The sequence below is a fragment of the Pseudomonas sp. GM50 genome (assembly GCF_000282375.1).
Taxonomy (GTDB): Bacteria; Pseudomonadota; Gammaproteobacteria; order Pseudomonadales; family Pseudomonadaceae; genus Aquipseudomonas.
This window is the reverse complement of the sequence record NZ_AKJK01000064.1, coordinates 1-43,749: the sequence shown is the minus strand read 5'-3', so window position 1 is coordinate 43,749 and position 43,749 is coordinate 1. Positions and strand designations below refer to the sequence as shown.

General features: G+C 59.8%; 30 protein-coding genes. 18 read left to right on the top strand and 12 right to left on the bottom strand.

What is annotated here, in order from left to right:
- A partial coding sequence (locus tag PMI30_RS13475) for a DUF5801 repeats-in-toxin domain-containing protein (protein ID WP_008010390.1) occupies nt 1-2,240 on the top strand: 2,240 nt, incomplete at its 5' end.
- A gap of 126 nt (nt 2,241-2,366) precedes the next feature.
- Here PMI30_RS13475 and PMI30_RS13480 read toward each other — a convergent pair.
- The 6 genes from PMI30_RS13480 to PMI30_RS13500 all read right to left on the bottom strand — a co-directional run bounded on the left by PMI30_RS13480 (nt 2,367) and on the right by PMI30_RS13500 (nt 9,546).
- The gene (locus PMI30_RS13480) at nt 2,367-3,110 is read right to left on the bottom strand and encodes a response regulator transcription factor (protein WP_008010389.1); all 744 of its coding nucleotides are present in this window, start codon (nt 3,108-3,110) and stop codon (nt 2,367-2,369) included.
- A 652-nt stretch (nt 3,111-3,762) separates the two neighbouring features.
- Nucleotides 3,763-5,142, bottom strand: coding sequence for a TolC family outer membrane protein (locus PMI30_RS13485; RefSeq protein ID WP_008010387.1), 1,380 nt, complete (start codon nt 5,140-5,142; stop codon nt 3,763-3,765).
- 2 nt (nt 5,143-5,144) lie between these two features.
- Nucleotides 5,145-6,458, bottom strand: coding sequence for an HlyD family type I secretion periplasmic adaptor subunit (locus tag PMI30_RS13490; RefSeq protein WP_032835532.1), 1,314 nt, complete (start codon nt 6,456-6,458; stop codon nt 5,145-5,147).
- Nucleotides 6,439-8,220 (bottom strand): type I secretion system permease/ATPase, encoded by a 1,782-nt coding sequence (locus PMI30_RS13495; protein ID WP_008010383.1) that lies wholly within the window; start codon nt 8,218-8,220, stop codon nt 6,439-6,441. Before PMI30_RS13495 ends, PMI30_RS13490 begins: the two co-directional genes overlap by 20 nt.
- Nucleotides 8,221-8,255: 35 nt before the next feature.
- On the bottom strand, nt 8,256-8,543 hold the full coding sequence (locus PMI30_RS0129735) for a hypothetical protein (RefSeq protein WP_032835529.1): 288 nt from the start codon (nt 8,541-8,543) through the stop codon (nt 8,256-8,258).
- The gene (locus PMI30_RS13500) at nt 8,530-9,546 is read right to left on the bottom strand and encodes an AraC family transcriptional regulator (protein ID WP_008010382.1); all 1,017 of its coding nucleotides are present in this window, start codon (nt 9,544-9,546) and stop codon (nt 8,530-8,532) included. The genes PMI30_RS0129735 and PMI30_RS13500 overlap by 14 nt, the downstream gene beginning before the upstream one ends.
- A gap of 131 nt (nt 9,547-9,677) precedes the next feature.
- Between PMI30_RS13500 and PMI30_RS13505 the strand changes: the two genes are divergently transcribed.
- From PMI30_RS13505 to PMI30_RS13530, 6 genes are all read left to right on the top strand, one after another.
- Complete coding sequence (locus tag PMI30_RS13505) at nt 9,678-10,862, top strand: acetyl-CoA C-acyltransferase family protein (RefSeq protein WP_008010380.1); 1,185 nt, start codon at nt 9,678-9,680, stop codon at nt 10,860-10,862.
- A gap of 13 nt (nt 10,863-10,875) precedes the next feature.
- Nucleotides 10,876-11,727, top strand: coding sequence for a 3-hydroxybutyryl-CoA dehydrogenase (locus tag PMI30_RS13510; protein ID WP_008010378.1), 852 nt, complete (start codon nt 10,876-10,878; stop codon nt 11,725-11,727).
- The gene (locus tag PMI30_RS13515) at nt 11,714-12,331 is read left to right on the top strand and encodes a TetR/AcrR family transcriptional regulator (RefSeq protein WP_008010377.1); all 618 of its coding nucleotides are present in this window, start codon (nt 11,714-11,716) and stop codon (nt 12,329-12,331) included. Before PMI30_RS13510 ends, PMI30_RS13515 begins: the two co-directional genes overlap by 14 nt.
- Nucleotides 12,332-12,400: 69 nt before the next feature.
- On the top strand, nt 12,401-14,095 hold the full coding sequence (locus PMI30_RS13520) for a DUF2599 domain-containing protein (protein ID WP_008010374.1): 1,695 nt from the start codon (nt 12,401-12,403) through the stop codon (nt 14,093-14,095).
- Nucleotides 14,096-14,266: 171 nt separating this feature from the next.
- The gene (locus tag PMI30_RS13525) at nt 14,267-15,505 is read left to right on the top strand and encodes a DUF2599 domain-containing protein (protein WP_008010372.1); all 1,239 of its coding nucleotides are present in this window, start codon (nt 14,267-14,269) and stop codon (nt 15,503-15,505) included.
- A 113-nt stretch (nt 15,506-15,618) separates the two neighbouring features.
- Nucleotides 15,619-16,299: a class I SAM-dependent methyltransferase gene (locus PMI30_RS13530; protein WP_008010369.1), complete on the top strand. Its 681-nt coding sequence runs from the start codon at nt 15,619-15,621 to the stop codon at nt 16,297-16,299.
- Nucleotides 16,300-16,442: 143 nt separating this feature from the next.
- Here PMI30_RS13530 and PMI30_RS13535 read toward each other — a convergent pair whose 3' ends face one another.
- From PMI30_RS13535 to gabP, 4 genes are all read right to left on the bottom strand, one after another.
- The gene (locus tag PMI30_RS13535; RefSeq protein WP_032835526.1) at nt 16,443-17,678 is read right to left on the bottom strand and encodes a saccharopine dehydrogenase family protein; all 1,236 of its coding nucleotides are present in this window, start codon (nt 17,676-17,678) and stop codon (nt 16,443-16,445) included.
- Between the two features lie 27 nt (nt 17,679-17,705).
- Nucleotides 17,706-18,803, bottom strand: a complete 1,098-nt coding sequence (nspC, locus tag PMI30_RS13540) for a carboxynorspermidine decarboxylase (RefSeq protein WP_008010364.1) — start codon at nt 18,801-18,803, stop codon at nt 17,706-17,708.
- A 237-nt stretch (nt 18,804-19,040) separates the two neighbouring features.
- Nucleotides 19,041-20,132, bottom strand: a complete 1,092-nt coding sequence (locus PMI30_RS13545; RefSeq protein WP_008010362.1) for a GlxA family transcriptional regulator — start codon at nt 20,130-20,132, stop codon at nt 19,041-19,043.
- A gap of 113 nt (nt 20,133-20,245) precedes the next feature.
- Entirely contained in the window at nt 20,246-21,652 is a 1,407-nt protein-coding gene (gabP, locus tag PMI30_RS13550) for a GABA permease (protein ID WP_008010360.1), read from the bottom strand.
- A 305-nt stretch (nt 21,653-21,957) separates the two neighbouring features.
- On the opposite strand from gabP, the gene PMI30_RS13555 reads away from it, so the two are divergent.
- The 10 genes from PMI30_RS13555 to PMI30_RS13600 all read left to right on the top strand — a co-directional run bounded on the left by PMI30_RS13555 (nt 21,958) and on the right by PMI30_RS13600 (nt 38,636).
- Nucleotides 21,958-23,334, top strand: coding sequence for an NfeD family protein (locus tag PMI30_RS13555; RefSeq protein WP_008010358.1), 1,377 nt, complete (start codon nt 21,958-21,960; stop codon nt 23,332-23,334).
- 577 nt (nt 23,335-23,911) lie between these two features.
- Nucleotides 23,912-25,084, top strand: coding sequence for a cellulose biosynthesis protein BcsQ (bcsQ, locus tag PMI30_RS13560; RefSeq protein ID WP_008010356.1), 1,173 nt, complete (start codon nt 23,912-23,914; stop codon nt 25,082-25,084).
- The gene (gene bcsA / locus PMI30_RS13565) at nt 25,081-27,312 is read left to right on the top strand and encodes a UDP-forming cellulose synthase catalytic subunit (protein WP_008010354.1); all 2,232 of its coding nucleotides are present in this window, start codon (nt 25,081-25,083) and stop codon (nt 27,310-27,312) included. Before bcsQ ends, bcsA begins: the two co-directional genes overlap by 4 nt.
- The gene (bcsB, locus tag PMI30_RS13570) at nt 27,309-29,612 is read left to right on the top strand and encodes a cellulose biosynthesis cyclic di-GMP-binding regulatory protein BcsB (protein WP_274517728.1); all 2,304 of its coding nucleotides are present in this window, start codon (nt 27,309-27,311) and stop codon (nt 29,610-29,612) included. The genes bcsA and bcsB overlap by 4 nt, the downstream gene beginning before the upstream one ends.
- Nucleotides 29,613-29,619: 7 nt before the next feature.
- Nucleotides 29,620-30,861, top strand: a complete 1,242-nt coding sequence (gene bcsZ / locus PMI30_RS13575; protein WP_008010351.1) for a cellulose synthase complex periplasmic endoglucanase BcsZ — start codon at nt 29,620-29,622, stop codon at nt 30,859-30,861.
- Nucleotides 30,837-34,697 carry a cellulose biosynthesis protein BcsC gene (locus PMI30_RS13580; protein WP_008010350.1) on the top strand — a complete coding sequence of 1,287 codons (3,861 nt, stop codon included), beginning with the start codon at nt 30,837-30,839 and terminating at the stop codon, nt 34,695-34,697. Before bcsZ ends, PMI30_RS13580 begins: the two co-directional genes overlap by 25 nt.
- Nucleotides 34,698-34,714: 17 nt before the next feature.
- Nucleotides 34,715-35,383 carry an SGNH/GDSL hydrolase family protein gene (locus PMI30_RS13585; RefSeq protein ID WP_008010348.1) on the top strand — a complete coding sequence of 223 codons (669 nt, stop codon included), beginning with the start codon at nt 34,715-34,717 and terminating at the stop codon, nt 35,381-35,383.
- Entirely contained in the window at nt 35,380-36,054 is a 675-nt protein-coding gene (locus PMI30_RS13590; protein ID WP_008010347.1) for an alginate O-acetyltransferase AlgF, read from the top strand. The genes PMI30_RS13585 and PMI30_RS13590 overlap by 4 nt, the downstream gene beginning before the upstream one ends.
- A gap of 18 nt (nt 36,055-36,072) precedes the next feature.
- Nucleotides 36,073-37,482, top strand: a complete 1,410-nt coding sequence (locus PMI30_RS13595) for an MBOAT family O-acyltransferase (protein WP_008010345.1) — start codon at nt 36,073-36,075, stop codon at nt 37,480-37,482.
- Nucleotides 37,482-38,636, top strand: a complete 1,155-nt coding sequence (locus PMI30_RS13600; protein ID WP_008010343.1) for an alginate O-acetyltransferase AlgX-related protein — start codon at nt 37,482-37,484, stop codon at nt 38,634-38,636. Before PMI30_RS13595 ends, PMI30_RS13600 begins: the two co-directional genes overlap by 1 nt.
- A 117-nt stretch (nt 38,637-38,753) precedes the next feature.
- Here PMI30_RS13600 and PMI30_RS13605 read toward each other — a convergent pair whose 3' ends face one another.
- Nucleotides 38,754-41,903: an efflux RND transporter permease subunit gene (locus PMI30_RS13605; protein ID WP_008010342.1), complete on the bottom strand. Its 3,150-nt coding sequence runs from the start codon at nt 41,901-41,903 to the stop codon at nt 38,754-38,756.
- Nucleotides 41,900-43,009, bottom strand: coding sequence for an efflux RND transporter periplasmic adaptor subunit (locus PMI30_RS13610; protein ID WP_008010340.1), 1,110 nt, complete (start codon nt 43,007-43,009; stop codon nt 41,900-41,902). Before PMI30_RS13610 ends, PMI30_RS13605 begins: the two co-directional genes overlap by 4 nt.
- Nucleotides 43,010-43,227: 218 nt before the next feature.
- Between PMI30_RS13610 and PMI30_RS13615 the strand changes: the two genes are divergently transcribed.
- Nucleotides 43,228-43,749 (top strand): TolC family protein (locus PMI30_RS13615; RefSeq protein ID WP_008010338.1); only part of this gene is annotated, 522 nt, incomplete at its 3' end.

Genomic DNA, 43,749 nt, shown 5'->3' with positions numbered 1-43,749 from the left:
TAGACGAAACGGTACTGGCGACTGACGCCACCCAGAGCTTTACCGCCAACTTCAGCTCGGCGTTTGGCGCTGATGGCGCCGGCACACAGACCTATGCGCTGGGCATGACGGCCGGTGCCTCCGGGTTGACCGACACGGCCACCGGCGAGGCGGTCAACCTGTCGCTCAACGGCGCCGTGGTCGAAGGCCGCACGGCCACCACCAACCTGCTGGTGTTCACGCTCAGCGTGGCCGCCAATGGTGACGTCACCCTCGATCAGCTGCGCGCCGTGGTGCATCCCGACGCGACCAATCCCGATGACGCGACGAGCCTGAGTTCGGACAACCTGGTCACCCTGACCGCAACCATCACCGACAAGGACGGTGACAGTGCCCAGGCAACCCTCAACATCGGCCAGAACCTGGTGTTCGAGGACGACGGGCCGAGCATCCACACCACCGGCACGGAGCCCATCCTGACGGTAGACGAAACGGTACTGGCGACCGACGCCACCCAGAGCTTTACCGCCAACTTCAGCTCGGCGTTTGGCGCTGATGGCGCGGGCACATTGACCTATGCACTGGGCGTCACGGCCGGTGCTTCCGGACTGACCGATACGGCCACCGGCGAGGCGGTGAACCTGTCGCTTAACGGCACCGTGGTGCAAGGTCGCACAGCCACCACCAACCTGCTGGTGTTCACGGTCAGCGTCGCCGCCAACGGTGACGTCACGCTCGACCAGTTGCGCGCCGTGGTGCATCCCGATGCGACCAATCCCGATGATGCGACGACGCTGTCGGCGGACAATCTGGTAAGGCTGACGGCGACCAAAACCGACAAGGACGGCGACAGTGCCCAGGCGACCCTCAACATCGGGAAGAACCTGGTGTTCGAGGACGACGGCCCATCACTTGCATTCGGCAACCTGATCGGTACCGGTAGCGTCCTGCCGCAATTCGGGTTCTGGGACCATTCGGCGGGCGCCGACGGGCTGGGTGCAGCCGGTCTGGATATTTCGGTGAATAGCCAGTTCACCCTCGTCAGGCCAGACAACACGACCACGACCGGGACCGCCACGCTCACCGAGCAGTCGCCCTCACCGGACGGCAGTGGCGCGTACCACTTCGCAGGGACGTTGACCGGTGATTTCGACAACAACGCCGCAACGGCGGATACCAGCGTCGACTACACGCTGACCGCCTTTGCCAATGGCCGCTATGCACTGGATCTGGTGCAAGGCTTCAGTTCAGAGATCGTGCTCAGCACTGCCGACGGCGCACTCGGTGCCGGCGGTCCGGATCCAGTGCGCACATTGTTAATTCCAGAGCAGAATCCGCCGATTATTCCTTCGCCATCTGAGGAGGTTGTGTTCTTTTCCGCGAAGGCACTGGCGTCAACTTCGGACATCCTGACCGGTATCGGACCCGGAGCACCCGACCCCACCGAAACCACGCTACAAACCGACCCCCTGCCCTCGTACATCGACCCGTCGGCCATGAACGTCAGCACGGCCGGCATCGGCGTCGCCAATAACCTGTTCCAGGGAGACAATCTGGCGGCCATCGGCGTTAATGACGAAAGTTTCGTCGTCAATCCGGAGAGCCTGCTGACAAGCATGCGGGTCTTCATCGACAACTCCGTGGGAGGTTACAACACGGCAACCGAGGACCTGTACTACAGGGCCTACTACGAGGATGGCACGTTCTCGAACCTCATCGAAGTGAACACCCTGACTCCGGAGGCAGGCGGACAGGTATCCTTCCTCATTGAGAGCAATGGCACGAATCTGATCGACGCTGTTCAGCTCACGATGGCCCGAGGCGAGATCAAGATCCCGACGATCCAGTTCACTCATGAGAGCGAGAGCCTGGCCAGCGACGTCCAGCTGACGTTCAACGCGACGCTGACGGACAAGGATGGGGACTCGGCGACGAGTACGTTCGACGCCAACCTGTTCGCCAACGACCTGGACAACGCCACCTTTGACTTCTCTCTGGTGGGCACGGGCGGTGAACGTGATGCCTTCAACATCGATTTGTCAGTCGATGAGAACCTGTATCAGGTCACCGGCTTCGATGCGAACGCAAACCTGCGAGACGCCTTGGTGCTCAACGGCGACCAGAGCGCGGTTGTCCAGTCGATCGACAACACCGGCGCAGACAGCATCGTGACGGTTGCCGAAACGGGCGGACAAGTCACGACCATCACCTTGGTCGGGGTCGATCTTCTGACTAGCGATATTGTTTTTGGCAGCGTCTGAGAAACGCGCGTAAAAGAAATGCGAGGGTGGCGCAAGCTACCCTCGCATTATCTTTTTTCAGTTCCAATATTGGATCCGCACGCTTGTATCAACCCCGACACCCTGTGGCAGACGCGCCCGAGGGTGTCAAAACGTCTTTTTTTGACGTGAAACCAAATCCAGTTCCACCCACGTGGACTCGGGTGGCTTTTCGTTGTTGGTGAGCCCGTGCTTCAGCGCATACATCAGCAAATCGATACGGTTGATCAGATTAAGCTTTTGATAAATGTTGCTGAGGTGGTTGTGCACGGTGTGTTCACTGATGCCCAAGCGCCCTGCGATGCACATGTATTTGGCGGACGGATCCCCCACGATGGCACGAATCAGTTCCCTCTCGCGCAGTGTCAGCCGCGCCTGTTTCGCCTGCTCCAGATTGCATTTCAAGTGAATATTCCCGGTCGCGGCATAGCCGGACAGCCCACCGGCCCAGGCTCTATCCAGTCCGATGTCGCGGTGGTGAACCGTGATGATGGCCTGGATGATCGATTCCGTCGGGTCTTCCGCCAGCACGATGCCGCGAGCGCCCGCCTCTATTGCCTGGGCAACGGGAACGGTTTCGTACAGGCCCTTGAGCACCAGCACTTTCATTTCGGCGCTGCGGGAGAGCTCGGCGACGACCTCCAGCGGGTTCAACGCATCTGGAAAGAAGCTGAAGAAAATCACATTGGGACGCAACTGATCGGCAAGATCCAGCGCATTGGTATAGGTGGTGGCCTGGCCGCTCACTTCCATCTGAGGCTTCCTGGCATTGATCAAGTCGTGTAGCCCCATGAGAACGAGGGGACGACAATCGATCAGCATCACGCGTATTGGTTTTCTGTGGGTCGTCATTACTTTCCTGACTCCCTTGAAGAATTAACTATGACCTCCCTCCCTTGGCCTTCCTGAATCAGCAGCTTGCTCACCTGGCCATCGTGATCGAAGGACAGATGCGAGCGCCGACAGGCCTTGACGGTGCCCACCCGGGCATTCATCCCCTGGGGCACTTCCACTGGCTTCACCTATAAGGATTACGGACGTTTCCAAAAGCCTGGCAAAGCCATCGAGGCAACTAAATAGGAATAATCATCAATAGCTTGCGCATGATTGATGTGCTCCCTCGATCTGTTCAACTGAGTCTAGGCCAGACCAGCACACTGCCAGCACGCCCATCCGCCAGTCGTCGACTCAAGCCTCATACGGTTAGTCCGACCGACGTTACCAATAGCTATCTTTCCCTATAAATTCATCGACTTAGGCTCACGCTGGCGACCTGTGACCACAGTCTGACCCCGATCAAAATCGTCAATTAACCGACGAGTGGCGTGCGCACAAGTGCAACCGCAACACTGACGTCAATTTATCGGCGAAATTACCTCACCCGAGCCATGGGAATGGACTGAGGTGCTCGAGTTTTTGCGACTACAGCGCAGCAACCAGCTGAACTGCTGGAGGTTATGGCTCAAGTGAGGACGGGGGATCCGCAGTCGATACCGCGGAAGAATCAGGGGGTTGTAAGGTTTTGGCTGGAGCGGCTGGGGCTCAACCAGGCATTAACGCTTTCGACACCCTCGGCAGGCGGCTTTCCCGCCCAGCGATTGAGCGTGAGTACATTGGTGACGAACTCGTATTGCGTCTTGAGCAGGTCACGACGCGCCCGGAATTCGTTGCGCACGCTGGTCAGTACATCGACGGCATTGACCATTCCGTAATCGAGCGCTTTCTCTGCGGCCACTCTGGACAGTTGTGCCGAGGCCAGGGCATTGCGGCTCGCACTGATCTTTTCTCCGCTCGAATTGGCGGTCAGGTAAGCGCTGGTGATCTCCTTGACCACCCGGCGCCGTATCGCTTCCAGTTCCTGCTCGGCGGTAATCTGATCCTGGTAGAGCCCACGGACCCGCGCCGAGGTCGAACCGCCACTGTACAGCGGCACCTGCACGCCAATACCGGCGACATAACTGTCGGTGCGCGGCGCCAGGGCATTGTTATAGCCCTCGTTGGTCTGCTGCGCGCTCAGCGTAAGACTCAAGGTCGGATAATGCCCGCCCTTGCCGCTGCGCAACGCAGCGCCCGCGGCTTCCACACCGCTTTCGTTGGCCTTGAGCGCCGGGTTTAGCGCGATACCCTCGCGCACCCAGGATTCCAGACTCTGCGCCGAAACACGTAATTGCACGTCATCGCGAATCCGGTTGAGCTTCTCCTTGACCGGACGGCCGACGATCTCCGCCAGCGCCTCACGACTGATACTGGCCTGGTTCTGGGCATCCAGTTCCTGCGCCGCCAGCAAATCTACCCGGGCCTTGAGGTCGAGCTGATCAGTAATCATTGCCAGCTGCTTTTCGTACAACGCATTGACTCGGTCCAGACTCTTTTGCGTGGTTCGACGCTCCGCCTTCACCAACTCCAGTTCATCTTCGGCCGCCAACGCGCTGAAGTAACGCTGCGCCAAGTCCACTGTGGCCTCGGCCTGGGCATCCAGCGCTTGCGATTCGGACTGCTTGGCCAGGCTTTTGAATTTTTGGTAGTTCTCCCACGCGGTCTTGTTGTAGAGGTACTGACGCAGCACCAGGCTGTAGTTTTCGCTATCGTAACTTTGCTGCACCAGGTCGTTCTCCTGATGAATCCGATTCGTCCCGGCGTTGAGCGATACCTGCGGGAACAGCGCGCCCATGGCCTCGCGCTGATGTTCCTTGCCCGCCTGCGCTTGCGCATAGGAGGCCAATACCCGTGGGTCTTCCAGCCGTGACTCACGGTACAACTGCATGAGGTCGGTGGAAAACGTCGAGGCGCTGACCCCGGTCGGCGGGGCTGCAGTGGTTTGCGCCAGGGCGCCCCCCGCTGCAAGCATGAACGCACCGCCCAGCAAAACTGCCGATGCGTTCATGGTCATTCCTCGATCATCGATTGAGACATGGCATCGCGGGCCGGCTGCATCAAGTACTGCAACAGCGTGCGTTGCCCGGTGATGATCAATACGTCCGCCGGCATCCCCGGCAACAACTTGCGCTCACCCAAGGTGCGCGCGCCGTCCTCGGTGACCCGCACCCGCGCCAGGTAATAGGCCGTCCCGGTCTTTTCGTTGGTCAGGCGGTCAGCCGATACGCTGCTGACCTCGCCTTCGATCACCGGCGTGGTCGAGCTTTTGAACGCGCCGAAACGGATATCGGCACGCTTGCCGATGCCGATACGATCAATATCCACAGGCGCCACCTGGGCCTCTATGACCAGCTCGGAAACCGATGGAACGATATCCAGCAGCGGCGTCGCCGGGCTCACGACACCACCAATGGTGTGCACGGTCATGCCAATCACCATGCCCGCCTCGGGTGCGCGGATGACGATACGGCTGAGCCGGTCTTCCAGGGACGAGGTTTTCTCTTGCAGGTCGTACATCCGGGTCTGAACCTCGGCCAGCTCCTTGACCACCTCGGTATTGAAATCCTTGTCGATTTGCAGAATCTGCAGCTGTGTTTCGTTGATCTGCAGACGAGTCTTGTTAATAGTGGAACGGTGATCAGCCACCTCCGACCTGAGCATCCCCAGCTTGCGTTCCTGCTCGAGCAGACGTTGTTTGTCAACGAACCCTTGCTTGAGCAGGTCGGTCAATTCAACGATTTCACCGCTGTAGGATTTCTCCAGTTGAACCTTGGCAGCAATCATCGACTCCAGTCCCTTGATCTGTTGACTCAACTGGCCAATGCGCTCGCGCAACACCGAGATCTGACCCAGCCGCGAGCCCTGCCGGGCGTTGAATACCTGAGTCTCGCCCTGACGTGCCTCCACTCCGCGCAGACTGTCCGGGTCGGCTATCTCCCCAAAGCTGATCGCCGACAGTGTGTCGCGCTCAGCCCTGAGTCTTGCCTCCATGGCTCTGGTCGCGGCCAATTGGCCTCGGGTCATCTCGTATTCGAAGCGCAACTGGGCATCATCAAGAATGATCAGCGGATCACCACGCTTGACGATGTCACCGTCATGAACCAGTACCGTTTTGACGATGCCCCCTTCAGGATGCTGAACCGTTTTGCGGTAAGTCTGCACGGTGACCACCCCCGGCGCGTAAGCGGCACCGTCCAGGGGCGCGAGCGCCGCCCAAGTGCCGAACAGGCCGAAGGTCACCCCTACAATACCAATGCCCAGGCGGCGTGCTTTACGATCAGATATCGGCAGGCCGGCGAAGCTTTCAATTTGACGACTGGGCATCGTAGGGTTCATCGGCGTCGCCCTTGCTGGTTTTGACCGAAGCCATGGTGGCGCCTGCCGACATGGCGTGCTTTTGTGCCTGCTGTTTCTGCGTGAGTTCGGCGAGCACTTGCTCGCGTGGCCCATAGAGACTGATAACCCCTGCGTTCATCACCATGAGTCGGTCAAGTTGCGACACAATGTTGGTTCGGTGGGTAATGACAAACAGGGTCGCGCCGCTCTGCTTGATCTGCTGGATGGCTGCCACCAGGGCGCGATCACCGACTTCGTCAAGATTGGAGTTGGGCTCGTCGAGAATAATCAGCCGCGGGTTGCCATACAGGGCACGGGCCAGTCCGATGCGCTGGCGCTGCCCTCCCGACAACATGAGACCCTCGCTGCCAATGACGGTGTCGTAGCCATCGGGCAACTGCAAAATCATTTCGTGAACGCCAGCGGTCCTGGCAGCCTGAATGACTTTCTCGGAGTCGACCTCGGCGAAGCGGGCAATGTTCTCGCTGATGCTGCCTTCGAACAGTTCAATGTCCTGGGGCAAGTAACCTATATGCGGCCCAAGTTCATGTTTGTCCCACGCGCTGATGTCCGCGCCATCGAGCCGGACCACGCCATGCTGCGGCACCCATACCCCCATCAGTGCCCTGGCCAGGGTCGACTTGCCCGCGGCACTGGGACCGATGATGCCGACAACGCAGCCGGCAGGTACGCTGAAACTTATGTTGTTGATGATCGGCGTTTTCGAGCCAGGTGCCGCGACGACCAGATTCTCCACCTGTACATGCCCCTGAGGCGCAGGCAATGACATACGCTCGGGTTGGGCTTGTTGTTTGTCGAGGATGTCGTTGAGACGGCGGTATTGCGAGCGAGCCGCAATAAAGCCCCTCCAACTGCCGATGATCAGATCGATGGGAGCCAATGCGCGCCCTAGCAGCACGGCCCCGGCAAACACCAGGCCAGCCCCCACTTGATGGTCCACGGCCAGGTATGCCCCCATGCCAAGGATCAGTGATTGCACCAGGATCCGGAAGGTCCTGGAAAGCGTGCTGACTATGGCACCTCTATCGCTCGCCTGGCCCTGCAGCAGCAGGACGTTTCTTTGACGATGCCCCCAACGGTCCATAAGGGTTTCAAGCATGCCCATGGACTCGATGACTTCAGCGTTGCGCAGATTTTTCGTGGTGTAGAGCGTCGCGCCGATATGTTCCTTGTTCGCCTGCGCAAGTGTCGGCCCCGTCAGCCTCTCATTGATAAACGCGAGCAATAACAACAGCAGCGCACTGCCCGTCGCTACCCAGCCAAACCAGGGATGAAACACGAACATCACGGCGATATAGATAGGCAACCAGGGCGCATCGAAAAAAGCGAACAGACCGTTACCGGAGAGGAACTGTCTCAAACCCGTCAAGTCGTTGAGCGACTGGGCCGAGGCATCCATCCCACCACTGTCCAGAGCCCGTTTGAAACTGGCCTTATAGACCTGGCGACTCAGCAACACATCCAGCCGGGTACTGACCCGAACCATGATGCGCGAACGAATCCATTCCAGGGAGCCGAGCGTGATTATCAGCCCGGTCATGATCAGCGTCAGCATTGCCAGGGTTGTCAAGCTTCCGCTGGCCATCACTCGCCCATACACCTGAAGCATATAGAAGGTGGGCACGAGCATGAGCGCGTTGATGAAGAAGCTGAAAAAACCAACAGAAATAAAGCTGTCTCTACAGGCTTTCAACGCATTCTTCAGGCTGTTTTCAGGTGTGCTTCGCATTGAAACCCCTGCTCGCAAAAACCATCCTTTGCAGCTTAGATCATGCCGAACGACTGTGTGTAGCAATCGGCCGGAGTGCCTCGAACACGTCTGTTCCATCGCAATGCCCGAGTAAACCGCTTTTCGTAGGAGCCAGGCTTGCCGGCGAAGGCGCTCTCAAGGACGCCTTCGCCGGCAAGCCTGGCCCCTACAGGACCTGCATGACCCCGTTGGCGCGTTTTTTTCAGTGCGGATTTTTCATCCTTGGCAAGTGAGGTAATGATGATGCCCGGGCTGATGGTGTTGACCCGTGCGATCCCTGTCAGGAGCTCATTCAGAACCATCCTGAAACCGCACCCGATACCGCCCCGGGCTCTCCCCCGTCCACTTCTTGAACGCCCGATGAAACGCACTCGGCTCCTGGAATCCCAACTGTTCGGCAATATCACTGATGCTCGCCTTGCTCTGGCGCAACCGTTCAAACGCCACCGCGCGCCGCACTTCATCCTTGATTTCCTGATACGAACAGCCTTCGCGCCCCAGTTTGCGGCGAAAGGTACTGGGGCTCAGGTGCTGCTCCAGGGCGAAGGCCTGCAAGGTCGGCCACTCGCTGTAATGGCTGTGGCGCAGGCGCTGATGAACCTGCGACGCCAGCCCATGCTGGTTGCGGAAGCGGATTACCAGCCATTGCGGCGCGGTGCGCAAAAACACTTTCAGCGAGGCAAGGTCTTGAACCACCGGCAGCCGCAGGTAGTGACTGGCGAACTCGATTTCGGTGCGTTCGGTGCCAAAGGTCAGGTTGGGGCCCCAGAGCAAGGCATCATCACGCAGCGACAAACGCTGATGGCGAAAGTCCGCACGATCGATAGGAATGCGCCGCCCGGCCAGCCAGCACAGCAGACTGATCATCAACACCAGAAACGTTTCTTCGCCCAACCGGCTGACCTCGCTGTTCTGCGAACGGGTTTGCAAGCTGATGACCGCACGCTTGCCACGCACACTCAACGTGCCACGAAAATCGCGCAGGAACAGGGCGAAATTGGCCAGGCACTGACGCATGGCTTTTTCCAGCGTCGGCTCCTGAATCAATGCCCGACAGATCAAGGCAAAACTGCCCGGTGGCATGCCGTGGGAGTCCAACTGGAAAAATTCGTCGTTCAACTCACGAATCTGCACCAGCCACAACGCGGCGAAAGCCGTGGCCGGCACCCGTGCCGTCGGCTGATCCATCAATGCCGGATCAATTCCCACCTGTTCAAGCACTGACCGCAGACGCTGCGGTTCCTCACGTAGCGCATGGATCATGGGGTACATGAAGTAAACCGCCACCGAATCCGTTTCCCGCATTTGAATGCCTCTCTCGTTACATCTGAATATGGCAAAAAACGCCATCACCCTTGAACAGTTTTGGCATAGGCCAGCGGCGCTGCTGATTCTAGACTCGTACCCAACAAAAAAGACCTATTCAGAGAGCCGACATGAACCATTCCGATATTTTTGTAGTGAGCGCCGTCCGTTCTGCCATCGGCGGCTTTGGCGGTTCACTCAAGGATGTGCCGCCTATTCAGTTGGCAACCGACGTTTGCCGCGCCGCTATCGAACGATCAGGCCTGGCGCCCGAGCACATCGGCCATGCGGTGATGGGACATGTGATCCCGACCGAGGCACGCGATGCCTACATCTCCCGGGTGGTCGCGATGAATGCCGGCCTGACGAAAGAGACGCCCGCCTTCAACGTCAACCGCCTTTGCGGTTCGGGTTTGCAGGCGATTGTCAGTGCCGCGCAAAGTTTGATGCTGGGGGATGCGGGCGCTGCGCTGGCAGGCGGCGTCGAGTCCATGAGCCGAGGCGCGTACTTGTTGCCGCAGGCGCGCTGGGGCGCACGCATGGGCGACATGCAGGCCGTCGACTACATGCTTGGGGCACTGCAAGACCCGTTTGCCGGTTTCCACATGGGGATCACCGCTGAAAATATCGCCGAACACTATGGCATCACGCGTCAGGCCCAGGATGAATTGGCGCTGCTCAGCCAGCAGCGTGCTGCCCGGGCGATTGCCGAAGGGCGTTTTGCCGGGCAGATCGTGCCGATCGAAATTGAAACCCGCAAAGGGACGGTGTCGTTTGCGACGGATGAGCATGTTCGGGCTGAGGTCAACGCCGAGCAATTGAGCCGCATGAAACCGGCGTTCAAAAAGGACGGTAGCGTCACCGCCGGCAACGCCTCCGGCCTCAATGATGGTGCCGGCGCACTGATCATGGCCACCGGGCAAGTCGTCCAGGAACAAGGCCTCAAGCCCATGGCCCGACTGGTGGGTTATGCCCACGCAGGCGTTGAACCTTCGATGATGGGGCTGGGACCGATTCCCGCCACGCGCCTGGTACTCAAGCGCGCCGGTCTGACCGTTGCCGACCTTGATGTGATCGAGTCCAACGAAGCCTTTGCCGCCCAGGCTTGTGCCGTAGCGCAAGAGCTGGGCTTCGATCCACAGAAGGTCAACCCCAACGGTTCGGGCATCTCGCTGGGCCATCCGGTGGGCGCCACTGGCGCGATCATCGCCACCAAAGCCATTCACGAATTGCATCGCTGCCAAGGCCGTTATGCCCTGGCGACCATGTGCATCGGCGGCGGCCAAGGCATCGCTGTGTTGTTCGAGCGGGTTTGATAAGGACATGCGCATGAATCTTCAGAACATTGGCGTCATCGGCGCCGGCACCATGGGCAATGGCATCGCGCAAGTCTGCGCCCTGGCCGGCCTCCACGTGACCTTGATCGACATCTGCGAGAGTGCCTTGCAAAAGGCAATCGCGACCGTCGATAAAAACCTCGATCGGCAAGTCGTCAAAAACACGCTGACGCACGAGCAAAAGCTCGCTGCCCTCGACAAGATTCGCACCAGTACCGATTACAACAGCCTGCAAAACGTGCAAATGGTGATCGAAGCCGCCACCGAAAACCTCGATCTGAAGCTGCGCGTGCTGCAACAAATCGCCGCGCAGGTCAGCGCCGACTGTGTGATCGCCTCCAACACGTCATCGCTGTCCATTACCCAACTGGCTGCCAGCGTCAGTCAGCCTGAGCGTTTCATCGGTCTGCACTTTTTCAATCCGGTGCCGGTCATGGGCCTGATTGAAGTGATTCGTGGCCTGCAAACCAGCGATGCCACCCACGCCTTGGCGCTGGACATGGCGACCACCCTCGGCAAAACCGCAATCACCGCCGGCAATCGTCCGGGATTCGTGGTCAACCGGATTCTGGTGCCGATGATCAATGAAGCGATCCTGGTGTTTCAGGAAGGCCTGGCCAGCGTCGACGACATCGACGCCGGCATGCGCCTGGGCTGCAACCAACCGATCGGCCCGCTGGCGTTGGCGGACCTGATCGGCCTGGACACCGTGCTGGCAATCCTTGAAGCCTTCTACGACGGCTTCAACGACAGCAAATACCGCCCCGCTCCACTGCTCAAGGAAATGGTCGCCGCCGGTTACCTGGGACGCAAAACGGGGCGTGGCTTCCATGCCTATGCCTGAGCGTTGCTCACGCTTCGCCGAACACCGGGACAAGGTGCTGGAGCTCTTTGCCAGCAAGGGTTTCGGTCAGGTCGGCATGCGTGAGCTCGCGAGCTCCCTGGGGCTCGCCACGGGCTCGCTGTATCACCATTACCCCAGCAAGCAGCACTTGCTGCTCGACCTGATCGAGGAGTTCTATGAAGAGCTGCTGGCCACCCTGGGGCGCATCGAACAAACGGCCCCGGCAAAACGCGACAGACTCAACCAATTGATCAGCGCGCACCTGAATCTGCATCAGGAAATGCCCTGGCATTTTCGTCTGGTGGAGCGTGACAGCGGCTGCCTGAATGAAGAGCAACAGGAGCGGGTCCGGCAACTGCGCGAGCAGTACGAACGCAAGTTGCTGCTGATGCTCGGCATCCGCCCCCGATTCAGTGAACCGGGCCGGATGGCCGCCGGTCATGCCATCGGCGCCTTGCTCAACAGCGCGCCCAGTTGGCTGACGCACTATTCGCTGGATGAACGAGAGCGCGATAATCTGCTGGAAAACATGGTGAGTGGCGCCATCGAGCGGTTGCTGGCGCCAAGACGCACGTGTGAGACGATAAGCATTGCACTGGTTTGACCGGAAGGACTGAGTTGACTACTTTGGTGCGTTAAAGGAAATCATCTCGTGCGACAAGGAGTGTCGACAATGTACCCGTCCGTTCGTTCGTCTTTTACCCTGGCCTGGACGCTGCCCCTGGCATTCTGTGCGGTGGCCGCCCAGCCGCCGCTCGATCCGCTGGAGACCCTGAACCGCATCAACCACAACTACAACACCCTCAAGGACGCTTGCCAGGAACCCGATACCGGTGCCGCACGCGGTCACTACTACTGCAGCGGCGTGACCTTGCGCATGGTCAACGACGGGCCCTTCAACCCCTGGGACTACAGCCCCTACGCAATCAAGATCGGCGCGACCTCCTACTCCTGGATCCGCAAGGACCTGAGCACCCGGATTCTCATTCACCCGGCCGGTTTCATCCTGCGCACCCCAACCGATGCGGCGGCCTTGAGCCTGCCGGTCAAGGAGCAGGGCTGGACCTGCATCTACGCCTTCGATGGCGGTACCGGGCCGGAGCGCAAGTGGTACGGCTGCGGCTTCTTCGACAACCGCGAACCTCCGCGTGCAGCCCAGGGCGCGATGAACAACCGCAACTCCGCCCTCGCCTACGGCACCTGCGCGGAAGCGGCGGTAAGCACCGCCGAGCAATGGACCCGGAAATACACCGGGCTGATGAAAGGACCGATCCAATACAGCCAGTGCTCCTGGAACGCGGAAAAACCCAGCGACTGGAACGCCATGATCCGCGTCCACGAGTCCCGGCCGAACACTACCAACAAGGACCCCTTCGCCTTCAGTGCCCAGGTCAACGAGTTCATGTTGAAGAATGCTTCGGCGACCAACGACGGCAGCGAGAACATGAAGTACATCGATGCCTTCATCTACAACGTCAACAGCACGCAGAACTTCGCCACCCGCGGTGATCAGGCGCCACCGAAACCGGAGGACGGCCTGAACAGCGCGCGCAACTTCCAGAAGAAACTCCAGGCCCAGGGCTACAGCGTGCCGATCCTGCGGCTGGACTTCACCAAACCTGCGGAGCAACGTTTCAGCTATGTCGCCGCCGACCAGGCGATAGACCTTACGGTTGCTGGTGGTACACAGCCAACGCCGACTGCACCTGCGCCCAGCTACATTGCTGCGGCCACCTGGGTCGAGCGTTACGACCCGGGCAGCAAGAAAAACGAATGGAGCCTCAATGTCACGCCCACCGCTCAGGGCAAGGCGATCCAGGCCAGCGACCAGGACGCCTTGTACAAGGAACTGTTCGAGCTGCGTGGGGCCGATAGCCAGTGGCGCGACAACGAGAAATCACCGGGCAGCATGCGCCAGCAACTGAGCTGTCTGGTGCAGAACTATCCGGCCAAGACCGAATGGAACCTGGAACCGTTTCGCCCCAATGTCACACCCCAGGAAGCGGCCAAGGCCGGTTGCAATCCGCTGCCGCTCCAGGCACCGCAATACATCGCGTCTGCCGATTGGGTCAAGCGTTACGACCCCGGCACCCGCAAGGATGAATGGACCTTGAGCGTGGTGCCCACGGCAGCTGGTCGCGCCTTGCCCAACGAGCAGGCCGGAGCTTTGTACAACCAGCTGTTCGCCCTCAAGGGCGCGGATAGCAACTGGCGCGACAATGAAAATTCCGCCGGCAGCATGCGCCAGCAATTGAACTGCGTACTGATCAACTACCGCAGCAAGACGCCCTGGAATCTCGAGCCTTTCAGGCCAGCATTATCGGACAGCGAGACCCGGGCCGCAGGTTGCAACCCAGTCCCGCGTTGAATGGCTGGCGCGCTGTGGCGCCCTCGCCCGAGGGCGCTGCCGTTGTCCGCCGCAGGTCGCGCAAGTCGCCGGCGAAAGAGAGCGGCACGTGCAACGAACCATTGTGTTTTCTGTATCACCGGCATGGACGCCCGCGCCGGCTATCGGCTCCAACCACAAGGAAGTAGCGCCATGAAAAAACGTCTGAACAGGATTACTCCATTACTTGTATTTCCGTTGCTCTTGCAAACGACATTGGCCAACGCCGAATCATGCGAGGAGACGCTGAAACGGGTTGAAACGTTGTACAACAACACAGTCGATAGTTGCAGGCAGGATCCGGCGTCGGACTGTTCGGGATTGTTGATCAGGGGCACTCACCGAGCCAACCCGGCGAAGGGGGAGAAATGGGATGTATGGAATCCAAGCCCGAAAGCGAAAGAGCTGGGTACTTTTGCCGCTTCCTGGATGCGTGCCGATGGCATCAGTTATGAAGATCCTGGCATGAGCACTCAGAACGGCTACATCATTACTCCGATAGATCTGGTACGCGAGCCTGAGACTGCGGTGCATGTCTACTGTGCATTTCCTAACGACGCCTGGACCGATTATCGAGATGACCGAGGCTGCGGCAACAATAAGAACACCGGCCAGACAGAGGCTGTTTGCCAGGCCATGGCGCCACCTATTATCAACGCTAATGCCTGGGTCGCGCATTTCACCAAGTTCAACAACGACAGGAATCAGGACCAGTTGCAATGTGGCTTCAATATGCGCAATCCCATGAGCAGCAAGGATCGGGTAGACGCTTTTCGAAACTTTATGGGGGCTCGGCAAGTCATCAACACCCGTGAGTTTCAAACCCAGACAGAATTCCGCTTGGGTAACCCGAAAGATGACGAACTACCGATTCTGGCCTTTTTCTACAGCGATCAACGTGGTTTGAACGATGCCTTGGCCAATCAGCGGGACTATAAAGACAAAACAGGAAAAGATCGCAACGTGATCAAGATTGATTTTCCAAGAACGCCGGTTAGCAAGGCCACCTTCTCGTGCGCCAGAACCACGCCTCCACCCGCGCAACAATTTTGTGACAAGTACATCGAATCAAGCACCTGGATACGACGCGAAGATCCGAAACTCGGACCCGACACTTGGTCGCTTGAGGTAGTGCCCACCGCTTGCGGCCGTGCTATCAAGGATGATCAGACCGACAGAATGTTTGCCGAGTTGTACAACAAGCACAAAAACGATGAGCAATGGAGGCAATACAGCATCAACGGTGGGTCAATCCGCCGGCAATTGGTTTGTCATCTGGCGGCAACCTTCGACGGCAAGCCCGTCAGGAACAAGCCCGAGTGGAACCTCGAACCGAAGCGGCCATACGTCGACCAGGCCAAGGCCATAGCGCAACACTGTAATCCTTACTGAGGCTTTAGAGCGGCAAAACCCGACCTGCCGATACCCCAGGTATCGGCAGTTGGCATTTTTTACCCCCGCATTTGTCCTATCCTTTCATCCACCCAACCACTCCGGACATCAAAATGCCTGCCCCCGAATCCACCCTCCTCCAGAGCTGGCACCACAACGCCCAGTCCTGGATCCAGGCGATCCGCACCGGCACCATCGAAAGCCGCCTCAAGGTCACTGACCAGGCAATCCTGCTGGCGGTACTAAGTCGCCAACCCGAGCGTGTGCTCGACCTGGGCTGTGGCGAGGGCTGGCTGTTGCGTGCGCTGGCTGAACGGGCCATCACGGCGATCGGTGTGGATGGCGATGCGACGCTGGTCGAAGCAGCACGGGCGGCGGGCTCTTCGCGGGTGCATCTGGCGAGCTATGAAGAGCTGGTGGAAGCGAAGGTGGACATCGGCAACAACTACGACCTGATCTGCGCCAACTTCGCCCTGTTGCACCAGGACATCATCCCTCTGCTCGCCGCCATGAACGCCCTGCTCGCCCCTGGCGGCGCGCTGGTGATCCAGACGCTGCATCCGTGGATCGCGGCGGCGGGCGACTATCAGGATGGTTGGCGGGAAGAGACCTTCACTGGGTTCAAGGGGCAGTGGCAACCCATGCCGTGGTACTTCCGAACGTTGTCCAGTTGGCTCAATGCGCTGGACATGGCCGGTTTTCGGCTGGCCGGCCTGCAGGAGCCGCAGCATCCGCAAAGCCCTGTGCCGCAGTCGTTGCTGTTGGTGGCGGAGCAACGGGGTGATTGCGACTGACCCGGGGCAAAAGGAACAATCTTGATGCAGTCCTCAACAAGCCCGACAAATGACGCACAAACAAAAACGCCGCTCAAGGAGCGGCGTTTTTGCGTTTGGAGCGCAATACAAGATTCACCTGTATTTCGCACGCCTCAGGCGTTTCAGCTCCAGGGACGGTCTCCATTCTCGTCCTTGATGCGGGTCGGCAGGCCCATCACATCCAGCGCCTTGAGGAACGGCTCGGCCGGCAGCTCCTCGACGTTGGCCATGCGCTGCACATCCCACTCGCCGCGTGCGACCAGCAGGGCTGCCGCCACAGGTGGCACGCCAGCGGTATAGGAAATGCCCTGGCTGTCGGTTTCTGCGTAAGCTTCTTCGTGGTCGGCGACGTTGTAGATGAACACTTCGCGCGGCTGGCCATCCTTGGTGCCTTTTACCAGGTCGCCGATGCAGGTCTTGCCGGTGTAGCCAGGCGCCAGCGAGCTCGGATCAGGGAGCACGGCCTTGACCACTTTGAGCGGCACGACTTCCAGGCCTTCAGCGGTTTTGACCGGTTGCTCGGAGAGCAGCCCGAGGTTCTTGAGTACGGTGAACACATTGATGTAGTGCTCGCCAAAGCTCATCCAGAAACGCACGTTGGGCACGCCGAGGTTCTTCGACAGGGAGTGCACTTCATCGTGCCCGGTCAGGTACAGGTTCTGCGCCCCTACGACCGGCAGGTCGTCGGTACGTTTGACTTCGAACATTGTGTTGCTGGTCCACTGACTGTTCTGCCAGCTCCACACTTGTCCGGTGAATTCGCGGAAGTTGATTTCCGGATCAAAATTGGTGGCGAAATATTTGCCATGGGAACCGGCATTGACGTCGAGAATGTCGATCGAATCAATACGGTCGAAATACTGTTGTTGCGCCAACGCTGCATAGGCGTTGACCACACCCGGGTCGAAGCCCACACCGAGGATGGCGGTGATGTTCTTCTCTTTGCACTCCTCGAGGTGCTTCCACTCGTAGTTGCCGTACCAGGGCGGCGTCTCGCAGATTTTGCCCGGTTCTTCGTGAATCGCGGTGTCCAGGTAGGCCACGCCGGTATCGATGCAGGCACGCAGCACCGACATGTTGAGGAAGGCAGAACCGACGTTGATGACGATCTGCGATCCGGTTTCGCGGATCAGCGCCTTGGTCGCCTCGACGTCCATAGCGTTCAGCGAGAAGGCCTTTATGTCGGCGGGCTCTTTGAGGCTGCCCTTGGCCTTGACGCTGTCGATGATGGCCTGGCATTTGGAGATGTTGCGCGACGCGATAGCAATACGACCGAGTTCATCGTTGTGCTGCGCGCACTTGTGGGCCACCACCTTGGCGACACCTCCTGCACCAATGATAAGCACGTTCTTCTTCAATTTTTCTCTCTCTCCTTCTCTGCCAGCTTACGAAAGGCTGGACATGTAGTCGTTGTAACCGAACTCACGAACCACCTCGACTGTACCGTCGAGTTGTTTCACTACGATGGACGGCATTTTCAGGCCGTTGAACCAGTTCTTCTTGACCATGGTGTAACCCGCTGCGTCGATGAACGACAGCCGATCGCCAATGGCCAAGGGACGATCAAATTGATACTCACCGAAAATGTCGCCGGCCAGGCAGGATTTGCCGCACACCATGTAGGTGTGTTCGCCCTCGCTGGGCGCCAGCTTGGCATTCAGGCGATAGATCAGCAGATCGAGCATGTGCGCCTCGATGGAGCTGTCCACTACGGCCAGGTGCTTGCCGTTGTAGAGGGTGTCGAGCACGGTGACTTCCAGCGACGCGCTCTGGGTGATGGCGGCTTCGCCCGGCTCCAGGTAGACCTGCACGCCGTATTTTTGCGAAAAGGCCTTGAGCCGCGCGCAGAACTCGTCGATCGCATAGCCTTCACCGGTGAAGTGAATGCCGCCGCCCAGGCTGACCCACTCGACCTTGTGCAGCAGATGGCCGAACCGTTCCTCGATGGTGCACAGCATCTGGTCGAACAGGCCGAAGTCGGCGTTCTCGCAGTTGTTGTGGAACATGAAGCCCGAGATCTGCTCGATGACCTGTTCGATCTTCACCGGATCCCACTCGCCCAGACGGCTGAATGGCCGCGCCGGATCGGCTAGCAGGTAATCCGAGCTGCTCACCTGCGGATTGACCCGCAGACCGCGCACCTTGCCTGCTGAAGCTTCAGTGTAGCGCTGCAACTGACCGATGGAGTTGAAGATGATCTTGTCGCAGTTGTCGAGCATCTCCTCGATCTCGTCGTCGGCCCAGGCCACGCTGTAGGCGTGGGTCTCGCCAGCGAATTTCTGCCGACCGAGCTTGAGCTCGTAGAGCGACGACGACGTAGTGCCGTCCATGTATTGCTGCATCAGGTCGAACACCGACCAGGTGGCGAAGCACTTGAGTGCCAGCAGGGCCTTCGCCCCGGACTGTTCGCGCACGTAAGCGATCTTCTGCATGTTCGCCAGCAGCTTTTGCTTGTCGATGAGGTAGTACGGCGTCTTGATCATTTCGAGGCCTCCGGCAAGGCCAGCCAAAAAAAGGATGCGCATTGTGCCTTCACTGGCAACTTATCGAAAGAGCAGAGAGCGCAGTTCGCCGAGCCGTTCTTGATTGGATCCAGAAGCCAGCGTCAGCGGCAGCTCAAACGGCGGCTGCTTTCTCGAACACAATGCAATACTTCATCGCTTGGGAGATGTCGACGCAATTTCGGCTGCAGATGCTGGCTTTATCGCGTACCGGGTCGTTCAGGGTTTCAGAATTTTGATACTGGCGAACGTTGATTCATCACGTGCCTGATCCAGCAAACTCATCGGCCTTGCCATTGGCAATGCCTGTACAACCGGCCTTGATGTCACTTGCGGTTGCGTTTGCGCCGCCAAGCGCTCGTCGCTGGGTGGGATGCCGAAACACTCGCGATAGCACTTTGAGAAATGAGGGGTGGATACAAAGCCACACACCACCGACAACTCTACGATCGAAATCGGCGTTTGCTTGAGTAACTGACGAGCACGGATCAGACGCAGCTTGAGGTAATAGCGTGAGGGTGAGGAATGCAGGTATTTCTGGAATAACCGCTCCAGCTGTCGACGGGACAAACTGACATAGTTCGCCAGTTCGTCGAGGTCGATCGGCTCTTCCAGATTGGCCTCCATCAAGGCGACGATTTCCTGCAACTTCGGTTGGTGGGTACCGAGCATGTGTTTAAGGGGCACGCGTTGATGATCCTGCTCGTTACGGATTCGCTCGTAGACGAACATGTCGGAGATGGCCGCTGACAGTTCATGACCATGATCGCGACTGATCAGGTGCAGCATCATGTCCATTGGCGCGGTTCCACCGGAGCTGGTGAAGCGGTCTCGGTCAAGGGTGAATAGACTGGAGCTGAGGTTCACTCGCGGAAAAGCTTCCTGCATGGCCGCCAGAAACTCCCAGTGCACGCTGCAATCGAAGCCATCGAGCAAGCCTGCCTGGGCCAAGGCCCAACTACCGGTGCACACGCCCCCTATCCGCTTCGCGCGCCGCGCCTGGGCTCGCAACCAGGTAATGTGCTCACGGGTCACCGCGCTTTGAATGCCAATCCCACCGCAGACAATCACGGTATCCAGTATCGGTGCGTTACTGATCGCCGCATCCGGGGTGATCGGCATGCCATCGCTCGCCCACACCCGCTCGCCCCCCAGGCTGAAAGTGTGCCAGCGGTACAGCTCTTGCCCGGTCAACTGATTGGCCATTCGCAGAGGCTCTATGGCAGATGCCAAAGAGATCAGCGTGAACTGGTCCAGCAGCAAAAAACCAATGGTTTGCAGAGGAACGGCCTTGGAGGTGTCGTATGCCATCGAAGTTTTTTCTCGCAGTGAGCGGTAATGGCCCGTGGCGCTGGCGGCGTTAACCGCCCCGCCACTGCTGGCGCACTGAAAAGATCGCAAGCAGGTTTATGCTGATATAGCTGCTATGCACTTTCCGCCGACACTGCACTGCGCGGCTGCCCATGCTGACGCGCGGTCACCAGGCCGATAAAGGAAATCACCAGCGCCAGACCGATGGTCGAAGAAACTTCCATACGGTGCTCGGGCGTCACCATCATCACCGCCAACGCTGCGCAGATGAAGGCGATGACCAACCAGGTGAGCCAGGGGAACAACCACATTTTGAAGGTCAGCGTGACATTCTGCCGACGCAGAATCTTGCGCATGCGCAATTGCGACACTGCGATAGCCAAGTAGACCAGCAAGGCGATGGCGCCGGAGCTGGCGAGCAGAAACTGAAACAGTCCGGCGGGCATGAAGTAGCTGAACAAAGTCACGCCGGCACCCAGTACGGTGCTGGCGATCACCGCAGCCCTCGGCACGCCATCCGACGACGTCACCTTCAGCGGCTTCGGTGCATCACCGCGCTTGCCCAGCGAAAACAACATGCGCGAGGCAATATAGATCGACGAGTTCATGCAGCTGGCCACGGCAATCAACACCACCACATCTACCATTAACTTGGCGTGGGGAATGTTCATCAGCTCCAGCGCTCGCTGGTAAGAGCCCACCGACGCCAGCAACGGATCATTCCAGGGCACCACGGAAATGACCACGAAAATGGACAGCAGGTAGAACACCCCGATCCGCCAGATCACCGAGCGTGTGGCTTTGGCGATGTTCTGCGCCGGGTTGCTGGATTCGGCAGCTGCAATGGTCACCGCTTCTGTACCGATGAAGCTGAACATGATGGTGATGAATGCCCCTACAACCGCGGACAAACCGTTGGGCGCGAAACCGCCATGTTCCTCCATGAGTCGACTCAACCCGCTGGCTTCGCGCTCGGGAATCCAACCCATCAACACCGCAAAACCTAAGCCGATAAAGCCGATGATCGCCACGACCTTGGCCATCGCAAACCAGAATTCGAACTCGCCGTATTTGGACACGCTGAACAGGTTAGTCACGACCAACAGGATGATCGACGCCAAGGCAAACAACCAGGTATCGATTTGTGGAAACCATTGGTTCAGTACATGCCCGGCCGCGAGCGCCTCGATGGGGATCACCAGCACCCAGAACCACCAATACAGCCAGCCGATAGTGAAGCCTGCCCAACGCCCGATTGCCTGGTCGGCGTAGGTTGAGAAAGATCCGGTGTCCGGGTTGGCAACCGCCATTTCGCCCAGCATGCGCATGACCAGAACGACCAAAAGGCCGGAAAACAGATAAGCCAGCAATACCGCCGGCCCCGCCGCAGCGATGGCATGTCCGGAGCCAACAAACAAACCTGCGCCGATAATCCCCGCGATAGAAAGCATTGTGACGTGACGCGGTTTGAAACCCTGCGCCAACTGACCGTTCGAATCTCTGGAGTTCAGGTTATTCATTGTTTTTTTTGTTCTCTGGTGATCGACGTTAGGCGTACTGACTGAGGGTCAGGCGATCATCATTTTTCCCTGTTACCGCGTCTCGAACGCGGCGCACCTCAACGCTCCGGAGTTTCTAAATCAAGCATCACAGCCGCACACGGCCATGAAGTGACGCGTCACCTTACGCGTCTTGACTTGAAAGCCAGTAGCCCGAGTGCGCCACTTACGAGTCTGATTTCGACACGCGTTGCGCGTACCCATGACTGACTCAACTACGCTTTGAGTGAGGGTTGCTGGCTGTCATACCCGCAACTGGAGGTCCCGTGAACGGTCACTGGTGGTGCCGCCTGCTCTTGCTAATAATACTGATCGGGTTACCAACGGGCTCGACGACGGCTGCAGGCAGTGTCGTGGTACTGACCGTCAACGATGCTATTGGTCCGGCCAGTGCCGACTACGTGGAGCGCGGCTTGGCGCGTGCGGTGACCGAGGGCGCGCAGTTGGTGGTCATCAGCCTCGACACCCCCGGCGGGCTGGACACCTCGATGCGCTTGATTATTAAGGCGATTCTGGCCAGCCCCTTGCCAGTGGCAAGTTTCGTCGCCCCCAGTGGCGCACGTGCGGCCAGCGCCGGCACCTATATTTTGTATGCCAGCCACATTGCCGCGATGACCCCCGGCACCAACCTGGGCGCTGCTACACCGGTGCAGATCGGCGGCCTGCCCGGGACCGCGCCCGAATCGCCGGGCCCACCCACCACCGACAAGAATTCTGCGCGTGAGCCACAAGACGCGTTGACTCGAAAACAGATCAACGATGCGGCGGCTTACATCCGTGGCCTTGCGCAACTACGCGGACGCAATGCCGACTGGGCCGAACAAGCGGTACGTGAATCGCTCAGCCTGTCGGCCCACGAAGCGCTCAAACTCAAGGTGGTCGATTATGTGGCCAATGACGTGGCAGACCTGCTCAAGCAACTGGACGGCAAGAGCCTGAATGTCTCTGGTCAAATGTTGAGGCTGAGCACCGCCGGGGCTGCGCTCATCGACCATGCGCCTGATTGGCGCACACAACTGCTGGCGGTGATCACCAACCCCAGCGTGGCGTTGCTGCTGATCATGTTCGGGGTCTATGGCTTGATCTTCGAATTCATTAACCCAGGTTCGGGCGTTGGTGGGGTGCTCGGTGGCATCTGCCTGTTGCTGGGGCTGTATGCCCTGCAACTGTTGCCCGTGAATTACGCCGGGGTCGGACTGATTCTGCTAGGGATCGCCTTCATGATCGCCGAGGCGTTTCTACCGAGTTTCGGTGTAATCGGCTTCGGTGGGGTGGTTGCTTTTGTAGTTGGCGCGGTGATTTTGATGGACACCGATGTACCGGGCTTCGGCATTCCGTTGACGCTGATCATCGGCATGGCACTGATCAGCGCCCTGTTGCTGATGACGCTGGTCGGCATGGCGCTCAAGGCCAGACGCCGTGCCTTGGTCAGCGGCGATGCGGGATTAGTCGGCAGCCAGGCCACGGTGACGGGACTGCTGCCGGGTCTGCCGATGAGCGGCTGGGTGCAACTGCAGGGCGAAAGATGGCAAGTTCAGAGCCGCTCGCCCCTGCACCTGGGCCAACAGGTCCGGGTGGTGGCGCGCACGGGCGTGATGCTGGACGTCATTGCGCTGGATGAAACGCCATCGCGAGGAGGTTGATGCGTATCCGGCCCCGATGGAAAGTCGCGGGAGAAAGACTTTTCTTTAGACGAAAAAAATGGACCTCTTTTCAGAGATCCATTTTTTAATGCTTGGAGCGGGAAACGAAACTCCCCTCTAGCGTCCGACATATTGAAACCCAAGGGGTTTGTTTTATTCCTGAAGCAGGAATGGATTTACTTTCAAGGTGTATAAAGATTTTTGAAATCGCCACTACCCTTTCAAATACACCAGCCAATTTTATTTAATGCATAACCCAGCATCAAATCATTCAAGGCGATCAACACTCCATCGCGCCGCTCCCGAACAAACACACCCATTCCCATCATCACATTACACCCCACCGAACCGTCATTATCAGACGCACTCTAACACTCACACTTCCCACGAATAACATAACATCTTAATAACACTCAAATTAACATTAACAAGTCTCGCTGACTTTTTATAACAATCATTGACACCCAGACGCGGCCGCCCTAGATTAATGGCACTCTGCCAACGCCCAGACGACGCATCAACTTTGCAAGTTAATGGAATGCTGAGTTTCTGAGTTATTTCATTCCTGGTACAACGCATGAAATATGTAGACGATATTACGAAACTCTTTACACGTTTTGGCGCCAATGCGGAGAGCTACCAGGAAATACAACCGAACTATAAAGATTTCAAAGACGACCCGGTTAAACCTGTGCTCGCTGAGCCAGAACCGTTGGTAGCCTTGCTTCCCCCAACATCAACGCCAACGCCCCCTGTGTTTCTACTGGACGAGCCACAACCTTCTTTATTGATTGGCGCGCCAGTCGAGCCGGTGAAGAATATTGTCCTCTCGTCACCTTTGCTCCAGTCCCCTCCCCTGACCGAGCCACCTGCAAGTTCTGGTACAGGTGACCGTCAGCGATTGAGCGACCTGTTGCGTGAACTCAACCAGGTTCGTCGAGACGGTCTGCCAGAAACGACTTGCAAGCGGACCAAGGCGAAGGTCATTGCTATCGTTTCGGCGAACGGTGGGGTGGGTAAAAGCACCGTCGCCGCAGGCCTGGCAAAAACACTTCGGCGTCCTGGCGGGCGAACCATCGCGATTGATCTGGACCCTCAGAACGCGCTATCCAGCCACTTGGGTATCACCCGGCAGGTTCCCGGGCTGATCCAGCTCAAAGAGCATGGCGCAGACTGGGACGCTCATCGCCTGCCGGGCTTTAGCGACAGTGAGTGCCTGCCCTTCGGCACTGGCGAGATGAACGATCGCCGCTTGCTCAGGCAGATGATGCTTGAAGACTCTGACTGGTTGAATCAGCACCTTGCGTCAATGAACCTCAGCGAAAACGATACCGTGATCCTGGACACGCCTTCGGGTGCGACCATCTATTCGCAACAGGCACTCGACGCTGCCGACCTGGTGCTGGTGCTGACGGTGGCCGACGCGGCCTCCTACCTGGCACTGGACACCATGACCCAGTGGCTGGAAACCACCCGACGACGCGCGCAGCGGCACCGGTATGTGCTCAACCAACGGGATGACTCGCGTTCGTTCAGCAGGGACATGGGCGTGCTGTTTGTGCGGCGGCTCGGCGCTGACCTGATCGGGACGATTCGCCTCGATCACCAGTTCAACGAGTCGCTGGCCTATGGTCGGGACCTCCTCCAGTACGCGCCCGAGAGCATTGGCTGTCAGGACATTCTTTCGCTGTCTGGCGCGGTCCATGCCCTGCTTTTCGCGGATGCTGCCAGCCAGCAGGGCACGCCATGACCGCCCAGCTCAATCAGCTACCTGCAAAGACGTGGTGGTTGCAGGGGCTATTGGATAGCTTCCAGGATCGCATTAGTCGATGGCCCGTGCGTTGGCGCCAAGGCCTGAAGGTCTCAGCCGGGCTGATCGCGGCATTGTTGGTGCTGGGTATCCTCACTGCGCCGCTGAATCTGTATTCCCAGGCCGCGTTTGCCGCCGTCTGTTTTGCCGCCAGCCTGGTCATCCGCAAACAAGCCGGGCGCCTGGCGATCCTGACCCTGATCACCCTCTCGCTGATCGCTTCGTTGCGTTACATGTACTGGCGCCTGTCCGACACCCTGAACTTCGAGAATTGGCAGGATGCCGTATTTGGCTACGGGCTGGTGCTGGCCGAACTGTATGCCTTGCTCGTCCTGGTCTTCGGCTATGTACAGACCGCCTGGCCGTTGCACCGCAAACCGCAGTTTCTGCAACAGCCGCCCGCAGAATGGCCGACGGTAGACGTGTTCATTCCTACCTATAACGAATCATTGGGTATCGTCAAACTGGTGGTGCTCGCCGCTCAAGCCATTGACTGGCCCGAGGGCAAACTGCGGGTGCACATGCTCGATGACGGACGCCGCGAGGAGTTCAAGGTTTTCTGTCAGCAGATTGGTGTCAACTACATCACCCGCGACAACAATCAACATGCCAAGGCCGGCAACCTCAACGAGGCACTCAAAGTCACCGATGGCGAGTTCATTGCCATATTCGACGCCGACCACGTGCCCACCCGTTCCTTCCTGCAGATCACCATGGGCTGGTTTTTAAAGGACCCGAACCTGGCGTTGCTGCAAACGCCGCACTTTTTCTACTCACCCGATCCGTTCGAAAAAAACCTCGATACCTTTCGCTCGGTGCCCAATGAAGGTGAGCTGTTCTATGGCCTGGTGCAGGACGGCAACGACCTGTGGAACGCGGCCTTCTTCTGTGGCTCGTGCGCGGTCATGCGGCGGACTCATTTGCTGGAAGTCGGCGGCATCGCCACCGAAACCGTGACGGAGGATGCGCACACGGCACTCAAGCTCAATCGCCGTGGTTTCAATACCGCGTACCTCGCCGTTCCACAAGCGGCGGGACTGGCCACTGAAAGCCTTTCCCGACACATCAGCCAGCGCATACGCTGGGCGCGGGGCATGGCGCAGATTTTTCGGACCGACAATCCGTTGTTTGGCAAGGGACTGAACCTGGGGCAGCGCATCTGCTACCTCAACGCCATGATGCACTTTTTCTACAGCCTGCCCCGCCTGGTGTTCTTGACCGCACCCTTGGCCTATCTGTTTTTCGACGCGCAGATTTTCCATGCCTCGGCATTGATGGTCACGGTCTATGTACTGCCGCATATTTTCCATTCCAGCCTGACCAACTCCAGCATCCAGGGGCGCTTCCGCCATTCCTTCTGGAACGAGGTGTATGAGTCGGTATTGGCCTGGTACATCATGCGACCGGTGCTGTTGGCCCTGATCAGCCCTTCGCTGGGCAAATTCAACGTGACCGACAAGGGCGGCACCATTGAAAAGGACTATTTCAACTGGAAGCTCGCGCGGCCTTACATCGTCCTGCTGACCTTGAACATGATCGGTCTGGCGATCGGCGTGGTGAAACTGATCGGGAGTGATTCGGCCGAGGCCACTACCCTGCTGATCAACCTGGCCTGGACCGTGTACAACATCGTCATCGTCAGCACCGCCGTGGCGGTGGCCACTGAGTCCTCTCAGGTGCGCAACGAACCCAGGGTGCCCGCGGATCTGCCCGTGCGCGTCTATCGCGAAGACGGCACCTGGTTCGATTGCGTAACCCGGGACTTCTCACAAAACGGCGTGGGTCTGGCACTGCCACCGCAGGTTCTGCTCAGCGTCAATGAGAAGCTGCGACTGTGCATTCTGCGCACACCGCCCTCAAGCCTCTTTCCCGCAAAAACAGTCTTCAGCAACGACAAAGTGGCGGGCGTGCAATTCGAGGCTTTGACCCTGCGCCAGCAAAGCGAGCTGGTGCGACTGACCTTTTCACGGGCCGACACCTGGGCCAACACGTGGGGTAACGGCCGCCTCGACGCGCCCATGTCGGCGTTGCGCGAGGTCAGCAGCATTGGCTTGCGCGCCATCCTGCGCTTGTTCGTAGCAACCCTAAAGGACAGCCAGGCGCTGCTGCGCAAACGCCCGGACACTCCATCACCTATCGACTCCACCGCGGACACGCAACGATCTTGAAGCCTTCCACTCGCCGGACCTTTCTTCCTCGTCGCTCACTCATGCTGATCACCTGCTCGCTAGCGGGCTGGAGCGGCTGGGCATTGAGTGCTACCGCCCAAATCAGCGCCACAGAGCCGGCGGTGATGCCGCTCGCAGCGTTGCCCGGCACCGATGCCCCGGGCAACAGCTATACCCGCACCCTCAAGGAGCTGGGCAAAAGCTATTCGATGACCCTTAAAGGCGTGGAGGCTACCGACAGTGTGAACTTCGATGTGCGCGCCGATGAAGTCGTCACGGCGGCGCAGGTCACGTTGCAGTACAGCTACTCACCGGCGCTGCTGGCCGACCTTTCGCAGATCAATGTGCTGGTCAACGATCAAGTGGCCGCCAGCCTGCCCCTGCCGAAGGAAGAGGCCGGTAAATTGCAGACCCGAACCGTGCAGATTCCGCCGCAGACCATCACCGAATTCAACCGGCTCAGCCTGCAGTTCATCGGTCACTACACAATGCAATGTGAAGACCCTTTGCACTCCAGCCTGTGGGCCAGGATCGGCAACGAGAGTCAGCTGAGCCTCCAGGTGTCCTCGATTAAACAGCCCAACGACCTGGCCGCCCTGCCGCTGCCCTTGTTCGATCGTCGAGACGCCTCGCCCCTGAAGTTGCCCTTCGTGTTCACCGGGCGCCCGGGCGGCGCCGAGCTTGAGGCCGCCGGTATCCTGTCGTCCTGGTTTGGCGCCTTGGCCAGCTACCGCGGCGCCACCTTCCCCGCCAGCCTCACCAGCCTGCCGGCCAAAGGCAACGCCGTGGTGTTTGTCAGTGGCAGCGAATCAACGACCTTGAGCGGCTTACCGATCAAAGAAGTCACGGGGCCGACATTGACACTCGTGAGCAACCCGAATGATGCTCAGGGCAAACTGTTGATCGTCTCCGGGCGCGATGGCGCCGATCTCAAGGTCGCCGCGACAGCGCTGGCCCTCGGTGGCTCGGCCTTTTCCGGGCAGAGCGTAGTGATCGACCGGATCGACTCGCTCAAACCACGCCGACCGTACGACGCGCCTAACTGGCTGCCCTCCGATCGCCCGGTTCGCCTGGGTGAACTGGCGAAGCCCGCAGAACTCAATGTGTCGGGTTATAACCCGGGGCAAATGACGGTTGCGCTGCGCTTGCCACCCGACCTGTTCAACTGGCGTGAGCCCGGTGCGCAACTTGACCTGAAATACCGCTATACGCCGCAACCGGTCTCCACCAATTCCTCGTTGCTGGTCAACTTCAACGACACCTTCATCAAGTCGATCGATCTGCCCTCGATCGAGAAACTCGGCAACAGCGACAGCCTGCTGGCGATGCTCAAAACCGACGACAGCCTGGCCCGTACGTCGCGCATGCTGTTGCCGCTCAATTCCGTAGCGCTGCAATCACGCCTGCAATTTCGCTTCATGTATGACTACATCAAACAGGGCGAATGCCGCGACATCATCATCGACAACATGCGCGGTGTGATCGACCCGGACTCGACCCTGGACCTCAGCCAATACGAACATTTCATGGCCATGCCCAACCTCGGGGTGTTCAAGGACAGTGGCTTCCCGTTCACCCGCATGGCCGACCTTTCTGAAACTTCGGTGATCCTGCCCAACGAGCCAGGCCCGGCCGATCTGAGCGCCTATCTGACCCTGCTCGGCCGCTTCGGCGACTCCACCGGTTATCCGGCCACCGGGGTGAAGGTGGTCCACGCCGACCAGGTGGCCGAGCAAAGCGACCGGGATTTGCTGGTGCTCGCCTCGGGCAACAATCAGCCGCTGCTTGCGCAATGGCAAAGCCTTCTGCCGGCCAAGGGCGAAGAGGCTGCGCAATACTTTGAACTGTCTGACCTGCCCTTGCGTGTGCGCAACTGGATCAGCCCGGATACGAAAACCAATCTGCGTGAAGCGCGCAGCAGCTTCAGGTTTACCGCTGACGACGGCAGTGCTTATTTGACCGGATTCGAATCGCCGCTCAAGAGTGGGCGCAGTGTGGTGTTTATCGCCAGCGCAAGGCCCAACGGTTTGGCCGACGTGACCAACGCCCTGCTCAGCAGCGAAGAAAACGCCCGCGAGTTGCAAGGCAGTCTGGTGGTGGTCAGGGGCAAGCATGTCGAATCGCTGGTCGCCGAGCAGGATTACTACGTCGGGAGCCTGAGCCCATTGCGCTATCTGCAGTGGTACCTCTCGCAAAACGTAGTGGCGCTCATGCTGTTCACCCTCCTGGGGATCCTGCTGCTGGCTTCGATGGCCTACCTGGCCTTGCGTTTACGGGCCAAACGTCGTCTTGGTCAATGAGCCGCGCATGCCTGTGTCGTCCATGAGCAGCCGGGGTATTTCACTTCGCCAGTGCCTGCGCGGTAACACGCGCAGGTTGAGCGCCGTGCTTGCGCTTGCCCTGCTGGCGCCTGCGATCGCGGCCGGAAAACCCTGTGAGTCGCCAGCCTGGCCACTGTGGCAAACCTATGCAACGCGCTTCGTCCAGGCCGACGGCCGGGTTCTGGAGTCGAGCCAGGAGAACAATCACAGCACCTCTGAAGGGCAGTCCTACGGCATGCTCTTCGCGCTGATCGGCAACGATCAGCCACGCTTTGACAAACTCTGGCGCTGGACCTCAGCCAACCTCGCAGGCTCTGCCACCGCCACACGCCTGCCGGGTTGGTTATGGGGGCAAGGCACGGACGGTCAGTGGCGCCTGCAAGACGCCAATTCGGCCGCCGACGCCGACCTGTGGACCGCCTACGCCCTGCTCGAAGCCGCACGCCTGTGGCATCGGCCGGACTATCACCAGGACGCCCTGCACCTGATGGCGACGATTGAAGCGCAATTGGTCGTCACGCTGCCCGGGCTGGGCCCGATGGTGTTGCCTGGACCACAAGGCTTCGTCCAGCCGGACGCGCTCTGGCGCCTGAACCCCAGCTACCTGCCAATGCCACTGTTACGGCGGCTGGCCAAGGCAGCACCCTCCGGGCCCTGGCAAGCGATTGCCAACAACACCGCGACGATGATTGCCCAATCCAGCCGCCACGGTTTCGTCGCTGACTGGGTCGGTTATCAAGGCACTTCAGCGCAATCGGGTGTCTTCACCAGCGACCCGATCCACGGCGACACGGGCAGCTACGATGCCATTCGCGTGTACCTCTGGCTGGGTATGAGTGATACCTCCGAACCGCTGGCAGCGCGCCTGCTCAAACGGCTGGACGGCATGGCCCGCAGCACGGTCGCGACGGGTTCCCCCCCGGAAACAGTCCAGGTTCTCCACGGCAGTGTTCAGGGTCAGAGCCCGTTCGGATTCTGGGCTGCACTGATTCCCTACCTTGAGGCCAAGGGGCACCCCGGGTTGGCCGATCAGCAACGACGCCGCGTGGAGCTCGCTTTGCACGAGGCGCTGGCCAGGCCTGATGCCGACGCCGGTCCGCCGCGTTACTACAACTTCATGCTCAGCCTGTTCGCCCTCGGATGGGCAGATAAACATTACCGATTCCGGGAAGACGGAACGCTGAAACTCTCCTGGGAGACCGCATGCACGCGCATCACCGCACGCTAGCCATCGCCGTCATGAGCGCATGGACGGCCGCTGCACACGCTCAAAGTCCGACACCACAAGCATTACTCGTCGAGCAAGGGCAGTACTGGCAGTTGCACAACAACCCTCAACGCGCTGCGGAAGTCTGGTTGAAAGTCCTGCTGCTGGACCCGGCCCAGGTTGACGCACTGTATGGCCTGGGCTTGATCGGCGTGCAACAGGGCAAGCCACAACAGGCGCAGCAATACCTCGCCCGCTTGCAGGCCATCCAGCCAGCGCCTCGGCAGGCACTGCAATTGGCGCAGGACATCGGCGTGGCCCAACCGCAGAACCAGCAGCGTCTGGAGGAGGCTCGGCGCCTCGTCGATGCCGGTGAGCGTGACAAGGCGACCGCTGTGTTTCGTTCGCTGTTCGATGGCCGTCCACCTCAAGGTACGATCGGCCGTGAGTATTACAACAACCTTGCCTTCAATCAGGCTGACTGGGCTGAGGCACGCAGCGGATTTCAGCGCCTGCAACGTGAAATGCCCAACGACTCGATCGTCGCGCTGTTTTACGCCAAGCATCTGGTGCGCCGTGAAGACAGCCGTGCCGAGGGCATCCGCGCCCTGGCCGCGCTGACCCAGCGTGCCGACATTGCCGGTGATGCCGACGAAAGCTGGCGCCTGGCGCTGACCTGGATCGGTCCGCCCGATCCGGCACAAGTGCCGTTGTTCGAGGCGTACCTCAAGTCGCATCCGGATGACGTGGAAATCCGGGCGCAGATGAACAAGGGCAAGCAACAGGTAGCAACGACGACCAGCAAGGAATGGCAACCGCCCGCCGAAGTCGCGCGCGGCCTGAAGGCGCTCAAAGAAGGCGATCAGGCCACCGCCGAACAGGCTTTTCAAGCACGCTTGAAAACCCGGCCCGATGATGCTGACGCACTGGGTGGCCTTGGGGTTATTCGCCAGCAGCAACACCGACTGGCCGAAGCGGAAAAGCTCTTGAGTCAGGCCACACGACAAAACGACGGCAGCCGCTGGCAAGTTGCACTGAACGAAGTGCGCTACTGGTCTGCGTTGCAGCAGGCCCGCGACGCCCAGGCCAAAGGCCAGACAGCCCAGGCACAGGTCTTGGTCAACCAGGCGCTGCGGCTCAATCCAAACGGGGTGGATGCTCGCCTCGCCCTGGCGGATATTCAGGCCGGCGCGGGCCAGTTCGATGACGCTCAGCGCAACTATCGGCAGATTTTGAACCTGCGCCACGACGACCCTCAAGCACAGGAAGGGCTGGTCAATGTGCTGCTCAAGAGCGGCAAGAACGATGAAGCCCTGCAACTGATCAACAGCCTGCCCGCCACCGGACAGGCAAAGATCGGCCAGTCCGCACGCCTGCAAGCCTTGCGCGCGACGCAACTGGCCGCCCTCGCCGAACAACGCAACGACCTGCCCGCTGCGCGCAACGCCTTGCAAGACGCACTGCGCGTTGAGCCGGACAACATCTGGACACGTTTCGCCCTGGCCCGCCTGAACCTGGCGATGGGCGAACCGCAAAAGGCTCGGGACCTGATCAACGCCATGCTCCAGGCCCGCCCCGACAATGCCGATGCGCTTTACATCAGCGCCTTGCTGTCGGTGCAGATGGGTGAGTGGAAAGCCGCCCAGACCACGTTGGGACGCTTGCGCCCCGACCAGCGCACCCCGGACATGGACGCGCTGGCCGCTGATGTCAGCCTCAACCTGCAACTGCGCCAGGCGATCGAGTTGGGCAAGCGCGGCCAGCGCCAGGAAGCCCTGACCTTGCTCGATCGTATTCAGCCGACGGCCAATAACAGTCCCGATCGCATGGCGAGCCTGGCCTCGGCGTATGTCGACATCGGCGAGCCGACCCGTGCGCTGGCCCTCATGCGCGGCCAGTTGCAAAACACCACGGCGCCCTCGGCGGACTTCATCCTGCAATACGCCGCTGTTCTGCTTAAAACTGGAGAGGACGCACAGGTCAACGAGATTCTGCGCGACCTTCAGAACAGGCCCTTGAACGCGCCGGCTCGCAAGCGTTTCGACGACCTGCTCTACCTCTATCGCATCCGCCAGGCTGACCAGTTGCGTGAACGCGGCAATCTGGCCAGCGCTTATGACACGCTAGCGCCCGCACTGGCGCAACGTCCCGGTGATAGCGCTGCCGTCGCGGCCCTGGCGCGGATGTACTCGGCCAACGGCGACACGGCAAAAGCCCTCGAACTCTACAAACCGCTGTTACAACGCCAGCCAAACGACCCGCAACTGCTGTTGGGTGCCGCCGACGCGGCGGTGTTGGCACAGGACACGGCCTTTGCCGAACAGGCACTGCAACAGCTGCTCAAGACTGAATCCGGCAACCCTCAAACCCTGACAGAGGCCGCCCGCCGCTACCAGAACATGGGCCAGACCGGCACGGCGACCGATCTGCTGCGCAAAGCGGTGGCCATTGAACAGAGCGAGAAACGCAGAAACCAGAGCGGCCAACTGGCCGGTTCGACGGTGGCGCCCAACCCTTTTGCCGGAGTGTCGGGTCCACGGAGCGAGGTCAGTCGCGACAGCTTGCTGGCAGCGATCCCGCCACCGGTTCAGGAAATGCCGGGCAGCGTGAAGTCTTACACCCCTTTTGGCATCGACGCCCCGCCAAGGTCGCAGCAGGCGAGCAATCGATTCGAGTCGCAGCTGCCGCGCGCAGCACTGGTGAGCGAGGACATCAGCCCCGCGCAACTGGCGCTGAATAAAATCCTTCAGGAGCGCAGTGCCTACGTCACCCAAGGCGTGAGCATTCGCAGCAACAACAGTGAGTCGGGGTTGAGCAAACTGACCGATGTTGAAACACCGCTGGAAATCAATATCCCGCTGGATGAAAGCCGCGTCGCCCTGCGCGTGACGCCGGTCTCGCTGAACGCCGGCAGTGCCAGCGGAGAGGCACTGTCGCGTTTCGGTAGCGGTGCGCAGAGCGACGGCGTCGGCTCGCAAAAAGCCGAGGGTGTCGGCCTTTCCGTCGCTATTCAACGGCCCGCGGATGGGTTCAAAGCCGATCTCGGCACCACCCCGCTCGGCTTCAAATACACCACAGCCACTGGCGGCATCAGCATTGATCGCCCGGTGAGCGACACCTCTAATGTCCGTTACGGCGTGAGCGTTTCCCGACGTCCGGTGACTGACAGCGTCACCTCGTTTGCCGGCACCACGGACAAACGCAGCGGGCAGTCCTGGGGCGGCGTGACCGCCAATGGCGGGCGTGGCCAGTTGAGCTTTGACGACAACGAAGTCGGCGCCTATGGCTACGCCTCCTGGCACCAGCTGTTGGGCAACCATGTCGAGTCCAACAACCGCAGTGAGCTGGGCAGCGGCGTCTACTGGTACCTGCAAAATGCAACGGACAGCAAGCTGACCGTCGGCCTGAGCATGACCGGCATCAGCTACGCCAACAATCAGGACTATTTCACTTATGGCCACGGCGGCTATTTCAGCCCGCAGACGTTCTTCGCCCTGGGCGTGCCCGTGACCTGGGCACAACGCAGCGGACGCTTGACGTATCAAGTCAAGGGCTCGGTTGGCGTGCAGCATTTCGAACAGGACAGCGCCGACTATTTCCCCAACGACAAAGCCCTGCAAGCGGCCTCGGGCCTGCGCTACGAAGGGCAAAACAAAACCGGGATCGGCTACAGCGTCGCTGCGGCGGCCGAATACAAGGTCGCTTCGAACTTCCTGCTGGGCGCCAATCTGGGCCTGGACAACGCTCACGACTACCAACAACTCAGCGGTGCCCTGTCTTTGCGCTACCAGTTCGAGGACATCAGCGGCCCCATGAGCCTGCCGGTCAGCCCGTACACCTCGCCTTATTCCAACTGATCATTCTGGAGCTTTCGATGCCCACTTCTGCCCTTGCCGGCCTGACTCTCCTTGTTCTTGGGGAGAGCCATATGAGCCTCGCGGACCATTTGCTGGAGCCGCTGCACGACAACCTGACTCGCCAAGGCGCCCAGGTTCACTCCATCGGTGCCTGCGGTGCCAGCGCCAGCGACTGGCTGATCAGCAAAAAGGTCGACTGCGGCGCCGAGCGCAAAGGCAACGACAAGATCGTGATCAAAGGGCGCGAGGCAACCACCACACCGATCCAGGACCTGATCGCCGCCGACAAACCCGACCTGGTGGTACTGGTCATCGGCGACACCATGGCGTCCTATGACAAGCCAGTGTTTCCAAAGGCCTGGGCATGGCAAAGCGTCACCGGCCTGGCCAAGGCCATTGCGGCCACCGGGACCCGTTGCGCCTGGGTCGGCCCGGCCTGGGGCAAAGCCGGTGGCATGTACCAGAAGAATGATGCCCGCACCCAGTTGATGTCGCAGTTTTTGGCCGCGAACGTGGCGCCTTGCACCTACATCGATTCGCTGACGCTCTCCAAACCCGGGCAGTGGATCACCACCGATGGGCAGCACTTCACCGTCGCCGGGTATCAAGCATGGGGCACTGCGATTGGCGGTGCATTGGCCAAACTGCCCGCCAACACCGTCAGCAGCACAGGAGCCGGCAAATGACTCGATTCGCATGTGGCTGGGCGCTGTTCGCGCCCTTGATGCTGAGCCTGCACGCCCAGGCCGCCGACATTGCCCTGTACCCGACGGGCCCGGATCAGGACTCGGCCTTCCTGCGCTTTATCAACGCCGCCGACCGCCCCTTGCAGCTGCTGGCCGAAGGCTCGCGGGCCAGCCTCAGACTCGAGGGTTCGAATGCGGTGTCCGACTACCTGCCCGTACCCGCCAACCAGCCGATCAAAGGCACCCTGGAACGCAACGGCAAAAGCCAGCCGCTGGACATCCAGGTGGCAGCAGGCGAATTCGCCAGCGTGATCGCTTTGCCAGACAGCGCTCAAGGTATCCGCCAGGTCGTCATCCGTGAGCAACCCGACGACTTCAATAGCCTGAGAGCCTCGCTGGCGTTTATCAGCGCCGATCCAGCGTGCACCCAGGCCGGTTTGCGCGCTGCGGGGAAGAACGCCGACCTGTTCAAGGAGGTGGCCGACGGCAGCGTGCAACGTCGCGCGATCAACCCGGTCAGCCTGTCGGTTCAATTGGTCTGCGCCCAAGCCAACGTCGGTGCCCCGCTTGACCTGGGCCAGCTCAAGGCCGGCGAGCGCTACAGCGTTGTGCTGCTGCCTGGCGCAAAGGGCCCGCACCTGTTGCTCGCGACTGACGTCCTGGCCCACTGATCGGATCGCGCCACCACCATGGTTTTTGCCTCTCTCGAGTTTCTGACGTTGTTCCTGCCGCTATTCTTGTGCACTTATGCAGTGTGCCCGGCCGCCTGGCGCAACGTCACGCTACTGATCGGCAGCTGGCTGTTCTATGGCTGGTTGAGCCCCCGGTTCCTCGCAGTGCATGTGGTGCTGACGATCACGGCGTGGGCCGGTGGCTTGCTGATTGACGCCTTGCGGGAAGAAGGCAAGCGCCGCGTGCGGCTACTGGTGATGCTGATCGTGCTCAACACGGTGGTGCTGTGCTGGTACAAGTACGCCAACATCGTCGCCGGCACGTTGATCGATGCCGTCACCTGGTATGGCGCCATGCCGCTGGACTGGCAGCGGGTCATCATGCCGGCGGGGCTATCGTTTATCGTATTGCAGGCGATTTCCTATCTGGTGGATGTACACCGCCGCACCGTGCCGGTCGAACGCAGCTTCATCAATTACGCCACCTATATCTCGATGTTCGGCCACTCGGTCGCCGGCCCCATCATTCGCTATGACTGGGTTCGGCGTGAGCTGAATCAGCGTCACTTCAACCTGCAGAATTTCTCGCTGGGCGCACGCAGGTTCATGGTCGGGATGAGCATGAAGGTGCTGGTGGCCGACACCCTGTCGCCGCTGGTCGATGTGGCGTTCAGTTTGCCAAACCCCAGCTTCTCCGACGCCTGGGTTGGCTGCCTTGCCTACTCCCTGCAACTGTTCTTCGACTTCGCCGGCTACAGTGCCATGGCGATCGGGCTTGGGCTGATGTTGGGTTTTCACTTTCCCGAGAACTTCGACCGTCCGTATCTGGCCAACAGCATCCAGGACTTCTGGCGTCGTTGGCACCTGTCGCTGTCCAGCTGGTTACGTGACTACTTGTATATTTCGTTGGGTGGCAATCGCAACGGCACCTGGAAAACCTATCGCAACCTGTTCCTGATCATGGCCATCGCCGGCCTCTGGCACGGAGGCGATAGCTGGAATTATCTGCTGTGGGGCAGCGCCCATGGCATTGCGTTGTGTGTGAATCGTGCCTGGAACAGCTCTACCCTGCCCCCGTTACCGCCGGTGCTTTCCCATGGGCTGACACTGCTGTTCGTCTGCCTCGCCTGGACACTGTTCCGCGCCCCCGACTTTCACAGCGCGCTGAGCCTGTATGCCGGGCAGTTCGGCCTGCAGGGCATCGCCCTCGGTGATGAACTGTCCGCGACCCTGCGCCCGGTACACGGCCTTGCTGGCTTGCTGGGTGTGTTCGGAGTCGTCGCACCGCTGCTGCGCCCTTACTGTGAGAAACAACTGGGCGGCATTGCGTTTTACACCGCCGCCCTTTGGCCCATCGCCGGTTTAATGCTGTCGTTCGCACTGATCGCCAGTCGCGAAACCGTACCCTTCCTGTACTTCCAATTCTGATGACGAACCTAAAGCACACCCCGCCCCCCACTCCGCCAGATGATCTGGCGATACGCAGCAGTCGGTTGGCAGGCGTGGCGCTGCTGATATTCCTGTTCGTCGGGCTGCTGTCCTCTGGCCGCCTGATCGTTTCAGGGCAGATCTCGCTGTTACCCGATAAAGTGCTGACCCCGCAGATTCTTGACGGCGATATCACTCATCGGATCGCCAAGGAACTGTCGAACGCTCAACTCCCCACGACCTTCGCCGAGCTGGAGCGCGGTGCCAGTTGGCTGCTCCTCGGTGACACCGGGCCGAGGGTTCGCTCGGGTTGTCCTGACTGGTTGTTTTTGGCCGATGAGCTCAAGGTCAATGATCAAGCGCAGCGCAATGCCGATGCCAAAGTCCAGGCAGTGATTGATCTGAAGCAGCAGCTCTCCCGACGTGACATCAGCCTGCTGGTGGTCATCGTTCCGGACAAGAGCCGCATCGCTTCCGGGCAGCGTTGCGCACTGCACCGCCCAACCGCTCTCGAAGGGCGCATCCAGGCCTGGACCGCGAAGCTGGAGGTGGCTGGCGTGTCGACTCTGGACCTCACCGGTGCGCTGACGCCACTGGGGGCCAGTGCCTGGTTGCGCACCGATACGCACTGGAGCGAATCCGGTGCGAAGGCGGCGGCCGATGCCATCACCCAACGCCTGAAGACCCTGGGCATCAGCGCAACGCCACGCAGGTCGTTCAACGAAAGTCATGCCCCGCTCGCGGTGCGACCTGGCGATCTGGTCCATCTGGCGGGCATCGACTGGCTGCCGCTGAAATGGCAACCCGCACCCGAAATGGTCGCCCAAACCAACACCCACGAACGTCCCGTTGCATCAGCCGACAGCCCTGACACCGAGGCAGACCTCTTTGGCGATGCCGACCTCCCCAACACCGCGCTCATTGGCACCTCATTCTCGCGCAACTCCAACTTCGCAGGGTTTCTGCAACAGGCACTGGGCGCCCCCGTAGGTAACTTCGCCAAAGACGGCGGAGCGTTCTCTGGCGCTGCAAACAGCTACCTCAACAACCCGGCCTTCAAGGAAACGCCCCCCAGGCAAATCATTTGGGAGATCCCGGAGCGGGACCTGCAGACGGCTTACATCGACCCCATTGCCTATCGCTCGTTGCGGTAGGCCATCGCACCCGGTCGAACCGCGCCTGTGAAGAAACTTCAGGGCGACCAGACCGAGCCCGTCAGCCGCCTTTTCGCCAGTCGACGTCCACTAAAAGCAGCAAGCTATGGCCTATGGCTAAAGCTTTGTGGTGAGGTGAACGGCGAGAGGACGCGGTGGTGTCCTATCCACCAGGCTTGCTTGTTTATCCGCTGTTTCGGTTTGACCCGTATTGTCAGGACGGATCTTGAACCAGATGGCGTACATCGCCGGCAGGAACACCAGCGTCATGATGGTGCCGACGAACGTACCTCCGATCAGCGTGTAGGCCAGCGTCCCCCAGAAGACGGAATGGGTCAGCGGAATGAACGCCAGGATTGCCGCGAGTGCTGTCAGCAGTACCGGGCGGGCACGCTGTACCGTGGCTTCGACCACTGCGTGAAACGGGTCCAGCCCTTCTTGCGCGTTGTGATGAATTTGCCCAATCAGAATCAGCGTATTGCGCATCAAAATGCCCGACAGCGCGATCAGACCGACCAGAGCGTTGATCCCAAACGGCTGCTGGAAGATCAGCAGCGTTGGCACCACGCCAATCAATCCCAGCGGCGAGGTGAAGAACACCATGATCATTGCCGAGATCGAACGCACCTGGACGATGATGATCAGCAGCGTCAGGGCAATCATGATGGGAACCAGCGGCACTATCGCCTGGCCGGCCTTGGCCGATTCCTCGATCGCACCCGCCTGCTCGATCCGATAGCCGCCGGGGAGAGTGTCGATAATCGGCTGCAGTTGCTTGCCGATCACACCCGATACATCGGGTGGCTGAAGGCCTTCGGCAATGTCGCCGCGCACGGTGATAGTCGGCGTGCGATCACGACGCCTGAGGATCGGATCCTCCATACGCACATCCACCTCTCCGACCTGGGACAGAGGGATACGCTGACCCGCCGCTCCCACCAATGTGAAGCCTTCAATCCGGGCGGGATCGAGCCGGATGTCACCCGCGGCGCGACCAACCACCTGCACTGAACGAATGTCTTCACGAACCGCCGTGATCGGCACTCCGGCCAGCAGGAATTGCAACTGCTGGGCGACTGCACTGGATGTCAGTCCAACCGCCTGCAAGCGATCCTGATCCAGGCTGAAATGCAGCGTCGGCGTCAGAGAGCCCCAGTCGCTGTTGACCGTCCTCATCATCGGGCTGGCTTGCATGACATCTTGTACACGGCCCGCAATCTCGCGCAGCTTCGTCGGATCAGGTCCCATCACACGGTAGGCCACCGGGAATGGCGAATACGGACCAAACACAATTTGAGTCGCCCTGACACGGGCCTCTGGGGCGAGGCCTGCAGAGACTGCTTCGCGAAGACGGAACTTGAGGGTTTCACGTGCCTCCTGACTGTCCGTCAGCACCACGATCTTGGCGAACGATGGATCGGGCAGTTCTGGCGCCATCGCCAGGAAGAAACGCGGCGCGCCCTGCCCGATATAGGCCGTGATGACTTTTGCCTCTTCCTGCTGTTGCAGCCAGGCCTCGACCTTTGCGGCAGTGGCACTGGTCTGCTCGATGGAGGTTCCGTAGGGCATTTGCACCTCGACCATCACCTCGGGACGGTCTGAGGTCGGGAAGAACTGCTTCTTCACCAGGCTCATGCCCAGAACTGCCACGAAAAACAGCGTGACAACCGTACCAGCCACCAGCCATTTGCGGGCGATGACCCGTGTCAGAACCCGGCGGAAGCGGTTGTAACGGGGGGTGTTGTAGATAGCCGCATGCCCACCCTCGACCTTCTTGATGTCTGGCAACAACTTCACTCCGAAGTAAGGGGTGAAAGCCACCGCGACGACCCAGGACGCGATCAGAGCAATACCGACGATCCAGAACATGTTGCTGGTGTACTCGCCGGCAGTGGACTGGGCGAAACCGTTGGGCATGAAGCCAATCGCCGTTACCAGCGTACCGGAAAGCATCGGCGCGGCCGTATGACTCCAGGCATACGCGGAGGCTTTGATGCGGTCGTAGCCCTCCTCCATTTTCACCACCATCATTTCGATAGCAATGATCGCGTCGTCCACCAGCAGTCCGAGCGCCAGAATCAACGAACCGAGGGTAATACGGTCAAAGTTCTTTCCGGTGGCCGCCATCACCACAAACACTATCGCCAGCGTCAACGGTACCGCCGCTGCGACCACGACGCCTACGCGCCAGCCCATGCTGAGAAAGCAGACAAGCATCACCACGAGCAGCGCGACAAAAAATTTGACCATGAACTCGCCGACAGCCGAGTCAATGTTCACGGCTTGATCAGTGACCTTGGTCAGCGTCATGCCCAGCGGCATGCCTTCATTTATCTTCGTCGTTTCGGCGTCCAGCGCCTTGCCCAGGTCCAGGCCATTCCAGCCTTCGCGCATTATGACCCCCAGCAACAAGGCTTCTTCGCCGTTATTGCGCACCAGGAAGGTGGCAGGGTCTTCGTAGCCTCGTTCAACCGTCGCCACGTCCGAGAGCTTCAACGTGCGCCCCTGAATCGCCAAGGGCGTGTCGCGAATTTTCTCCAATTTATCGAAGGCGCCATCCAGCCGGAGGAAGACCTGTGGTCCATTGGTTTCGATCGAACCGGCGGGTGTGAGCACGTTCTGATTATTCAGAGCGGCGAAGATGTCCTGGGGAGAAACGCCCAAGGTGGCCAGTCGGTCATGGGAGAAGGACACAAAAATGCGCTCGGCTTGCTCCCCAATAATGTTGACCTTCTTCACGCCCGGCACATGCAACAGTTGTTGGCGCAACGACTCAGCATCACGCACCAACAGTCGCTGCGGCTCGCCTCTGGCTTTGAGGGCGAACAGCGCAAACGTCACGTCCGAATACTCGTCGTTGACCAATGGCCCGATCACACCCGCCGGTAGCTTGGTGGCTTCGTCGTCGAGCTTTTTGCGCGCCTGATAAAACTCTTCCTGCACCTGTGAGGGGGGCGTGCGATCCAGCAACGACACCATGGTGAAAGCGAGACCGGGCCGCGTATAGGTTTCCGAGCGGTCGTACCATTTCAGTTCTTGCAGGCGTTTTTCAAGTGGCTCTGCTACCTGGTCCTGCATCTCCTGCGCCGTGGCGCCCGGCCACGCGGTAATGACCGTCAACTGCTTGACCGTAAACGGCGGATCTTCCGCACGCCCCAGCTGGAAGAACGCCAGGGTGCCTGCAACGGCAATCAGGAAGATCAGAAACACCGTAATGGATCGCTCACGAACGGCGATCGCGGAAAGATTGAAGCGCCCCTCGTTCATGGACGCCCCCCGGCAACTTTGACGTCATCCTGTTGAGGCAATCTCACCTCTTCACCTTCGCGCAACAGATGTGCGCCTAACGCTACGATCTGCTCGCCGACTTTGAGGTCGCCCGCGACTCGCACTGTGTCGTCGCTCAAGCCCAGGACTTGTACAGGTCGCCAGGCCACCTTCGCCGGTGTACCGGCGATCACCCACACGCCCGTGCCTTGGCCTGGGTCATAAACGGCAGCGATCGGTACTTGCAGCCCCTGTCCTTGCGTGGTGCCTTCAGCGATCCGAAGCGTGACGGTCGAACCTATCGGTGCATTGGCCAGCACGCCCTCAAGCACATACCGCGCCTCGAAGGTGCGTGTCATGCGGTCGGCCGAGTCAGACAGCAACCTCAGCTTCGCTGTAACAGCATCCGTGGTATTGCCATAAAGCGTCGCTTGCGCGGTGGATCCTGCTGCGGGGCGCAACGTCTCGGGCAGGTGCACGATGGCTTCGCGCTGCCCTGCCCGCGCCAGTCGAACCACGGGCTGTCCCGGGCTGACAACTTGTCCGGGCTCGGCGAGCGTCTCCACCACCACGCCGTCGGAATCGGCAAGCAGCACCGCATAACCAGAAGCGTTACGGGCAACGTCAGCCTGCGCTTCAGCGGCGCCAAGCTGCGCCTTTGCGGTATCCGCTGCGGCTTTGATCTGGTCGTAGGCCGATGCAGAAATAGCGCCTGCGGCGACCAGACTGCGGTATCGCGCCTCGTCATCTGCTGTCTGCCTGGCTCGGGCCCGAGCGGCTATGACCGACTCTTGCTGTGCTCGCGCCTGCAACCCCAGGTCGATTGGGTCGAGGCGCATGAGTGGCTGACCACGTTTAACGGTCTGGCCGGTATCTACCAACCGCTCAAGGATCTTGCCCGAGACCCGAAAGCCCAGGTCGCCCTGCACACGGGCAGCCACCACGCCCGTGAAAGAACGCGAGGTGTCGGAGGAACCCTGAACCGTTCCAGGCCTTACCAGAGGAGCGTGCGTGCGCGGATCGTCAACGTTGGATGAGTCGCCACATGCCGTCAGGACGAGAGGCAACAAGCAAACGGCAATGGGGAAAGGTCGAAGCCGGCGCATAGGTTCCCTTACTTAAAAATAGGACGAGCACCAGATTCTCAGGCTAGTGACCATATGTGTCAATAGTCACCAGCCATGAAACATCCAGCTTCTCAAACTCAACACAGGAACCGCCGCTGCAAAAGGATAAAGCCAACAATCCGCTCAAATCGCCTTAATTGACAGGATGTGACTATTGCGTAATATGGTCACAAATATCCTCGTTTGAAGGAATCTCAATGCCTCCCCTCCGTCCAATTGCTCTTTTGGTCATCGCCGGCTTATTGGCAGGTTGCGCGGTCGGTCCGGACTACCATCGTCCCGACGCTCCGCTTTCGGATCATTACTTGGGTCAGCCTGCTGTCGAACAACGACCTGGAGCGAAGCCGACCAGCCTTGTAGCGTGGTGGGAAGGCTTTGGTGATCCAGTGCTGACCGACTTCATCTCCAAGGCGCTTGAGCAGAACCTGGATCTTGCGCAGGCGTCGGCGCGAGTCACGCAGGCACGGGCCGGACTCGGTGCTGCAAATGCCGCTTTACTGCCCTCGGGGAACATCAGCGGACAGGCCGCGCGCTCCTACCAGTCAATCGAGACGCCGCTCGGCCAGGTGTTGAACTCAACGCCTGGCTATGATCGGTACGGAAGTTCCTACGAGGCCAACCTCGATGCCAGCTGGGAGGTGGACGTCTTTGGCGGACTGCGACGCGGACGCGAGGCTGCACTGGCCGAGTACCAGGCTTCCGAGGCGGGCGTCGCTGCC

Bases quoted from the DNA above. Each gene is read 5' to 3' on its own strand.
- PMI30_RS13480 (WP_008010389.1), bottom strand. From the start codon at position 3,110: ATGACGACCCACAGAAAACCAATACGCGTGATGCTGATCGATTGTCGT.
- PMI30_RS13485 (WP_008010387.1), bottom strand. From the start codon at position 5,142: ATGAACGCATCGGCAGTTTTGCTGGGCGGTGCGTTCATGCTTGCAGCG.
- PMI30_RS13490 (WP_032835532.1), bottom strand. From the start codon at position 6,458: ATGCCCAGTCGTCAAATTGAAAGCTTCGCCGGCCTGCCGATATCTGAT.
- PMI30_RS13495 (WP_008010383.1), bottom strand. From the start codon at position 8,220: ATGCGAAGCACACCTGAAAACAGCCTGAAGAATGCGTTGAAAGCCTGT.
- PMI30_RS0129735 (WP_032835529.1), bottom strand. From the start codon at position 8,543: ATGGTTCTGAATGAGCTCCTGACAGGGATCGCACGGGTCAACACCATC.
- PMI30_RS13500 (WP_008010382.1), bottom strand. From the start codon at position 9,546: ATGCGGGAAACGGATTCGGTGGCGGTTTACTTCATGTACCCCATGATC.
- PMI30_RS13505 (WP_008010380.1), top strand. From the start codon at position 9,678: ATGAACCATTCCGATATTTTTGTAGTGAGCGCCGTCCGTTCTGCCATC.
- PMI30_RS13510 (WP_008010378.1), top strand. From the start codon at position 10,876: ATGAATCTTCAGAACATTGGCGTCATCGGCGCCGGCACCATGGGCAAT.
- PMI30_RS13515 (WP_008010377.1), top strand. From the start codon at position 11,714: ATGCCTATGCCTGAGCGTTGCTCACGCTTCGCCGAACACCGGGACAAG.
- PMI30_RS13520 (WP_008010374.1), top strand. From the start codon at position 12,401: ATGTACCCGTCCGTTCGTTCGTCTTTTACCCTGGCCTGGACGCTGCCC.
- PMI30_RS13525 (WP_008010372.1), top strand. From the start codon at position 14,267: ATGAAAAAACGTCTGAACAGGATTACTCCATTACTTGTATTTCCGTTG.
- PMI30_RS13530 (WP_008010369.1), top strand. From the start codon at position 15,619: ATGCCTGCCCCCGAATCCACCCTCCTCCAGAGCTGGCACCACAACGCC.
- nspC (WP_008010364.1), bottom strand. From the start codon at position 18,803: ATGATCAAGACGCCGTACTACCTCATCGACAAGCAAAAGCTGCTGGCG.
- PMI30_RS13545 (WP_008010362.1), bottom strand. From the start codon at position 20,132: ATGGCATACGACACCTCCAAGGCCGTTCCTCTGCAAACCATTGGTTTT.
- gabP (WP_008010360.1), bottom strand. From the start codon at position 21,652: ATGAATAACCTGAACTCCAGAGATTCGAACGGTCAGTTGGCGCAGGGT.
- bcsQ (WP_008010356.1), top strand. From the start codon at position 23,912: ATGAAATATGTAGACGATATTACGAAACTCTTTACACGTTTTGGCGCC.
- bcsA (WP_008010354.1), top strand. From the start codon at position 25,081: ATGACCGCCCAGCTCAATCAGCTACCTGCAAAGACGTGGTGGTTGCAG.
- bcsZ (WP_008010351.1), top strand. From the start codon at position 29,620: ATGCCTGTGTCGTCCATGAGCAGCCGGGGTATTTCACTTCGCCAGTGC.
- PMI30_RS13580 (WP_008010350.1), top strand. From the start codon at position 30,837: ATGCACGCGCATCACCGCACGCTAGCCATCGCCGTCATGAGCGCATGG.
- PMI30_RS13585 (WP_008010348.1), top strand. From the start codon at position 34,715: ATGCCCACTTCTGCCCTTGCCGGCCTGACTCTCCTTGTTCTTGGGGAG.
- PMI30_RS13590 (WP_008010347.1), top strand. From the start codon at position 35,380: ATGACTCGATTCGCATGTGGCTGGGCGCTGTTCGCGCCCTTGATGCTG.
- PMI30_RS13595 (WP_008010345.1), top strand. From the start codon at position 36,073: ATGGTTTTTGCCTCTCTCGAGTTTCTGACGTTGTTCCTGCCGCTATTC.
- PMI30_RS13600 (WP_008010343.1), top strand. From the start codon at position 37,482: ATGACGAACCTAAAGCACACCCCGCCCCCCACTCCGCCAGATGATCTG.
- PMI30_RS13605 (WP_008010342.1), bottom strand. From the start codon at position 41,903: ATGAACGAGGGGCGCTTCAATCTTTCCGCGATCGCCGTTCGTGAGCGA.
- PMI30_RS13610 (WP_008010340.1), bottom strand. From the start codon at position 43,009: ATGCGCCGGCTTCGACCTTTCCCCATTGCCGTTTGCTTGTTGCCTCTC.